Here is a 56,214-nt window from a genome sequence, read left to right on the forward strand (position 1 = left end):
CCGCTGGTTCCGCTGGTTCCGCTGGTTCCGCTGGTTCCGCTGGTTCCGCTGGTTCCGCTGGTTCCGCTGGTTCCGCTAGTTCCGCTCGTGCCGGTATTCCCACCGGTCCCGCTCGTACTCGTGCCGATGTTATGGCCGGCCACGGTCGGTGCGGTGATGTCCCCGCCGCCGCACGCGGCCAGCGCGCATGCCGCGGCGAGCGCGACACCGGTTCTGGTGAAATGGCGATGCATGGATGCCCCCGTCGGTTTTTTCTGATCAATGCGTTCGACAAGCATCTCTCGTGCCACCATGATCGGCCTCGCCGTAGTTCCGCGATCGCTGCGCGTCGCGCCCTGCCGGCTGCCGTCCCACGCAGGACGTGCGGCTTGCGGTCTCAAAGCCGCCCGTTCGATCGCCGCGCATCGCCATCAAACGTTCGCGTAACACAGCGAGCACGTTACGTAGCATCGGCACGAAACTGCGACAACCCACACACCGCAATGGCGTCGAATCGAACATCACAGGCCCGCCGGTCATTTCGGTGACGAATCGGCCATGAGCGAACCGGCGGCCGACACTTCGGTGCAGTGTGAAAGTGTATGCAGGGGCCGACGACCAGCCATCCGTCACCGTCGCCCTCGGCGCCGATCGCACCGGACCTGCGTCACGGCCGTTTCACGAGCGTCACGATCGTAAGCGTGCCGTTCACGCGCTCGACCCTTACCTTGACCTTGTCGCCCACGCGCAGCGAATCGATCATCGCCGGGTCGCCGGCCTTGAACGCCATCGTCATCGGCGCCATCCCGACGTTCCCGAGCGCGCCGTGCTTCAGCGTCACCATGCCGTGCGCGGCATCGATCCGTTTCACTTCGGCATCCGTCAGCGCCGCATCCGGCGCGGCCATCTTCATGTCGCCCATGCTCGTGCCGGACATGCTGCCGGCCGCGCGCACCGGCGTCGCCACGACGGCCATCGCGCCGAGAACGGCGATGGCAATGCATCGGATCTTCATTGGGATTCTCCCCAGTGCGGCGAATGACGAATGCGCCCCGCTACACCAGCAACGTCGCGACCGCCCACGCAATCAGCACAACGCCGAGCATGCGGCCGATGCGCTCGCCGCCGGGCAGCACCTTTTCGACCAGCACGAACAGCGACAACGCGACGATCCATACGACGTTCATCACGCCGCCGACGAACAGCAGCGCCATCAGCAGCCCGCAACAGCCCACGCAATACGCACCGTGGCGCACGCCGAGCAGGAAGCTACCCGTGATTCCCGGCCGCCAGTACGTCGTGAGGAACCGGACCGGCGACCGGCATTGCCGCAAGCAGGCCTGTTTCAGCGGCGAAAACTGGTAGATGCCGGCCAGCGCCAGGACGAGCGCGGACAGCGCGGCGCTCTTCGACCACAGCATCATCCCGGAGATCAGGCCGGCAGGCTGCAGCAGCATCTGCAGCACGGCCGCGACGACCGAGAACGCGAACCACGATGTCAGATAGCCGGCCAGCAGGAACGTCGACGTGAATGCCGATCCGGCGCGCGCCGGATCGTGATGCCGCAGCACGCGCCGGTACAGCAGCACGAGCGGTGCCGCGCCGGGCGTCATCATCGCGATCATCATCACCCACCACATCAGGACCACGGTCGCCAGCGACGGGTCCATCGCGCCCATGTCGTCGGCCAGTCGATGCGGGAACAGTGCGACCGCCGTCATGTCCAGCGCCGACATACCGGTGCCGGCCCCCGTCCATAGGTAGGCCCAACACGCGCCGGCGAGCGCGGTCAAGCCGAGCAGCGTGACGACGCGCTCGCGCCCGAGAACATCGTCGACGGGCATCATGCCGTGACGCGATGCCGGATCAGCCCGTGATTGTTCAGATGCAGCCGTGCGAACTGCGCATAGCTGCGCTCGAGATCCAGCTCGATGTGGCCGTGCGACCGGCCGGTACCCGAACCGATCTCGGCCAGCTCGTATTCGAAGCCGTGCGGCAGGTCGATCCGCACGCGATGTTCGGCGCCCGTCACCGGATTGCGGATCGGTTCGCCTACGATGTCGAACACGCCCTCGACGCTGATCCGGCCGCGCCGCGCGTCGACATCGACGTCGAACTCGATCTTCGCGAAGATCGGATCGAACGCCTGCTCGAGCGTCGACGCGAACACGGAGAACATCGTCGCGAATGGATCGGTGTCCTGACCGGTCATGATCTTCAGCACGGCCTCGCATTGCGCGGGGCTCGCGCGATCATCGACGATCGGCTGACAGCGGCCGTGGCCTTCGTGAATCGGCCCCGGCCACTGAAACACGACCGCGATCCGCACGCCATCGAGCACCACGTCGCCGTGGTGACCGCTGTCGATCGAAATCGCACCCATCGCCTCGCAATTGCCATGCGTCGGCAGCGAATTGAACTGGCAGGGGCAACCGTATGAGCAATTGCAGTTCATCAGCTCGGTTCCCTGAATCTCCCACGGCGTCATGGCTTCACCTCGCGGTCGGCGATACATAACGTATCGAATCTAGTGCACCCCACGGGGGAAAGCAAAGTACGCGCAACGCGCGTCGATCGTCGCTGAAACAGCGTCCGCGCAGCCCGCAATGGCACGTGCGATCGGGCGTGTTCGCGCCATGTCGGACAAAAGCCCACAGCCCTGTCGCTCGCCACGAATGCCGCCGCGTCCGGCGGCCGCCGGGTGCGCGCGCTTCGCGCTATCTCGCGCACGCGCGCGGCCGTGCCGATCGCGATGATCGCGCTCGGCACCTGCGTGTTCTCGGGCCTGATGACGTTCCGGATGTCGTTCATGCGAGGCGCTCGACGATTGCCCGGCCACGCAACAGCACGGCGTGCTCCCGTGGTTCGTCGCGTCGTATTTCATCGGCACGTTCGGCTTTCCGTCGGTCGGCGGCTGGGTGATGGTGCACGCCGGCAAGGGTGCGTTGCTGACGCTCATCGCGAGCTGCGGTTTTGCGGCACTGTCGCTCGCGTTCCTGCACGACCGGCCGGCGCCGGCGCGCAGGCAATGAGCGGCGACGCGAAGCCGGTGCGGCTAACCGGATTTCTTCGGCGCACGTGCGACGGAGAACCACGCCATCGCCGCGCCCGCGACCCACGCGCAGGTCACCAGCAGGTCGAAGTCCATCATTCCCTCGAAATTCGCACTGTTCTCGAAGCTGCAATGCCGGCCGTGGAGGAATTCGATGCAACCGCTGACGACCCACTGGACGTGCATGAATACGTGATAGACGGCGAAGGCCGAAGCGATGACGGCGACGCGCAGGGGTATTGTCGTTTTCATTCGGCGCCGGAGGCGGTAGGCTGATCTGAGGCCGATCTTAAGACAACGACGCCGCATCAGGCAATCGATCCCGCGCGAACGTCATGACCGGCATGCACGACAGCGAATCGCCATCCGCATAAACCCCGAGAGAACCCATGTCCGCACCTCACACGATCGCGCTGATCGTCGATCCCGAATACGGCGAGCGGATTCGGGCGGTTGTCGCGGGTGTTCGGCACGCGTGAGGCGTGGCTAGTGACGCAAACGATGCGCCGTCGATGCGCGCCGCTTACGCGTCGTCGATCTGCCTGAGCGTCCTCAGGCAATCCACCGCGAACTGCTGATAGACCCGCGTGCCGTTCACCTTCGCCGAATCAGCGCGTCGGCCGGTTCGCCGGGCCTGGTCGGCGCCGAAATCGGGCTTGCAATGACCGGGCTCGGCATGGGCATCGCAACCGGCCCGTTGATGACCGTCGCGGTCGGCGCGCTCGAGGCCGCACGCTCGGGCACCGCGAGCGCACTCGTCAACGTCGCGCGAATGACCGGCGCGACGCTCGGGGTCGCGATGCTCGGCACGCCGTTTGCGGCTGCGCACGCCGGCGTTGCCGGTCTGCGCGCGGCGATGTTCGCCGGCGCGGTGGTTCAGGTGACCGGCGCGGCCGTGGCGGCGCTCAGCGTGCGGCAGGCTGCATGACGCGTCACGCGGCTGCTACGCCCACACGGCAGCGCCCTCCGCTCAGCGATGCTTCCCGCCGCGCTTGCGCGCCCGATGCTCGGCGCGTTTGTGCAACAGCACCGGCATCAGCTCCTCGATGTATTGCCGCGCCTGGCCACGCGTGACGATCTTGCTGAAACGCCGATGCGCGTCGTCGTGGCCGACCAGCGCCGCGTGCGCTTTCTTCAGGATGTGCAGATACGCGAGCAGGCTCGTGCCGTCGTGCACGGGCAGCGCATCGCGCGGGTCGGGTAGCGGGGGCGTGCTCATGATGTTCCGATCCTTTGCGGGCAGTCGGTACGGCACGTCGCCGTCACGAGCCCCAGCAGGTCGTGGGCGACGCGGTCGCGGCCGGTCAGCGGCGCCAGGCCAAACAGGCGCCCGAGCGTCGCGACCACCGATGCATGATCGTAGCGGGTGTGGTCCACCTGACCGGCCGCGACCCACGGCGAAATCACGATCGCCGGCACGCGCACGCCGTACACGTCGAAGCCGAAGCCGTTCGCGTTCAGCGTCGCGGGCGCGCCGTCGTTCGGTGGCGGTGCAGCGCCCGGACGAACCGAATCGTAGAAGCCGCCGTGCTCGTCGTAGACGATCACGAACAGACTGCTGTTCCACACCGGCGAATTGCGGATCGCGTTGTACACGCGCGCGGCGAGCTGGTCGCCGCCGGTGAGCCCGTCCATCGGATGCTGCGAGCTGCCGTTCCGGTAGGTGCCATGCACGATGTCGCCGTAGGCGGGTTCGATGAACGTGTAGCGTGCCGTGTAGCCGGCCGCGAGATCGGCTTCGAAATGCGCGAGATCGTCGACGTCGAAGAAGCTGATGCCCTTCAGCGATGCAACCTGCGGCACATGGCCGAGCGGATCGCCCGTCTGGTCCTGGTAGATGCGCCAGTTGTCGTCGCCGAGCGCGCCGAAGATCGAACCGTTCGGGTAGGGAAAACCGTCGAACGCGTCCCACCCGCCCATCTCTTCCCGGGTCGGCGAATGATCGAGCCCGGCCGACGACGCGCCGTGCAGGAAGAACCGGTTCGGCCACGTCGGCCCCGGCATCGACGCATGCCATGCGTCGCACAGCACGAACGCGTTCGCGAGCGCGTATAGCGCCGGCGCGTGCGTCCGCACGTCGGCGCCCTGCATGATCTTGCCTACGTCGGCCGGCTGCGGCGGCGTGCCTTCGGCATGCGATGTCGCGTAGTTAGACACGAACCCCGAATTGTCGACGGCCGGATACGGCTGCCCTTTCACGAACGGCACGCCGGCACCACAGAGCTGTTCGAGCACATCGGTGAACTCGTGGCACGGATCGGTCGGCATCCGGTCGGGCGCGCCACCGACGAACGGATAGACCGCGCCACCGTACGCGTTGCTGTCGGCAGGCGACGCGGCGACGATGTCGGCGATGCCCGACAGCGCAAACAGGTGATCGAATGAGCGGTTCTCGAGCATCAGCACGAACACGTGCCGGATGCGGTCCTGAACCGCAGAGGATGCGGGGGCTGCGTCTGCACTCATGGCGCCTCCTGGCGTCGCGCGACGAATGTCCTGCCGGCACGGTCGGGGGCGCGCTGAAAGCGACTGAAGGCATTGAGGGAATTGAAAGCCACGCGCGCGGGCCGTGAACTGCCGACGAGTGTACGACCGCGCCGGCTTGCGCGTAAAGTCGCCCGCGAACCGCGACGACGCGCGCATGTTCTGCGCGAGCGCGACCGTGAGCGCCGCATTTCGCGACGCTCATCGATGAGTTCCTGCGGGATGCGGCCGCTTGAGCGTTGTACACGCGGCGCGACCGGAAAAGATGACCTTGGCCGCCGCGGCACTGCACCGCCGCCGGCGACCGACGAACGGCGCTGATCACGCCGTCCATCCGGTGTGCCCAGCCTTATGAGAGGGCCGGACGGGTTGCGATCGGAGCAGCGTTGCGCGCCCGACCGTTACTGCTTAGCGACGCGGTTGCCCGCTGCGCGGCGGACGCGTCGAGTTCGCGTCCTTGTGACGGAAGTTGATGCGCCCCTTCGTCAGGTCGTACATCGACAGTTCCAGCGTCACACGATCACCCGCGAGAATGCGGATGTGGTTCTTGCGCATGCGGCCCGACGCGTACGCGCCGACCACGACGCCGTTTTCCAGCGTGACACGGTATTTGCTGTCCGGCAGCACTTCGTCGACGATTCCGTCCAGTTCCAGCAGTTCTTCTTTTGCCAAACCAATTCCTCCAGAGAAGGTGAATGACCGCGGCCGCGGCGAGCTCACCGGCGCCGTGGCCCGCAACGGGACGGCCGCCGGCAGGATGCCGGGTTTCAATTCGTTCAGACGGGCGACGGGCCCATCTTGCAATCGGAGCCCGGCGCATTGCGGCGGTCGGGCGGTCAGTGGCGGCGGTGCGATCAGCACCGCGCAAAGTCGGGGACCGTGCCACGTGCGGCATGGCGACGGCCTACTCGGGTTGCAGCATGGGCCGCTGGCGACGCGGCGAGCGCTTCGCGAGGGCGTTGAATCGCACGTCGTACGGACCGGCGATGAATGAGGGAAGCACACGACCGATGCATCGTGAATACCGCGATGCATCGGTCGTGTGCGTCGGAACGCGCAGGACACCGGCTCGGGCCGGCATCCGCGCGAGCTCCGTCCGGCAGCGGCCGCCATTCGGCGGCCGGTGCCGACACGGCTTACTGCGGCGTGATGTTCGACGCTTGCAGGCCCTTCGGGCCACGCTTCACTTCGTAGCTGACCTTCTGACCTTCGGCCAGGGTCTTGAAGCCCGTGCCGCGAATTTCAGAGAAATGGGCGAACAGATCGTCGCCGCCGTTGTCCGGGGAGATGAAACCAAAGCCCTTGGTTTCGTTGAACCACTTGACGGTACCGGTATCCACAAATACTTCCTTAATACGATTGAGAACAGCGCCCGCAACGGGCACAGAAAGAATCAAAGAGGGAGAGACCAACGACTGCCGCACAATGTGCTGTGCGGCCAATGATGAGCAATCGAACTTCTTGAAGACTTCGGTCTCGGACACTACGCGGTGCCGGCCGATCCGTCAAGCTCTTTTCGATGCGATGCAGGCGCGCGACAGCGTGTCCGCCTTGCCTGGTGGGCGTTGGCGGCAATCAGGACGGGGTAGCGATTCCCTCCCCTTTTTTGCCGCGCGCCGCCGTTATCGCGGTTCGAACACGTGATGCAGCGCCGGCGGCGTCCCGCCGTCGCGGATCGTCATCTCGAACGCCCTGCACGCGACGCTCGACGGCCGCACGTCGGCCGTGTCCAGGTGGAACTGCGAATACCAGTTGCGCATCTGGTACAGCGGCCCGTCGCCTTCGCACAGTGGGCGGGGCGCCGCCGGAAAATCGGGCGCGGAGCGGGTGGGCGCGCAAGCCCGGTGAACGGGCTATGCGCGGCGGAGAATGCGGGAAGCTGGAAGCGGAAGGCGGCGGCGGTCGCCGCGATGCGGCGCCCCCGATCAATCGAACGGATTCAGCAGCCGGACGCCGGTGCGGGCGAAATCGCTGACATTGCGGGTGACGACCGTCAGATCGTTGATCAGCGCGGTGGCCGCGATCAGTTTGTCGAGCGCGTGCGCCGGATCGGGCACGCGCAAATGGCCCCACATCTGGGTAGTCTCGATATCGACCGGCAGGATGTTCGACGCATAGCCGGACAGGATCGTCGCCATCCATGCTTCGAGCGCCGACGCCTGCGGATGATCGCCGCGATGACGGATCAGGTCGACGCCGCGCCGCAATTCGGCCACCGTCACGACCGACAGGTAAAGCGGGCTCCCGTCGGCCTCCGCCTGCCTGAAAAACGCGCGCACGCCGCGGTTGGTTCGCTTGCCCTTCCTGATCTCGCTGATGACGTTCGTATCAATCAAAAACACGCCTGACCTCGCCGGAATCCTGAACACGTTGGAAATCCGCGTCTTCGCCGACGTCCGGCATGCTCATCAGCACGTGCGCGAATGTCCGTCGCTTCGGCCGGCCAAGCGCCTCGGCCAGAATGGCCCGATGTTCGGCCTCGGCGCTCCTGCCGTTGGCCGCGGCCTGCTCGCGCAGGCTCTGAACGATACTGTCATCCACGTTACGCACCAGAAGATTTGCCATGGGTCCCTCCATCCAGATGGCTATCAATGATAGCGCCGTGACGGTGAATTGCAAGCATTGCTATCATCATCGCGACCGGAAGGAAGACGGTGGTCGGCGCGGGCCGGCGGCAGCAGGCGACAGAAATCCCCGCGTTCCGCCGCTGGCCCGACGCGTCGAACTGCTGTTGTGCACGGTAAGCCGAATCGACGCGATGAAAAAGACGGCCGAATGGCCATTCACCCGGCAGGCGGCCCGGGGCAGAGGCCCGTTGTGAGGCGCGCAACGGCATCGAATTCGACGGCGCCGCACGACCATCGCCAGCACCGCCGCCCCGATCACGGCCGCGACCGGCCACGTGGTGCCATCGCCCACGCCGCGCCTTTTGTGTTCCAGTGAAGTACAGGTGAAGCCCGCCGCATCGAAACATCATGTTGCATCTCCCTGCGTCGCCTGCACGCTGTACTGGTTTCCCTGCAATGTCGTCGACGCGCCGATCCGGTTGCTGGCCGATCTGCTGAAAGCCGTTTCGCTCGGCTGGTTCGGCGCATTCCCGGTCAACGGCGCGGAACACACCGGCTATCTGAGCGGCGTCTGGTGGACGCTCGCGTACGAGTGGCGGTTCTACGTCGCCATTCCGTTTCTCGCGTGGTTCGTTGCGACGCGTGCATGGCGCAAGCTGCTTGCGCTCGCGATCGTCACGATCTGTGCCGCGCTGTTCGGACCGCCCGGCGGGATGGCCCTGCTGTTCGCGTTCGGCGCGCTGGCGTTCGAGGCATCGCGGCATCCCGCGATCCGCTCGCTGCTCGGCACGAAATCGGCGGCGACCGTCGCGTTGCTGATTCTCGCCATCGCCCCGTATCCGGCGGAACGTTACTCGATCGAGGGCGTTCTGCCGCTCCTCCCCGTATTCCTCTGCGTCGCGTGCGGGAACACGTTCTACGGCGTGCTCGAGACCCGACCGCTCGCGCTGCTCGGCACCGCCAGCTTCAGCATTTACATGCTTCACATGGCGATCGTGTACGCGCTCGTCCGCGCGTTCAACAAGTTCGTGTTCCAAATCAATGCCGTCGACGACCCCGGCATCTGGGCGTTGTCGCTTGCCTGCGCACTGGTCGCCGTCTTCTGTGCGCTGCTGACCTATCGTTACATCGAGCACCCGTTCATCGCAAAGCGCAACGATGCGCGCCCGGCCCGCCGGACGGTCGAACCCACGCGTGAGCGGCACACAGCCGTGCTGTGACGCGCGCGGCTGAGAATCGGTACGAGATCCCGATCTGCAGGACCGGATACCACCGATACCGCGACATCTTCCGATTCAGTTCGCCGAGGCGGCTGGAGATGAGGGAAAACTTCATTGCGCGCGTCTCCATGTATGTAGGACGAGTCGGGCTCGCGCAGCCGCCCGCACGGTACGGACGAATAGCGACGGTCCACGGATCGGAGTGTCGGCGCGCCGGCCCGCACGGGCATCGTCTGTTTGGAGTAACGGCCCACCCGCGGGGACAGAGGGGTTTCACCGTCATCCGATCGGACTGCGTCGCGCCCGGCACCGCGCGCTAGCATCGAACGACGGTGCGGTGCGCGCCGCATACATCACGACAAGGGAGAGACGGAATGAAGGTATCGATGCTGCTGTACCCGGTCGACGACATCGACACGGCCTTGCCGTTGTTCGTCGATGGACCGGGCCTGAACGTGAAATTCCGCGACGGTGACCGCTACTGCGCGCTCGACGGCGGCCCGCTGAGGCGCTCGGCCGGATGCGGCACGAACGGCAGCTGTCAGGTAACGCGGTGCGCTACACGCCTTGATCGACCGCGCCGGGTGCGCGTAGGTCACTGGTTTCCAGCAGCTCGAGCAGCGTGCCTGCTGGCTGGCTGAGCCGCTTCGCGGCGAGCGCGATGAATTCGACGTCGGGTAGCGCCGGCAGCCCTTCGCCGTTTACCGGTGACGCCAGCCCGCGCGCGGACAGATACTGCGACGTCGCGGTGAGCCCGAGCCCGGCCCGCGCGGCCGCGATGCAGCCCGGCTGGCTGCTGCTCGAACACACGACTTCCCAGCCGATCCCCTTTTCCGCGAGCGCGTTCAGCACGACCGCGCGCGTGACGCTCGGCTCGGCCACCAGCACGAGCGGCAGCGGCCGCTCCAGGTCGACCACGGTGCCCGGCCGCGCGACCCACTCGAGCCGCGCGCGCAACAGCGGCGTGCCGCGCCGCTCGCCGAGCCGCCGCTTGCCGATCATCAGGTCGAGCGCGCCCGCATCCATCAGTTCGTAGAGCCGGCTCGTCATGCCGGTCGTGATTTCCAGCGCGACGTCGGGGTGCGCGGTGCGAAACGCCGCGAGCACGTCCGGCAGCGCGACCAGCGCGAGATCGTCGGACGCGCCGAGCCGCACGCGGCCCTGCAGCCGCGGCTTGCGAAACTGCGATTCCGCGCGGTTCAGCGCCTGCAGGATCACGTTCGCATGCACGAGCAGCGCCTCGCCATCGGCCGTCATCGCGATCGAATGGGTGTCGCGCACGAACAGCCGCCGGCCGACGCTCTCTTCGAGACGACGAATGTGTTCGCTGACGCTCGACTGATTGAGCCCGAGCTGTCGGCCCGCTTCGGTGAAGCTGCGGCAGTTCGTGACGGTCGCGAACGTCTTGAGCCAGACCGGATTGAGCATTCCGCATTGTCATCGCCTATTACGATGGCAGTCAATGCCATCAGGCAGCTTCCCGATGACCGCCGGAATCGATACCATCCAATGCTTGTAGACCGGTCGCGTCACGTCGCCATCGCCGAGCCGGTCGCCGCACCTCCTACTTCGTCATGCCCCGCGAACCCTCACATTCCGCGCTGCTGTGGATCGTCGCCGCCGCGTTCTTCATGCAGTCCCTCGACACGACGATCGTCAACACCGCGCTGCCGTCGATCGCGCAAAGCCTGCATGCGTCGCCGCTCGCGATGCAGCCGGTCGTGGTCGTCTACACGCTGACGATGGCGATGCTCACGCCGGCATCCGGCTGGCTCGCCGACCGGTTCGGCACGCGCCGCGTGTTCTCGCTCGCGATCCTGGTGTTCTCGCTCGCGTCGATCGGCTGTGCCGCGTCGCACACGCTCGGCCAGCTCGTCGTCGCGCGTGCCGTGCAGGGCATCGGCGGCTCGATGCTGCTGCCGATCGGGCGGCTTGCGGTGTTGCGCCGCGTGCCGGGCGAACAGTACGTCGCGGCAATCGCGTTCGTGTCGATCGCCGGGCAGCTCGGCCCGATCGTCGGGCCGACGCTCGGCGGCTGGCTCACGCAGGCGATTTCCTGGCACTGGGTGTTCATCGTCAATGTGCCAGTCGGCGTGGTCGGCTTCATCGCGGTGCAGCGCTTTCTGCCGCACGACCAGGCGACGCAGCCGCCGCCGTTCGACTTCGTCGGCTGTGCATTGCTGTCGGTCGCGATGCTCGCGCTCTCGCTCGCGATCGATCCGCCGATGCCCGCGCATCGCACCGGCTGGACGATCGGACTCGCCGTGCTCGGCGTGGCGAGCGCGCTCGCGTACCTGCCTCACGCACGGCGCCGCGCGCAGCCGCTGTTCCGGCTCGGGTTGTTCCGCGAGCCGAACTTCGGCTCGGGGCTGCTCGGCAACCTGCTGTGCCGGATCGGCACGAGCGCGGTGCCGTTCATGCTGCCGCTGCTGATGCAGGTGCAGCTCGGCTATACGCCGCTGCAGTCGGGGATGATGATGCTGCCGGCCGCGATCGCCGGCGTGATCGCGAAGCGCTGGATCGCGCCGCTCGCGAAACGCTTCGGCTATGCGACGTTTCTGGTCGTGAACACGGGAATCGTCGGCTGCGCGATCGCGGGGTTCGCGCTGGTGTCGGCACGGCCCGCGCCCGCGCTGGAGATGGCGTTGCTGATCGTGTTCGGCGCCGCGAACTCGATGCAGTTCGCCGCGATGAACGCCGTGACGCTCAAGGGGCTGTCGCACGCCGACGCCGGCAGCGGCAACAGCCTGTTCACGATGATGCAGATGCTGGCGATGGGGCTCGGCGTGTCGATCGGCGGCGGGCTCGTGAACCTGTTCGCCGCGCATTGGGGCTCGATGGCGAACGGCTTCATGCTGTCTTTCGTCTGCATGGGCTCGGTCACGCTGCTGTCGTCGGTCGTGTTCCGGCGGATCGATACCGCCGCGCCGGCGAAGCAGGTTGCGCCGCGGGCGTCGGCGTAATATTCGCCCGTGCGGTGAAGGTGGCAGGCGCCAACAGCGACCGGCGCTTTGGCCTCCTCGTCCGTCATGATCAATACCCCGCTTCCTTCTGGTGTCGGACAGCCAAGATCGTGACCGCATCGCCATCGAAGCGGTACCGGGCCAGGTAACCGCTATCCCCGAAATCGACGGTCCACTCCCGATACTGCTCGGGGAGATCTTCTATCAGACGTCCCATTCGAGGGTGAGTACCGAGAGCCTGAACGCCTCGTCTAATCGCTTCGCCAGCCCGCCTCGCAGCGTCGGGATTCTTCGACAACAGGAAATCGCGCAGTCGCTGCAGGTCTCGGATAGCTGCCGGTGCGAAGATTACTTGTGGCATTCCGGCGAGGGCAATTCGTTTTCAGTTCCCCAACTCGCGAGCCACTTATCCACTTCCTCAGCGGTCGCGTGCAGGCCAGTCGCCTGAAATTCATCCCACGCCTTGAGCGTGTCCTGATTCAACGCCTCGCGCTTTTCCTCGCGCTCGACATACTGCTCAATGGCCTCACGCATGATCCAATGGGCGGTGCGCCGACGTGCTTCAGCCAAGTGCTGAACCCGCCCTTTCAATTCATCATCAAGCTTGATGGATGTTGCCGTAACCATGACACGGCCTCCGTAGCAAAAGGTAATACCCGCGACTACTATAGATCCAAGCACGGCCCGAGTCCATGCGGCCCCAATATTCTAGCTGGCCTGTTCCTTTCCACTCGTCTTGCCCAGATATCGTGACTCATACGTCATCGTCGCTGTGGGCAAGTACGTCGATACGTGGACCCAGTCGGGACAGCCCCTGCTACGTCAATTCACCTGACGGCGCTCGACGACACGCTTGAGCACCCAGCGGATCGACGAAGCGTCAGCCAGTGGTTGCGCGACGCGGTACTCGTCGACTTCCAGCACGTATTGATAGCCGGGCTGGTACGCGAAGCCTTCGATCCCCGCGTACCACAGGCGCCACGACTCGGCCGGGCTGCTGCGCACCTGCAGGCAGTCCATCGGCGCGACGCCTGTGCAGCGTGCCGCCTGCGGCGCGACATACACGGTCCTGGTCACGGGCCTGCCGTCCGCCGGGCGAGCCGCGCGCGGGTCCGTCGCGGCCGCGTCGGTCTGGCATCCGGCGAGCAGCGTGCTGCCGGCAACCACGGCCGCGCCGAGCAGCGTTCTGGTCTTGCGAATCATCTGTTGGTCCTCAGGAAGCGTTGGCGGGCCGATTAGACGAGCGCCGCGCCGGGAAAGTTCACAAACGGCTTACAGCCGCCGTGCCGCTCCCTTACGTCTGCATGCTCGTCGCGGCCGCGATCCTCGACGAGTGCGCACGATCATGAAGACCCATTCCGGCGCGGGCCAGGTCTTCGCCGAATGCGACGGCCCGTGCGTGGGTGCTCACGCGCCATCTCGGGCCGCCGCTGTGGTTGGCGGATGCGAACGCGCGCATGCCGCCCGTCACGCGGTTGCGCGAATGAGGCCCGTCATCGGCCGCGTCGCGCCGCTTTCCGCGAACAGCGTGGACGCGGTACGGCCGGGATCGAGCCGCAGGCTTTCGGCGGCCGCGCCCGCGATCAGCGCGTCGAGCGACGCCGTCGGTTTCAGGTCGCGCCCTTCGTACAGGTCGCCTGGCCGCAGGCCCGGCCAGTCGGCGATCACGCGGCCACCCGCGACCGCCCCGCCCGCCAGCATCGCGACCGACGCCTGGCCGTGATCGGTGCCGCCGGTGCCGTTCGCGGCGGCCGTGCGGCCGAACTCGGTCGCAACGAGCACCGTGGTCTGCTGCCACACGGGCCCGAGTCCGTCGCGCAACGCACCGAGCATCGTGTCGAGCGCCTTCAACTGATTCGCGAGCCGCACTGTCTGCGCGCTGTGCGTGTCCCAGCCGCCCGTCTCGATCATCGCGATCCGCGGGCCGTCGTCGCGCGCGAGAAACGTCGCCGCGAGCTTGCCGACGCCCGCCGGGTCCTGGCGCGCATGCGCATCGCCGGCGAGCCCGCGCGCCTCCATCGCCGACTGCCACAGCGGCCCGAGCTGCGCGTCGGCCTGGTAAAGCGCCGACACGCGTGCGAGCAGGTCGTCCGGCGCGGCCGGCAAACCGGACGCCGCATACGACGCGGCCTGCACGTCGCCGCGCAATGCGAGCGGCACCGTCGGTGCAAATGCGATCGCGCGCTCGCGCGTCGGCGGCAACATCGCGGCGAGGCGGTTCAGCCAGCCGTCCTTCACCTGGTATGGCGCGCGGCCGCCCGTCTCGAGCACGTTCTGGCCATCGAAATGCGAACGGTCGCGATACGGCGATGCAATCGCGTGGACGAACAGCGCCTGTTTGTCGCGAACCATCTGTGCGGTCTGCACGAGCGACGGATGCAGCGCGAACGTGCCGTCGATGCGTGTCGCCGCCGATGGGTCGATCGCCAGCGGGCCGCGCAGCGACGCATACGCGGGCTCCGCATAGGGGACGACGATGTTCAGCCCGTCGGCCGCGCCGCGCTGGATCACGAACACGAAGCGCCGGTCGGTCTCGACGTTCGCGAACACAATGCGCGGCGCGACGAGCATCGCACCCGCGCCGGCCGCGGCAATGCTCAGGAAATGCCGACGGGTAATGGATCGAGCCATGTTCATCTCCGTTGGAAATCGGGCGACACGAGCAACAGCGCGAGCGACGTGGTCGCGCTTTCGGCACGTGACAGCGCAGTCGCCGTCGGCTCGCTCAGCGAGCCGGCCAGCAGCGTGTTGCCGAGCGTGCGTGGATCGAGCCGGTCGCCCGTGCGTGCGGCGAGCCGCTGCGCGATCTCGACGCGTCGCACCAGCGCGTCGGGCGCGGCCCAGCTCGCGGCCAGATCGTCGTAGCCGGCCGGCGACCCCGGCCGCCACACCGGCTGGCCGAGTTGCGCGAGCAGCGGCGCGGCTTTCAGGTCGCCCGCGTCGCGCCAGCCCAGCCCGCGCAGCGACGACACGGCCCACTCCCACGGCGTCTTGAACTTGCGATTGACCGGCGACCATGCGTCCGGCGCGTCGACGAGCGCGCGATAGACCGTCGGCAAATCGCCCCCGCTCGTCTCGAATGCGCGGGCGAGCCGGTCGGTGAGCGCGGGCGGCGGGTTGTCGGCGACAAAATGGCGCGCGAGCTGGAACGCGACATGCCGGCCCGTTGCCGGCGAACATGCGAGATCGCTCAGAATCGCGCGCGCCTGCGCTTCGCCCGGCTGGTCGTAGGTGCGGCCCGTTACCGTGCGCGCGCCCGGTTCGTGCAGCTTCGGGCGAAACACGAACGTGCCGGGCGCCGCATCGCCGGGCTGCGGCCCGCGCCCGCCGGCGATGCTCCAGCCGGTCAGCGCACGCGCGAATTCCGTCACGTCCGCTTGCGTATAGCCGGTCCGTACGCCGAGCGTATGCAGCTCCATGATCTCGCGCGCGAGATTCTCGTTGAGACCGCGCCGCGCCGCCGGATGACGGGCTTCAGCGCGCAGCGCGGCCGGACTGTCGGGGCCGACCGATTGTGCCTGGTCGAGGAACAGTTGCATCGCGGGATGCTGCTCGACGGCGACGAGCATGTCCTCGAAGCGGCCGAGCACGTGCGGGCGGATCGCGTCGCGCTCGAATGCGCCCGCGTACGCGGCGACCTGCCCCTTGTCGACCGACACCGCGAAATGGTTCGCCCAGAAATGCACGAGTCGCTCGACGAACGGCGCGGGTGTGGTGAGCGCGCTGTTCAATCGCGCGGCGACCGCACTGCGATACGCGTCGTAGCCGTCGCGACGGATCGACTGCGCGGTCGCGCGCTTGGCCGCCGCGTCGTCGCTCGTCATCGCGTTGCGAGTGTTCGCGAAGCGCGTCGCGAGCGTGACCGCGTCCGGTTCAGCGGCCCATGCGGCCGGCCGCGCGTCGTAACGGTCGAATTGAGCGACGAGCGCCGCCTTCGGATCCGCAGGCGGCGCTTCGTCGGCCCGCGCGCCGAGACCGAAGCGGTTCAGCGCGATGGCGGCCGGTGAGATGTCGTTCGGATGGTCCATGACGGGGGGTCTCGCGATGCGTACCCGTGTTTAACGGGCGCCGGCGGAAAATCCGTCGCGGGATGGGGGATATTTTTTTGGAGGCGGTGTCGAGCGAGGGGGTGAGCGGCCGGATTCGGCCACGAGCTGCCGCTCCCCAAGGGCGGCTTTGGAGCAGGCGGCCGTGGGTGCCGGTGCTAAGCTCGCCAGAAATGAAGCGACTCCTCTCGACCGTCGCCGGCGTCCGCGCTTTTGTCGCCCTGAGGGTCGGCAAGTCGATCGACGGGCTTGGTTTCGCGGCAAGCGTCCGGCGAACTGGGCCGAACGCCGCCTTGCGGGCGGGGCCATCGACAGGCTGACAACCGCTCTTTGAACGAGGGAGTGACGTCGGAAGAGATCGGGTCAGCGGCCCGAGTGGGCTAGCCGAACGAGACGCCCGTCAGTGTCTCTGACGCGGCCCACAGCTTTGCGGCGACCTCGCCGTCGAGCGCCTGCGGCTCGATCTTGCCCGGCCCCGGCGGCCCCTTATATTCCTTCCAGCCCTGCGGACCGAAATATTGGCCGCCTTTCACACCAGGCATTGTCGCGGCCATCAACTGCGGCAGTGCTCCGTCGGCGGCTGAGTGGCCGAGCATTTTGGCTGCCGTGCTGGTGGCCCAGGCGATGATCGGGTTGGCACCCACGTTGGGACCATTGGCCGCCAGGTCTGTGCCGGCCACTCCGGGATGCGCCGCGACACTGGTGAGGCCCCAGCCCATCGCATTACTTCGCCGATCAAGCTCCAGCGCAAACATCAGCATCGCAAGCTTGCTCTGCGAATAGACCGGCCAGGGTTTGTACCCTTGTACATAATTCAAATCATTGAGCCGGATCGCGCCGCCTCGATGCATCGTGCTGGAAAGTTGCACGATCCGCGCTTTCGCCGTAACCAGCAGCGGCAACAGTCGGGCGGTCAATGCGAAGTGGGACAGATAGTTGGTACCGAACTGCATCTCGAAACCATCCGCCGTGGTCTTGCGCGTTGCCAGCGCCATGACGCCCGCGTTGTTCACGAGAATGTCGATTGGCCGGTTCGCCGCGACCATGCGTTCGGAAAACGCTGCCACAGACGCGAGGCTTGCAAGGTCGATTGTTTCGAACCTGACCTCGGCGCGGCTGTGGCGGGCTCTGATCAACGCCTCCGCAGTGCGTCCCTTTGAAGGGTTGCGGCCCGCGACGATCACCTCGGCACCTGCGCCGGCAAGTGCAATGGCCGTCTCCAGGCCGAGTCCGCCCGTCGCGCCGGTAACGATCGCCAGCTTGCCCGACTGGTCGGGAATGTCTTTGATGGTCCAGAGGGCCATATTTGCTATCCTTTGAGTCACAAAGTCGAAGAGTACCGAGGGCCTTCCCGACAGCGATATTGCTTGCCGAGTCACCTGGATGTAGGCCTCCGGCTTGATGTCGAACCCGCCGTCTACTTGGACGACGACGTCGCAATCACGATCGGACTGGAGGTCACTTCCATCGCACAACAGGTGACGTTCAGGTCCCGCCGCATGGCCTGTCGGAATCGACACCCGCTCCAGCCGTACCTTCAGCCTTGTGCCGCAGCAAGTGCAGCGGCCACTGACGCAGAGAGCGGCGTGGTCGGACGACCGATCAACGCACTCATTTGTCGACCCTCGTCAAACAGGGCGCCACGTGCCGCGTGATCGTCGGAGTCAGCGAGCAACTCCGCAACGGGTGCAGGCAGACCGGCGCCTTGCAACGCTGCAACGTAGTCAGCGCGAGGCATGTCCACGTACTGCAGCGACTTGCCGGTTTGGCGGTTGACCTCGGCGGTCATGTCGGCGCGGGTGTAGCCATGGTCGCCGGCCAACTCGAGAACCCGATCGCCGCCAATGGGTTGCGTCAGCACCACTGCTGCTGCCTCCGCATAGTCGGCACGGGCGGCCCACGAAATCCTTCCGTCACCGGCGGAGCCGATGAACGCACCATGCGCGAGCGCGACGGGCAAGCTCGCAAGATAATTCTCGACGTACCAGCCGTTTCGCAGCAGGACGTACGGTAACCCGGATGCCGCGATGAGCGCTTCCGTGTCGCGGTGCTCGACGGCCAAGTTCATCGGAGAGCGGTCAGCGTGAAGCATGCTGGTGTATGCCAGTTGACGCACTCCGACCTTCTTCGCCGCTTCGATAACCGATCCGTGCTGCGCTGCGCGCTGGCCCAGCTCGCTGGAAGAGATCAGCAGCACACGCTCAGCCCCTGCGAATGCAGCCTCCAGAGTCGAGGGGCGCGAATAGTCGGCCTCACGCACGACTACACCGCGTGCGGCCAAGTCAGCGGCCTTGGAAGGTGTGCGCACGGCTGCAACGATGCTAGCGGCAGGCACACCACGAGAGAGAAGCTGGTTGACAACGAGGCGGCCAAGTTGGCCGGTGGCGCCAGTGACGACGATCATGGACAGATTCCTGAAGGGTTGATGACAGCGTTCATGGTATTGAGAATCAATCGAACGTAAAATGGCATTAAGTCCAAATTTCATGTCCGATAGTACAAAATTCCATGACGATGAATAACGACCCCTTTAGCTCCATGTTGCGCGACACCGGCTTCGCGCGCAGGCTTCTGGACCTCAGCGATCTGGGGGACTCGCGTGCACTCCGATTTCCGTGCCAACGCAGCATTGGCCTTCATCTGGTGTTGCGCGGACCGGTCTATGTGCACACCCCTGAATTGCTCGAGCCGTTGTGCCTCGGCAGCGGAGACGTGGCCATTCTGGGTCGAGGTCACGACCATTTGCTGAGCACGCAACCGACGTTGGAGGGGCTGCCGGTCGACCAGATTCGCTTGTCTTCGGTCGGTGCACCCGACGCGTCGGCCACGGTGTTGAGCGGCGTTTACCAGTTTTGGCATGCGCCGCTTCACCCCTTCTTTGCCGAGATGCCGGCATGGACCGTGTTGAGCGCTGCGGAACTGCCACGCCTGGATCCTTTGGGATTGGTCAGCGGTCTGTTGGCGGACGAATTGCGCGCGGGCGACGCGCCCGGCGCCAGCATCGCCATGCAAGGCTTGCTGGACGTTGTCTTCACCTACGCGCTGCGCCACGTGATCACCCGCTGCGCACAAGCACAAGCAGGATGGAGCCACGCGCAACGCGACCCGCAGATTGGTCGAGTGCTAGCACTCATGCACGAGGAGACCGCACATCCTTGGACCCTGGAAGAACTGGCTCGCCGTGCCGGTTTGTCGCGCACGGCTTTGGCCGAGCGGTTCCGCGAAACCATGGGCGACACGCCGCTGAACCACTTGCGCACCCTGCGCATGCAACGTGCGGTGCAGTTGCTCACCGAAACCGACCTGCCGCTCGAGGCGGTAGCTACCGCTGTCGGCTACCAGGACGCGTTCAGCTTTTCCAAGGTATTCAAGCGAAGCGTGGGGCTGTCACCGAAGGCCTTCAGGCAACAAGACGCGGCTGATCGGGACAATCTTTGGCGCTTCAAACCGACGGGCTAAACGTTCTGCCTGCGTGACTCGCGTGAACGACTGGGCTGGCTTGGGAAGCAGCCTGGCGGCAGCCAACGTGCCAGAAGATCGCGCGATCGACGCGGACGGCCCGGGCACGATCGGCCTGGACTGGCTCACTAATTTGCGCACTGCCTTCGGATTGACGCTCGAGCGGCAAGCCTGCACGACCGCTTCGAGCCGTCGAATTCGAAGCGGTGTATTTCTGCTTTGGGTTGCGGATTCAACCCGTCGATGCAACGAATTGGTGGAGCATCGGCGCATGGGCGCCGTGATTGCCGATAAAGGTTATGACTCGGATGCCTTCGTGAACACCATCCGCGCCGCGCGTTCGAAGGCCGTTATTGCTGGGCGCACGCGATGCGACCGGACCGGGGGCGAGCTCGTGACATACACCCACGCACGGCGTCCGTCGATTCGTTCGATTCCTGAAATGCATTATTGCGAAATTCGATTGCCTGTCAAAACTACCGGAGCGAATGATTTTGTAAAGAATCGGCAGTTTCCGTCCGATCATGAGAATGCTTGATCCGGAGAATGGGTCGCGAATCCAGTGGATTTTTCGATTTCCCATTATGTAGGATTAAAATTCACGATGAATGCATTATGAAAATAATGAAGTGATTGTCTAAAAAATACAATTTGGATTATTCAAAAAATCAGGCATTCTTCTCACGAAAATTGTTGCCGCCGCCTGTCCGCACGGGTGGCCGTGCAACGCGGATACGTATACGGAAGCGTTTGCGGGCGAAATGGTTGTCACGCGTGGAGACTCTAGGAAATGCCTGACGTGGTGAAACAAACGCTCATCGAAATCGGCCGCCGGGCCCGTGCCCACGCATCGATTGCAACGATCATTCGAAGTGTTTCGATTTTCGTATTCTGGCGGCCATTCAACCATCCCGTCCTTCCTGCGCTGAAAACCCAGAGATGAATTGATTTCAATGAATGCAGGCGGCCTTGATTTAAAAGGCCGCGCTTGCGCATCGGTCGCCTTCGTTCGAAAACCTGCCACCTGGTTTGCGGCAGTGCGGGATACCGTCGGATTCGTGGAGCCCAAACGATGAATTCACCCTTGAGCCGGACCCAACCGAGTCACACCGTCACGCTGCTCGACTGCACGCTTCGAGACGGTGGCTATATCAACGATCACGATTTCTCCGCGCCACAGATCGATGCGATCCTGACGCGACTGATCGCGTCGGGCGTGGATGTGATCGAGGTCGGCTACTTCCGGCGTCGCAACCTCGAGCGCCATGCGGCGACGATCGCGCACTGCCCGCACGCATTCCTCGCGTCGCTCGCACGCCAAGCGCCGGTGCGCTACGGCGTGATGGTGCCGCCGGGCGACGTCGAGGCCGCAGACCTCGACGAATTGGCGGATCTGCCCGTGTCGGTGGTCCGCTTCACCTGCACCGACCGGAACCTGGACAAGGCCGCCGCGCTCGGCGAACGCGCGAAGCGCCTCGGCCTCACGACCTGCGGGAACATCACGCGCGTCAGCGAATGCTCGCCCGCGCAGCTCGCGGAGGTCACACGCACGCTCGCCGCCGCCGGCTTCGACACGCTGTACGCGGCCGATTCGAATGGCGCGCTGCATCCCACCGACGTGACCGACATCGTTGGCGAAATGCGCCGGCATTTCACCGGCCAGCTCGGCTTTCATGCGCACGACTCGCTGCATCTCGCGGTCGCGAACGCGCTCGCGGCGATGAGCGCGGGCGCGTCGTGGGTGGACGGCACGATCGGCGGTGTAGGCAAAGGCGGCGGCAACGCGGCGATCGAAGTGCTGCTCGCGGAAGTGTCGAAGGCGGACCGGCGGCCGATCAACATCGCCGGCTTTTCGCTCGTGCCGACCAGCTTCCCGCACGATTTCTTCCCCGTGCGTTTCAAGGAAAAGCTCGACAACGTGTTTTACGGGCAGAACAACCTGAACATCGACAAGATCAAGTCCCTCGAATCCCGACACTCAACCTGACAGGAAGGAATCCGATCATGAGCGAATTCGTTCAATCGCTGCGCGACAAGATCAACGGCCGCAAGAAGATGACGAGCCGGCTGTACCAGACCGTGCTCGCCGGGAAGGCCGGCAAGCACCTGCTGCAGAACTTCGTGATCCACCGCTTCCCGATCAAGAACCACTGGACCCGCAACATCCTCGGCATCGCGTCGCGCATCCCGGACCACCGGCTGCGCGTCGAGCTCGTCGAGAACGTGTTCGAGGAAGAAACGGGGCACTTCAGCCACTCGAAGCGCCACCTCGAAACCTTCGTCGATTTCGGCAAGGCGCTTGGCGTGACGCAGGACGACATCGATCGCGCGGCGCTGCTGCCGCAGACGCAGGCCGTCATCGATCACAACGTCGAGGCGTGCAACACGTCGGTCCATTTCACCGCGGGCGTCGCGTCGGTGCTGCTGCTGATGGAAGGCCAGCCGCCCGTCGTGTCGACGCAGAACCAGTCGATGCTGTCGGTGATGCGCGACGTCTACGGGCTGCCGCCGGAAGGGATCGAGTTCTTCGTGCACCACGCGAGCAGCGTGGAGCGCGCGGGCGACGGGCAGCAGGCCGTCAGCGATCTCGAGGAAGACCACGCCGAGACGGCCGAGATCCTCCTCGACACTTATTGCACGACCGACGAGCTGCGCGCGCAGGCGCACCGCTTCCTCGATCGCGCGATCGACCGCCGGCACGCGCACTTCGACGCGATCTACGAGCACTTCCACGATCCGGCGGAGCCGCCGTTTCGGTATTCGGCGTGACGCGCGAGGGAGAACCGCTTTGGGAAAAATCATCTACCACGCCGGCGAGTACGTGGACGAATCGCAGGCGTTCGTACGCGTGTCGTCGCTCGCGATGCGCTACGGCCTGTCGGTGTTCGAGGGCGTGCGCGCGTACCTGACGCACGACGGTCGCCTGCAGCCGTTTCGGATGGGTGCGCATCTCGAGCGTCTGAGGCAGTCCGCGCGCACGCTCACGCTGCCGGACCCCGGCATCGACCGGATCCCCGAGATCGTCGAGCGCCTGATCGACGTGAACGGCGTACGCGACGATTGCTACATCCGGCCGAGCATCCACGCGATCAATCCGGGCGACATGGGCGCGACGCTCGCGTCGGCGCTGACGGTCGACGTCAAGCCGATGGGGCGCAAGAAATGGCTTGCCGAGGATCTCGCGGCGAAGGTCACGATCTCGAGCTGGCGCAAGGCGCGGCACGACGTGTTTCCGTCGGCGCTGAAGTGCATTTCCGCGTATGCGATTCCGTTCATCGCGGATCACGGCGCGCGCGCGGCCGGGTATGATTTTCCGGTCTTCCTGAACGACGAAGGCTACCTGAGCGAAGCGCCCACCGCGGCGCTGTTCATCGTGACCGGCAATCGCCTGCGCACGCCGGCCCTCGACCAGGCGATCCTGCCGAGCATCACGCGCGACGCGATCCTCGAGATCGGCCGCGCCGAAGGGCTCGACGTGCGGGAGGAGCGACTGATGCCGAACGAGCTGCACATGGCGGACGAAGCGTTCCTGTGCGGCACCGGGCTGGAAATCGCGCCGATCGCGTCGGTCGATGCGTACGTGCTGAAGCACCATGCGGCGCGGCCCATCACGCGGCGGCTCGTGGCCCGTTATCTGGATCTTGCAAGGGAGCATCGTCATGAGTAACCGGCTGCTCGTCGTCGCCGCCCATCCGGGCGATTTCGTGTGGCGTGCCGCAGGCACGATTCTTCGCCATCGCGCGAACGGAGAAGACGTCAAGGTGGTGTGCCTGTCGTATGGCGTGATGGGCGAAGCCGGGAAATTGTGGAGCGCGGACGGCGCGACGCGCGCGACGGTCAAGCACGCGCGCATCGCGGAAGCGCGCGCGGCGGCCGACGTGCTCGGCGTCGAGCTCGACGCGTTCGACCTCGACGACTACCCGCTCGAAGCCAGCGCCGATACCACGCTGCGGCTGAACCGGATCATCCGCGCATTCCGCCCGGACGCGATCGTCACGCACCCGCCGGTCGACCCCGGCAACGCGGATCACGCGAACACCTGCGAGATGGTCACGCAGGCGCGCGTGTTTGCGAGCGCGCCGGGCCACGGCGCCGACACTGTGCCGCCGTCGAGCCTGTTCTACTTCGAACCGCATCAGCCCGAGCTGTGCGACTTCAAGGCGAACCTGTTCGTCGACATCTCAGACGTGTGGGCGCGCAAGCGCCAGGCGTTCGAGTGCATCGCGTCGCAGCAGGGCGTGTGGGCCTATTACGAGCGCGTTGCGCTGCAGCGGGGCGCGCAGGCGAGCCGCCGCGCGACGCAGGCGATCACGCATGCGGAAGCGTTCCAGCGCGCGTTTCCCGCGGTGGCGTCGCTGCTCGCATAGACAACGGTAACGACGGGAGTTGCAACTGATGATCAGGCATGGCGCACAGGTGCATGCATTCAGCGCAAACGGGCAGCGCGGCAATGCCGCGTTCGTGTTCGCGACGGATGCGCACGAACGCGTGGACATCGGCGCGTGCACGGCGATGGCCGAGCGGCTGCAGGGCGAAGTCACGTGGATCGTGCGCGGCGCGACGCCGTCCGGCCTCGGCCTGCGTTTCTTCACGCCTGGCGGCGAGATCGCGTTCTGCGGGCACGGCACGCTGGCCGCGGCCGCATGGCGTGCCGAGCACGACGACGGCGGAACCGAGCAGGTGTTCGACGTCGGCGGCGCGACGATTCGCGTCGGGCAGGATGCGCACGGGCGCTGGTCGTACCTCCAGGAAGCGGGGCGCGCACAGCGAATCGACGACGGCGACGCGCTCGCCGACGCGCTGGCCGCGCTCGGCCTGCCGAACCCGGACGTACTGCGCGCGGCCGGCGCGACGCTCGCGCGCTCGATCGGCGCGCCGCGCGAAAAGCTGTTCGTCGCGTTGCCCGACGCGGCCGCGCTGCACGACATCGCGATCGACCCGGTGCGCCGCGACGCGCTGTGCATGCGCGTCGATACGACCGGCCTCTACGTCTACGCGGTGTGCGGCGACGCGCCGCCTGGCCTCGTCGCGCGGCACTTCCCGCTGCGCTGCGGCACGCAGGAGGACATGGCCACCGCCGGCATCGCGCCGACCGTGGTGCGCCATGCGGGCTTCCCGGACGACGCCGGCGACGTCGTGATCGACCAGGGCGGCCCCGATTGCGCGAACGCGCGCCTCGTCGTGTCGATGGCGGGCCCCGGCACGGCGCGGCGCGTCGCGGGCGAGTGCGTGTTCGTGCGCGACGTGCCGCTTGTCGGCGTCGTCGGGCCGGCGTCCTGATCGCACGGGGGCGCAGGACGGACGTCCGCAGCCGCTGGCGGGCGTGTGAACAAGACTGGATACGACGCGAGGACGATCATGGCATTTCTGGTATTCAACCGTTCCACCAAGTTCGATTTCTACAACTGGCTGGCCGACGCGGGCCGCGATGTGTACGCGATCACCAGCAAGCCGATGAACCGCCCCGGCAAGTACAAGCTGATCCGCAAGTTTGACGATCTCAACAGCCCGCTCGCGGACCAGCTCGCGCTGGAGATCGGCCGCAGCGCGCCATTGCAGTACCTCGCGTCGCAATCCGAATACGACATGCTGCGCGTGGCCGCGCTGCGCGAAAGCCTCGGGCTGGCGGGCCAGTCGGTGGCGAGCGCGCGCGCATATCGTGACAAGGTCACGATGAAGGACTGCATGGAGGCGGCCGGCGTGCCGACCGCCCGCTACCAGCGCCTGGGAGTCGCGACCGACCTGCCCGCGTTCATCGACGCGCACGGCTATCCGGTGGTCGTGAAACCCGTCGACGCGGCCGGCTCGCGCGGCGTGCGGGTGCTGAAGGATGCGCGCGACCTGCACGACTTCCAGCTCGACCCGCCCGCGCGGCAGTACATGGTGGAGACCTTCGTGAGCGGCAAGATGTATCACGTCAACGGCCTGCTGCGCGGCGGCCGCTACGAATTCATCGTGCCGTATCGCTACATCAACTCGTCGCTCGACTATCAGGCGCATGGCTGCTACGGCAGCATGACGATGCAGCCCGACACGGCACTGGGCGAGCGTCTGGTCACGTTCTGCAAGCGCGTGATCGCGGCGCTGCCGCCGACCGATCCGCTCGCGTTCCACGCGGAAATCTTCTGCGCGGACGACGGCACGCTGCTGCTGAACGAGATCGCAAGCCGCACCGCGGGCTCCCTGATCATCGAGCTGATCGAGCAAGACTACGGCTTCAACCTGAGCCGCGCGTGGGTGCGCGCGCAGTGCGGGCTCGACACGCAGATCGGCGCCGGCGCGCGGCCGCAGTGCTACTCGGCGTCGCTGATGTTCCCGACGCGGGATGCCGCGCTGCGCGCGCTGCCGTTCACCACGCCGTTCGAGTGGTGCACGAATCTGTTCGTCAACGGGCGACAGGGCATGGTCAACGGCCGGGCCGCGACGTATACCGACGACGTGCTGAGCGTGATCGTCACCGGCGCAAGCGAGGCGCAGACCGCCGAGCGCGTCGCGGAGGCGAGCGCGTGGCTCGAAGCGCGGATCGTCTGGCAGGCCGCACACTGACGCGCATCGACATGGAACGGCAACCGATTGAACAGGCCGCGCCGGCGCCGGCCTTCACGACGCACGCAGCGGCCGGCCGGCCGCTCGTGTTGGCGCTCGCGATTGGCTTTCTCCTCTACTTCGCGTTCGGCATCAGTCGCGTGGGCGCCGCGATCCTGATCGTGAGCGGCAACCATCCGGCGCTCGAGCTCGGCGTCGTGATGGCGATGTATTCCCTCGCGCCGCTCGTGATGGCGATCCACGCCGGCGCGGCGGCGACCCGCTTCGGGCCGCGCTGGATGATGATCGGCGGCAGCGCGATGCTGCTCGGCGGCGCGGCGCTGCAGGCGGTGCCGGGCCCCTACGCGCTGCTGTTTCCCGGCGCGCTGCTGTGCGGCGTCGGCTTTACCGCGCTGCAGATCTCGCTGCAGTTGCACATAGGCGTGTGCAGCGCGCCCGACGCGCGGGTGCGCAACTTCGGCTATTTCTCGCTGACGCAGTCGGCGGCGACGTCGCTCGCCGCGATGCTGGGCGGCTATCTGTCGGGCGCGTGGGGCACGCGCACGCCACTGCAGGCGGCGGCCATCGCCGCCGCCGTGCTAATCGCGCTCGTCGCCACCAGCCGGCACGCGTTCCGCGCGAGCACGGCGGGGGCGGCCGCGCCGGCGGGCGGCGCGCGCGATCGCGCGATCGTCAGGCTGATCGGCCAGCGCGACGTGCGCAAGGTGCTCGTTGCCGGCGCGCTGCTCGCGATGGCGTGGGATCTGCATACGTTCATCGTGCCGTTCATCAGCCGCAGCGTGCGGTTGTCGCCGGAACAGATCGGCATCGTGCTCGGGCTGTTTTCGTGTGCGACGTTCGCGATCCGGCTGTGCCTGCCGGGCCTCGCCAGGTGGGTGTCGAGCGTGTGGGTGATTCGCGCCGCGCTGATCGTCGTCGGGCTGTGCTTCGCGGTGTACCCGTGGCGCACCAGCTACGCGACGATGGGCGTGCTCGCGGTGTTTCTCGGGCTGGCGCTCGGCACCGCCCAGCCGAACCTGCTCGCGCTCGTCCACGACGTGGCGGCTGAACGGGACGTGGGGCGACTGATCGGCCTGCGCACGATCCTGCTCAACGTCGGCGCGTCGCTGTGGCCGCTGTGCTTCGGCGCGCTCGGCTCGCCCGTCGTCGGCTTCGTGCTGCCCGCCGCGGGCATGATTTTCCTGCTGGCCGGCCTGCGTTTCTCGCTGACGCCGTCGCACGGCAAGCCGCCCCCTGAACACGGAACCCAAGGAGCCTGACGTGCTCGCCACCAACCCTCTCGCCCCGCTGCTCAACCGCCGCTCCACGCCGTCGCGCCAGCTCGGCGGCGCCGAACCCGAGCCGGCCGTGCTCTGGCGCCTGCTGGAAGCCGCGGTGCGCGTGCCCGATCACGGCAAGCTCGAACCGTTCCGCCTGATCCTGCTTAAAGGGGCCGCCAAGGTCGCGTTCGGCGAACGGCTGGCCGCGCGCGCGCTGCGCCGCTCGCCCGACCTGACGCCCGCCCAGCAAGAAAAGGAGCGGCTGCGCTACACGTTCGCGCCGGTCGTGATCGCGGTGATCGCCTGCATCCACGCCGACAGCAGCGTGCCGGCGCTGGAGCAGCATCTCAGCGCGGGCTGCGTCGCGTACAACCTGCTGCTGGGCGCGTCCGCGCTCGGGCTCGGCGCGCAATGGCTGACCGGCTGGGCGGCCGACGACGCCGAAGTGGCGGCGCTGCTCGGGCTCGACGGCAACGAGCGGCCGATCGCATTCGTGCACATCGGCACGCCGAAGCAAGCGGCAGCCGAGCGCGAGCGCCCGGACCTGGCGCGTGTGTTGAGCGTGTGGGCGCCAGCCTGACGCACCGTAGAGCAAAATATTTCGGTCGCTCAAGCCAAGTTCGCCGATGGCGGCAGGACCGTGTTGTGGGGCATTCGGGGCGAACCCTGGTTCGGCCAACAGAATCGGTTCGCGATGTACGGATGTGTCCTCACGCAAGAACCTCCCCCCAAGTTGCGGCAACAATGCAGGACGAGGGTGTATCACGCAATTCACACGTGTCCTACGCAGGAAGTAGACCGGCCGCACGATAGCCGTCGATCAATGTGTCGTAGAGGGCGACGTCCGAACGGCTCCTCGCGATGAGCTGTGCGCCAGCGACGGCGGCAAAGATAGCGCGGGCGCGTTGATCACTCCGTTTCGAGTCCACAACCTTCGCTGCTGACAGGACCTTGGTCAACCAAGCGACGTGCACCTCGGCGAAGGTTCGGACTTCCTGCATGACTTCATCGGGAAGGTCATCGCTTTCGGCTGCCATGAAGCTGCACAAACAGATGCGATTTGCGTTTTCCAGCGCCCTGCGGAACGTTTCTGGATAGCGATGCAGGCAGTGCAAAGGATCCGGGGATTCGGCCTGGAGGGCTTCAAGAACCGCTGCCGAGTCCTCCCAATAGCGTCGTGCCACCGCTGCACCGAGGTCGGCCTTGTTCGTGAAGTGGTGATAGATGCTGGCGGGTCTGATACCGACGTCTTCCGCGAGATCCCGAAAATTCAACCCGCTGTAGCCGTGGGCCTGAGCAATTTTCGTGGCCGCCGCCAGAATCCGCTCCCTGGAGCCTGTGTTCGATTCCTTCCTCACTTGTACGGTTCTCCCCATCGACTACTCAGTGTTGACAACCCGCATGGTAACGCATATCGTAAACCTAACGAACGTTAGGTAGATTAGGTTGCCGTTCGTCACGACACAACTGCGAAAGGAAGCCAAATGAGTGCTATTGCAACGAGCATCAATGACGATCAGTTATCGACGATGACGGTTTATGACTTCCCGCAAGGGCCGTATCCGACGCGGGTTCGCATTGCGTTGGCGGAGAAGAACCTGCAATCGCGCGTGCGCTTCGTGCTGGTCGATCTGTACGCGGGCGAGCACAAGAAGCCCGAATTCATGGCGAGCAAGAACTACTCGGGCACGCTGCCGGTGCTTGAACTCGATGACGGAACCTGCATTGCCGAGTGCACGGCCATCACGGAGTACCTTGATGGACTCGATGGCGCGCCGACGCTGACTGGCAGGGCGCCGCTCGAAAAAGGCTTGATTCACATGATGAGCAAGCGCGCAGAACTGGAGCTGCTCGACGCAATAAGCGTGTATTTCCATCATGGGACACCGGGGCTGGGGCCGCAGGTCGAGCTTTACCAGAACCCCGAATGGGGATTCAGGCAGCGCGACAAGGCCCTGCGCGGGATGCATTACTTCGATGCTGTTCTACAAAACCAACCGTACGTTGCCGGCAACGAATTTTCGATGGCCGACATCACCGTAATCGGCGGCTTGGTCTTCGCTTCTATCGTCAAGCTGCCAGTGCCAGCCGAGTGCACCGCGTTGCTGGCGTGGTACGAAAGAATGCGGGAGCGACCCAGCGTCAGCATGCAGCCCGTGTTTTCCGTACTGGCGGCTGACTGAAAGAATTCATATTTCAAAATTCAGTTATCCTACTAAATTCCGAAAGACGGCGCCGACTTGTTGCAGGGATTCGCGACAGCGGCACCTCTGCGCCCATATCTCGGTACGGAACATGGTGCCGAAGGTCGTCAACGCTTTACCAATCCGAATACGGTGTTGATTAGGCTAACCGTCGGGCAGCCATGAGTGCCTGTTAATGAAGGGGGCGAGCTCGTGACTGATCCGATGGGAATGGATAGCTAGGCTGGTTCTGACCGCTCTCAGAAACCCGCGACTTTGAGCGTCTGGCCATCTACGGCCCGCTGGAATCCGGCGGCTGAGCTCGCAATCAGAACACATAGCACAGCGAACTGATCGCCCCAACGCAGCGCCCGCTTACTGCCCGCCCGCCGCCCCCTCCTTCTTCTGCAACCTCGCCGGCAACCGCCAATTCCCGCTCCGCCGCAATCCGTCGACGAACTTCGCCCGCTCATCCGGCGTCAACGTCGCCGCGAAATCGACCACGCTGCGCTCGACTTGCCCGCGCAACGCACTGTCCGCCGCTCGCGTACGATCGAGCGCCGTATCGATCGCCGGACGATCGAGCCGCGGCGCGGCCAGCAAATCCAGCACCGTGATCCGCCCATCGCGCCCTTCCCGCGCGAAATCGCGACCGTCCTTGCGCGCCGCCTTCAATGCCGCGGCAAACTCCTGCCGACGCGCATCGGATAATTCGTCCGCCGCGAACCGCAACGCCGTCCGTTGTCCAGGCATCCCGGCCGCATGCAGTTCGCGATGCGTCGAGAACCACTGATACACGCCGCCGCCAATCGCGCCGAGCATGAACACGTTCAGCACGACGGACCCGACGAGAATGAATTTCCAGCCGCGTTCGGTCATTCGTCGCCTCCGTCGATGCTCGGGCCGCCGAAGGTCGTCGTCAGGTAGCCCGGTTCGTGTTGCGCGATCGGCGCGCTACCGAGCATCAGCATCGATACGGCCACCGCGCCCGCCAGCGCACCGGCCAGCCCGACGCCCGCGAACGCCGCACCCGACCACCACACGCTTCCTCGCCGCCGCGCGCGTTGCGGCGCGGGCGCCGACGCGACGATGCGTTCGACGAGCGCCGGCCGGGGCGGCGCGACCGTATCCTGCATGAGCCATGCATCGAGCTCGGCGGCATCGTCGAGCGCCGCAAGCGCATCGCGCGGATGCGCTTGCGCCCACGCTTCGGCCGCCGCGCGTTCGTCTTGCGGCCAGCGCCGCGCATCCGAGCCGTACGCGGCGACGATGGTACGGAATCGTTCGGGTGTCATCGCTTGTCCTCGCTAGGTGGGTCGCCGGCCAGTTGCGCGCGCAAGTTGCGCCTCGCGCGCGCGAGCAGGCTTTCCAGCGCATCGACGGTGATGCCCATCAGGTTGGCCGCTTCAACGTTCGACATGTCCTGATAGTACTGGAGCACGAGCGCTTCCCGCTGCCGGGGCGGCAACGCGGCGAGCGCCTGGCGCACGCGCGCGTCGCGCGAGCGCAACTCCGCTTGCGCGGCCGGCTCGGGTTGCGTGTCGGGCACGTCGGGCAGCATGTCGACCGGCTCCTCGCGTCGTCCGCGCAAGCGGTCGTAGCACAGGTTCAGCACGACGCGATGCAGCCACGTGTCGAAACGTGCTTCGCCGTCCCGCCAACCCGGCGCATGATTCCAGATCCGCAGGAAGGTTTCCTGCGCAACGTCTTCGGCTTCGGTCCGGTCGCCGAGCATGCGCGTCGCGAGCGCGAGCAATCGCGGCAGCTTGCGTGCGACGAGCACGCGCACGGCCGACGCGTCGCGCGCCCCGACCCGCGCGACGAGTTCCGCGTCCGGATCGGCGTCGCTCAACGCAAGCCGCTCCGCAACGTGCCGTGCGAACGCCGCATGCTGCAGGCGGGTATGCCCGCCGTCCGGCTGAAGCTCATCGTCGTGCTCTCCTTGCATGCATCGCGCCGGCGCCGGACAGCGCCAGGCCGACGCTTCGGCAACGCGCCCGAGATCGGCCCGGCCGGTTTCGGCGACATCCGGTTCGAACGGCATATCGATCCTGTCGATCGCCCGCCGGCCGGCGCGATCAATATACGACGACCGGCGCGGGCCGGTAATACACCGGACGCGCCGGCACCACGACACAGCCGGCGAGCACGACGGCCACGGCTGCCAGAATCACGAGGGTTCGAAAAGGCATGGCTCGACCGATGAGGTTACGTGGAAGTCCCGCCACACGGGCGCAGCGCGCCGCGCGGCACGCTGCGCATCACGCCCAGTGACCCGGCACCCAGCGCCAGTTCGGGCCACGCGCGACCCAATGCCCGGGCACCCAGTGATAACCGGCGCGAACCCCTTGCCAATGCCCGGGAATCCACACGTAGCGGCCATGCCGCCAGTGCCAGTGGCCCTGATCCCACACGTAGCCCGCACGCGGCGCCGGCATCACTTCGACGCGCGCCGGCGGCGGTGCGACCGGCGCGATGATGACGGCCTGAGCGAATACGGCGGAGGTCGCCAGCGCGGCGGCGCATCCCGCGGCAAACCGTAATGAAATGGAAAGTTTCATGCAAGACTCCGAAGCATCGTGTATCGACCGTCCATGCCAGGAAGCGGCCGTTCATGCGTTAAACGACGCATCCCGCAAAAATCCGTCGCGACACCTGCAAATAAATTTCCGCCGCGCCGGCAACGAATGCCGCGCGCCCATCGACGCATCGGGCCCGTGCGGCGATTACCGCCTGTCACAACCCGGCAAAACTGCGCTTCGACAATGCGTGTCACCGGGATCCCGCTCGTTTCCGGCCCACGCCCCCGACGCGCTCGCGCACGACCGGGCGGTTCCGCATTTCGCGTGTCATTCATCGAAAATACGATCATGTCGAACCAGGACAACTTCCCCGCCGAGTCGAACGAGTCGAACGAGTCGAACGAGCCGGCCGCTTCCGTATCGCGTCGCGGCTTCCTGAAACTGGCCGGCGTCTCCGGCCTCGCCACCGCCGCGGGCGGGCTCGCGGCCGCCCGCGCCGCCGCGTCGAACCCGGACGGCACACCCGAGCAGGTGCACCTGACGTGGGGCAACGACCCGGCGTCCGAAGTCGTGATCACGTGGGCGTCGCTCGCGCCGGCCGTCAATCCGCGCGCGCGCATCGTCGCCGACGGCGAGCCGGCACGCACCGTGCATGGTGTTCAGCGCCTCTACACCGACGGCCTGAACGGCGAAACCGTGTTCACGTACCACGCCCGCGTGCACGGCCTGAAGCCGAACACGCGCTACCGCTACGAGCTCACGGCCGACAACGACAGCAACGCCGCGCAGCCGTTTGCCGCGACCTTCACGACCGCGCCGCGCGGACGCGCACCGTTTCGCTTCACGAGCTACGGCGACTTGGCGACGCCGAACGGCGCGTGGGTGCTGTCGTCGCCGCAAAGCCGCTTCGCGGTGCAGGCCGTCGAGCAGTTCCAGCCGCTGTTCCACCTGCTGAACGGCGACCTCTGCTACGCGAACCTGAACCCCGCGCATCAGCCGGAAGTGTGGCGCGACTTCGGCAACAACAACCAGACGTCGGCGGCGAACCGCCCGTGGATGCCGTGCCCCGGCAATCACGAGATCGAATTCCACAACGGCCCGCAGGGGCTCGACTCGTATCTCGCACGCTATACGCTGCCCGAGAACGGCACGCGCTTTCCGGGCCGTTGGTACAGCTTTCGCGTGAGCTCGGTGCTGTTCATCTCGCTCGACGCCGACGATGTCGTATACCAGGACGCGGCCGCCTTCGTCGGCGGCCCCGCCCCGCTGGTGCCGGCCTCGAGCACCGGCCACGCGCCGATCGAACCGGGCACGTCGTTCTACGTGCGCGGCTACAGCAACGGCGAGCAGACGCGCTGGCTCGAACATACGCTGCGTCACGCGTCGCACGACGACGACATCGACTGGATCGTCGTGCAGATGCACCAGGACGCGCTGAGTTCGTCGAAAACGGGCAATGGCTCGGACAAGGGCATTCGCGAGGCGTGGCTGCCGCTGTTCGACCGTTACGGCGTCGACCTCGTGCTGTGCGGTCACGATCACGACTACGAGCGCAGCTACCCGGTGCGCGGCTGCAATCACCGCGCGGGCGTCGATGCATCGACCGGCGAAGTCGTCGAGACGCTGCAGCCGCGTCCGGTCGGGTCGACGGATCCCGAGCGCACGACGTTCGACACGAGCCACGGCACGATCCACCTGATTCTCGGCGGCGGCGGCACCAGTGCGCCGCTGGACGTGTACGGCGAGAACCCGGCGACCGGCTATGCGCAGGCCAAGGTCTTCACGAAGCCGAACCGGCCGGTGGCGGGCGCGGCGGCGAACACGTTCGTGCGCAAGCCGGCCGATGCGCTGGAGGATGCGATCTGGTCCGCGCGCCGCGATACGGGCACGGGCTACGGGATCGCGGTGTTCGATCATGATCCGGGCAAGCCGGGCGGCCACACGACGATCACGATGCGCTACTACCACGCGCCGGGCGCGGATCAGCACCCGAGCGCGCAGTACGAGTTGTTCGAGACGATCGAGCTGAGCAAGAAGCGCGGCGAGCGCTGATGCGGCTGCCGGCCGCCGCACGCCATGGCGCGACGGCCGGTTCGATCATGCGGGCAACGCGCTATGCGTTTTGCCCGGTCGCCATCCACCGCAAGCAGCCCCGCCCCCTAGCTTCGCGATTCGAGCGCGATGCGCACGGCCAGCCCCGCCAGCACGGTCCCCATCAACCAGCGCTGCCCCCGTGCCCAGACCGGCCGATCGGCAAGAAACCCCGCGATCGCGCCGGCCATGCTTGCGATCAGCGCGTTGACGCAGACACTGACCGCGATCTGCACGCAGCCCAGTGCCAGCGATTGCACGAGCACACTGCCGCGCCCCGGCGAAATGAACTGCGGCAGCAGCGACAGATACATCACCGCGATCTTCGGGTTCGCGAGGTTGGTGACGAAGCCCGTCGTGAAGAGCCTCGCGTCGCTGTCGTGCGGCAATTGCCGGACCTGAAACGCCGAGCGGCCGCCCGGCTTGAGCGCCTGCCACGCGAGATACGCGAGGTACAGCGCGCCGGAGAAACGCAGCGCGTCATACGCGTACGGCACGGTCAGCACCAGCGCGGTGATGCCGAATGCCGCGCAGAACATATAGAACACGAACCCCAGCGCCACGCCGCCGAGCGATACCAGCCCCGCGCGGCGCCCCTGGCAGATCGAACGGGAAATCAGGTAGATCATGTTCGGGCCGGGCGTCAGGACCATGCCGAGCGACACGAGTCCGAAAGCAATCAGGGTGGGCAAGGCCGGCACGGTGGTCTCCTTCGACACAATGAAGTCAGGGCGAGTGTCCATCAATGTATTGCATGTCGATATCGGTCGGCATGAATAAACTGCAAGCCACCCATGAGCGCGCTTCATCGCGTCATTGCCCGCCGATGCGCTAGCGGCCCTTTTTCGTTCGTGCCTGAATCGCCTTTGCCGCCTTCGCGCGTTGCGCGTCGACCAGCTTCACGAATGCATCGGCGACCGCGTTGCCGGTCGCGTTCCACGACAGCCGCACGCAACGTTGCAGCCTGGGCGACAGCTCCAGCACCCGGCCGCCGAACCGTGTATAGGTGAGCGTGATGCGCGGGACGATCGACACCCCCATTCCCGCCTCGGCCATCGACAGGATGGTCCGCATCTCGACCACGTTGAACGCCGCGCGAAGCGATGCTCCGTTGCGCGCGAAGTAATCGGCGATGACCGGCCCGCACCCATCCTTCGAGAAAATGAACGGCATCGCGGACAACAGTTTCGCCGACACGCGCTTGCGGCCATCGAACATGCCGTCCGCCGCCACCGCGACGAAATCCTCGTCGAGCAGCGGCAGATTGTGCGCGAAGGTCTTCATGCCGGCGGCCACGCCGATGTCGGCGGTGCCGTCCTCGAGCCACCCTTCGACTTCCGCGTCCGTGCCTTCGAGCAGCACCGCGGTCACGCCCTCGTGCGCCGCTTTCAACGCCTCGAGCGCGGGGACGACGAACGCGAGCGATACGCTCGGCAGCGACGCGACGACCAGCCGCCCTTCGAGCTTGCCGCGCGCGAGGCCGAACTGCTGGCGCAATGTTTGCGCTTCCCGAACGACGTTCTGCACGTACGGCCACAGACGTTCGCCGGCAGCGGTCAGGACGACCGGCTGGCGATCGCGCAACAGCAGCTTGACCTCGGTGATGTCCTCCAGCTCGGTCAACGCGTGGCTGATCGCGGACTGGCTGCGGCTGAGCCGGTCGGCGGCGGCCGTGAGCGAGCCGAGTTCGACAACGGCCGCCAGGGCCTGCAATTGCGCGAGCGTCATCCCGCCTCCTTGTTTCGGGTCATGTATTTTTCACATGATAGGGTGACGCGTCATGAACTGGTTTGAAGCAGGCCAACGGTGCCCCTCGGCACCCGATCCGCTGTACTCGGCCGCGTCGCACCCGCGAGTGCAGTCCCGCCGCTACCGCGCTCAGCCGCGATCCGCAAGACGCGTTAGACTGTCCGGATGGAACAATGCCGTTATTGCCAGCGAATCCGCGATGAATGGGATTGCCACGGGGACGAATGCCGCCGGGCAATCGCGAAGGCACTGCGGCGGCAGCGCGCGGGCCTGCCGATGGTGCCCGATCGCATCCGCAACGAGCTGCCGTCCGGCGCACCGACCCAGCAGGTGATCGCGGTCCTGTCGCGCCAGCGCCTGCGCGCGCGCCGCGGCAACGAGGAACGCCGCGAGCGCAAGGAAATCGACGACGCCGACGGCGTCTGATCCGGCAACGCCTCCGCCACGCCCCTCTCTTCTGGCGCCACGCCGCCGGCCGTTCGCGCCTGCGCGGCATACGCTTCTCCCTCCCGTGCGCCGGCCCGTTTGCAATTCCGCGCAACACACCATGGGGACGGAACGAATTTCTTCCGCAATTATTGCCGCGCGAGTAAGGATCTTTCGCTATAACCCGCGTTTACCGTGGCTGATCGGAAGCCTACGATGTAATCAATCGCTTAAGACATTGTGTCGACAGCGAAGTCATAGAACATCGGAGGTCATCATGAAATCGCTCGTTTTCGCAGTCGCTGCCGCTGTCGCCCTGTCCGCTTCGTTTGGCGCATTCGCTCAAAGCACCGTCACCCGCGCCCAAGTGCGCAACGAACTCGTCCAGCTCGAAAAGGCCGGCTACAAGCCGAGCCAGTCGAGCCCGCACTACCCGAACGACATCCTGTCGGCCGAAGCACGTGTGCGTGCCGCCGACGCCAGCGGCTACGGCGCACAAGCGGTCCCGGTCGTCCAGGGCGGCGCACCGGCCGTCAAGCCGCAGAACGCGCGCAACTCGGTCTACTTCGGCCACTAAGCTCACCGGTGCGCGCAGTTCGCCGCACGCTGCAACGAGCCCGTCCCGCGACGAGCTCGTTGCGTTTGTGCCGCGCGCACGGCCGGCCTGCCGTCAGCGGCTGCCACTCGCCGCCATGCGGCCGGCGGCATCTGCACCGGCGCCACCCGCGCCGCCGCCCAGCAGCTCCTGATAACGCACGCACGCACACTGCGCGGACGCCTTCGCCGCATACATCGCCGCGTCGGCCTTCACCAGCAGTTCCTCGGCACACGCGCCGTCGGCCGGATATTCGCTGACGCCGATGCTCGCCCCCACGGCCAGGTGTCGGTCGCCGAATTCCAACGCCTCGGCCATCACGATCTGGATACGCGACGCGATATCGCCGATCACCGCCGGCGATTGCACGTCCGACAGCAGCACGATGAATTCGTCGCCGCCGAGCCGCGCGGCCATGTCGCCGCTGCGCAGCACTTGGCTCAGCCGTTTCGCGACCGCGACGAGCGTGCGATCGCCGGCCGCATGTCCATGCTGGTCGTTGATCTGCTTGAAGCGATCGAGATCGACGAACATCACCGCCAGCCCCTCGCTCGCGGCGGCCGCATGCCGGATCGCGGCATCGAGATGCTCCATGAACAACAGGCGGTTCGGCAGACCGGTCAACGGATCGTGACCGGCGAGGTGCGTGAGTTCCAGCTGCTTCGCGCGCAGCATCGCGACCTGCGTGCGGATCTCGACACGCATGCTGTCGAAACAGCGCGCCAGCACGCCGATCTCGTCGGCCCGTGCAACGGGCAGCCGTTCGGCGGCCGGATCGTCGAACACGTGGGTGGCCGCGCGCGCGAGCATCTGCAACGGCCGCGTCATCGCGCGCGCGAACAGGATCGCGAGAATCACCGCCGCCACGCTCAGCAACAGCACCATCCGGATGATCCGTTCACCGAGAACGCCGGCCGGCGCCAGCACGTCCGTGAGCGGACGCGCCATGCCGAGCACGACGAAGCGGTTGCCCTCGCTGTTGCCGAACGGCGTGCGCACGAACGCGAACATCTGGCCCGGCGCATCGTCGGGCTGCGTGAGCCCGTCGAGCGTCACGTTCGTGCGCGTGCCGACGAACAGCAGCCGCGTGGCGGGAAAGCTGTCCTGCATCAGCACGCGCCGCCCGCGATCGAAGCCGAACGTCTGCGACGGATCGGGATGCACGATGAAATCGCCCCACTCGTTCGCGAGATACACCGCGTAGTCTTGCGGCAAATCGCGCTCGAGCCGGTCGAACACGCGCGACAGTTCGATGTCGACGACCAGCGCGCCGACGACCTGACCGGCCGTGTCGACGACCGGCGTGCCCACGCGCAGGATCGGCAGCCCTTCGGCCGCATGCGAACCGGTTTCGTGATTGATCACGATCGGCGACAGGTAGATATGACCGGGCGCCGTCGCGAGCGTATCGATCACGTAGGAAGACTGACCTTTCTCCTGGAGTGCATTCTCCGGCAGCACGACGATGCCGCGCGCGTCGCGATCGACGCGAATCCGTTCCACCCCGAAACTGCCGCGCGCGATCAACCGGATCTGCAGGTACTCGGGGTGATTCCTCATGAAACTGCGATACACGTGCTCGACCCGCGTGCGCGGCGCGCGATCGGTACTGTCGCCGCCGGCGACGAGCGCCGACGACGGCAATTGCGCGAGCACGAGGGCATCGTCGGCCACGTCGGACAGTGCGGTCGTGAAGCGCTGTCCGAGCAAGTGCGTCGACATCAGCAGGCTATGCTGCGCTTCCTGCACGAGCATCGTCCGGTTCGCGCGGTAGGTGTAGTAGCCGGTCGTGCCGGACGCGATCACGCCGATGCACGCGAACAGCACCGACAGCTTCGACGTGAGTCCGAGCATGATCATTTTTCGAACCACTCCGGCCGGTCGCCCGACACGATGCGGCTCCACAGCGACTCGCGCCGCGTGATGTCCTCGACCGGCTGGATCCACACGAGATGCTGGTGTCCGGTCTGGAGACCGGATGGCGGCACGAGCGTATTCGCGAGCCCCTGGCGCTCGGTCAGCAGCGCGCCGATCGCCGGTTCGAGCATGTAATTGATCCAGGCGAACGCGAGCGCGCGATGCTCCGCGCCACGTGTGACGCCCCAGCAGTCGAGCCACGCGAGCGCGCCTTCGTCCGGAATCACGTAGCCCACATCCGCACCGGCGCGACGCAGCTGCTCCACCTGTTGCGTGCCGTAGTTGCCGAACATCAGCGCCGCGCGATGCCGGATGAACAGCGCGGTCGCTTCTTCGGGAAGCGTGTAATACGTGAGCAGGTTGCGTCGCAGGTCGATCAGCTTGTGCGCGACGGCGAGCGTTTGCGCGGGCGACAGGTGAAACGGATCGGAATAGCCGAGCGCGAGCGCGGTGAACGAAAAATTATGCTGCGCGCTGTTGAAGTCGAGCACCTTGCCGCGGTAGCGCGGGTTCCAGAGCTCGAGCATCGAGCGCGGGGCGGCCGGCACCTGCTTGCGATCGTAGATCAGCCCCATCGACGAATACGTGAACGGAATCGCGTAGGTCGAGCCGTTGCGCACGAGGCCGCCGATCGTCGCGAGCTGCTGGAAATTCGGTAGCTGCCGCCGGCGGTTCGGGATCTGCGACAGGTCGATCGGCGTGAGCAAATCGTCGCGCGCATAGCGCTGGATCTCGGCCGTGTTGGCCGCGAGCACGTCGTACGGCGGCGGCGATGCGCTGTGCATCCGCGCCCACAACGCTTCGTCGGAATCGACGAACGTCACTTCGACGCGTACATGAAACTGCGTCTCAAATGCATTGACGACATCGCTGTCCGCATAGCCGGGCCACGCGAGCACACGCAGTACGTTGTCGCCGGTGGTCTCGGGGGAAGTGGCACACGCAGGCAGGCCCGGCAGGCCGAGCGTCAAGACGACAAGCAACCGGCACACGGCACGACGCGCACGCCGGCGCGCGCCGATTCCGCTGATCAATCGGTCCCCGTCCGAATTCCCCGTATGCATTCGACTTTCCTTTTTTCGAGTCGATGCGAGATCGTGCAACAAGACCATAAAAAATATAGCGGCGCAATCGGAAGAAGCAGCACGCGCACCGTGTCGTACATGCGGAACGAGATGCGTTCGTGCGTTCGATCGCGTGTGGTCGCGCGCAAACGATCCCGTATCAGTAAATAAAGAATGATCAGGAGAAAGTCGTTACGCGACGTCGCCGATTGCGGTTGCGAAATGGCCGGCAACTCGACACAGCGGAATGCGGCGCGACTTGACGCAAGCACCGGAAGCGCCATGCAAGCGCGACCGACAGCCGCCGTCGCGCTTTCCTTTTCGAAGCGCCCGTCGGACAATGACGTCCCCCCGCCGGCGCGGCGCCGCACCCACCCCGCGCGCGACGGCCACGTGCCCCCGTCCGCACCGATGAAACGCTACGAAACGCTCGCCCACACGATCGCCGACGAAATCCGCAACGGCAACCTCGCGGTCGGCACGCGCCTGCCGTCGCTGCGGCAGATCATCGCGCAGCATGGCGTGAGCCAGTCGACGGTGTTTCGCGCGTACTACCTGCTCGAACAGTGGGGGCTGATCCGCGCACGCGAACGCTCCGGTTATTACGTCGCGCCGGGCGCGAGCCCCGCGGCGAACGCGCCGGCGAAACGCCGCGCGAGCCGCGCCGGCGCGACCCGCAAGGTCGACATCAGCGATCTCGTGTTCTCGGTGCTCGACGCGGCGACGCAACCCGGCATCGTGCCGCTCGGCTCCGCATTCCCGTCGCCGCAGCTGTTTCCGCTGCAGCGCCTCGCGAAGTCGCTCGCGCAGGCGACGCGGCTCGTCAGCCCGTGGAGCACGGTCGTCGACCTGCCGCCCGGCAACGAGGCGCTGCGCCAGCAGATCGCGCGACGCTATCTTGCGACCGGCATCGCGCAGCCTGTCGACGAGATCGTCGTCACGAACGGCGCGCTGGAAGCGCTGAACCTGTGCCTGATGGCCGTCACGCGGCCGGGCGACGTCGTCGCGGTCGAGTCACCCGGTTTCTATGCGGCACTTCAAGCGATCGAGCGGCTCGACCTGCGTGCGGTCGAGATTCCCGTCGATCCGCACACGGGCCTCGATCTCGATGCGCTCGCGAACGCGCTCGACCGACACGACATCCGCGCGTGCTGGTTCATGACCAATTTCCAGAATCCGACCGGCGTCACGCTGTCGGCCGACAAGAAGCGCGCGCTCGTGGCGATGCTTGCCGCGCGCGAGGTGCCGCTGATCGAAGACGACGTGTACGGCGAGCTGCATTTCGGTGCCGACTACCCGCTGCCCGCGCGCGCCTACGACCGGCACGGCCTCGTGATGCATTGCAGTTCGTTCTCGAAGACGCTCGCGCCCGGCTACCGGATCGGCTGGGCCGCCGCCGGCCGTTTCGCGGAAAAGGTGCAGCGGCTCAAGCTGATGACCACGCTGTCGGCGAGCATTCCCGCGCAAGTCGGCATCGCGAATTATCTAGAGCATGGCGGCTACGATCGTCACCTGCGCAAGCTGCGCGGTGCGCTGCAGACGCAGCTCGCCCGCATGGACGACGCGCTGCGGCGCTGGCTTCCGCCCGGCGTCGAATGGGTGCGGCCGGACGGCGGATATTTCCTGTGGCTGTCGTTTCCCGACGCGATCGACGCGATGGAACTGCATCGCCAGGCGATCGCGCGCGGCATCAGCTTCGCGCCGGGCCCGCTGTTCTCGGCCGCGCACGGCTTCGAGCGCTGCGTGCGCGTGAACTTCGGCCATCCGTGGAGCGGCGACATCGAACGCGCGATCCGCGTGCTCGGCGAGCTGGTCGCCGAACCGGCGGTACGCAAGGCCGGGTAAGCCCACGCAAGCCGCCGCCGTGCAGCCGGCGTGCATAAGAGTTACATTGCGAACCCCTTCGCTCCTTCACACGAGTCCCCTCTGATGAGCGCATTGCCCTACCTCGATCACGCCGCGCTGCTGAAGCTCGCGGCCGAAGCCGCCGGCGTCACGCAGCCGTGCACCTGCACGAAGACGTCGCTGGCCAGCTGGACGAGCCTGCCGCTGTCGCTGCCGCACACGCAGCTCGCCGAAGTGGCGACGCTCGCGCCGCCCGACGAGCCTGAGCCCACCTACGACGAATACCATCCGGCCGGCACGCGCTACGCGTCCGACGACGCGCCGATCGCGCCGCGCCACTTCCCGTACAACCGCTGCAACGTCAGCTGCTGCGTGACGTGCGGCCGGCTGTATCTGCGCTACCAGGAAGGCGGCGGCTACTTCATCGACCAGCGCATCCGCGCACTCGATCCGGCGTTGATCGTCGACGCCCCCGCGCAAGCCTGAATCTCACCCGGGCGTGCGCCACGCATGCCCGGCGTGCGCCGGCGCGCCTTCGATCTGCTGCGCCCTTTCGTCCCGATCTGCTGCTTGTCCCGTCCCGGTTTCCCGGCGTCTATCAGCGCGATGCGAGAACGACGACGCCGCGGCAGGACGCCGCGACGCGGGCGGAAAGGGAAACGTGAAAACGGGCGGCCCGCAGGCCGCCCGTCCGATGAACCGCAAGCGCCGCGCCCGCCGCGAAGCGGGCGCCGGCGTTCAACGCACCGCCACCGGCTTGCCGAACGCGCCGAGGATCTTCTTCTCGAGCGCGATGTAGTCGTGGCCGAAGTGGTGGTCGCCGCCCGTCTTGATCACGTCGGCGCCGGTATTCGCGAGCGCCGGGCACATCGTGTCCTGCTCTTCCGCGCCATAGAAGCACTGCACGAGCGACGGCGGCACCTTCGCGATTTCGGGCGCGACCTTCATCGCCTTGTCGCTCGCCGGCATCCCGAGCCAGCCCGTCACGCGGATCTGGAAATCCGCCGCCGGCGCGAAACCGAGCAGCGACATCACCGCGACCTTGTCGCGCAGGTCGGCCGGCAACCGGTTGTACGCGAACGGCATCACGTCCGCGCCGAACGAGTAGCCGACCAGCGCCACGCGGTTCGCACGCCAGCGCGCCATGTACGTGCGCATCACGCGCGCCAGGTCGCGGCTCACCTGTGCGGGCGGCTTCTCGCTCCAGAAATAACGCAGGCTGTCGATACCGACCACCGACACGCCGTCGCGCTGCAGCGCCTCGGCGATCGTCTTGTCGAGATCGCGCCAGCCGCCGTCGCCCGAGATCACGATCGCGAGGCGGTCGCTGCCGCCCTTGGCGGGCAGCTCGACGAGCGGCAGGTCCGACACGTCGAGCTCGTCGCTGCTGCTGGTGTCGTGCAGGTGCGACGTGACGAGCGACACGAGCTTCGCGGTGTCGCCGGCCGCGGCCGTTTCGACGAAGCCCGGCATCGCGCGGCGCACGATCGTCGGATCGGGCGGGCACGGCTTGAAGCGCGCATCGAGCTTTGCCGCCGGCTGGACCGACACGACGCCGGCGATCGTGTTCTCCGGCGCCATCGCCAGGATCTGCTTCGCGATCGCGCCGCCCTGGCCCACGCCCGCGACGATCGGCGTGTAGTAACGCGCCGACTGCGCGAGGCGTTCGAGCTGGTGGCTGACCGCCTCGGCGTCGCCGTCGAGGTGGTGACAGGTTTCCTGCTGCGCGGCGAGATTCGCCGCATAGCGCTCCGAATCCACGCCGACCGTCATCGCGCCCGCTTTCGCGAGCGCGTCGGCCGCCTGCTGGTCGGCGGCGCCCCAGCCGCGCTCACGCGAAAACAGCACGACGAAGCCGCGCAGCGGACCGCTCGGCTTCGTCACGGTCACGGGGCCGTAGCGGCCGCCCGACACGGTTTCCGGTTTCGCCGCCGCCGGCTGCGCCGCGAGCGCGGCGCCGGCCAACATCATTCCCGCGCAGGCGACTGCCGCCTGCGCGATAACCTTCTTCAACATCATGAGCGCCGACCTCCAGCCAGCAGGGACAGATCCGCGAGCGTGACGAACACGCCGACCGAGCCCGAGGCCGCGAGATAGCGCGGCTCCCAGTGCGGCTCGAACTTGCTCTTGAATGCACGCAAGCCACGGAAGTTGTAGAAGCGGCCGCCGAAGCGCCAGACCATCAGCCCGAACCGGTGCCACGGCGACGGCATCTTCGCCGCCCCCATCCCCGAGAACGGCGCGATACCCAGGCTCAGCTTGCGGAACCCCGCTTCCTTCAGATGCAGCGCGAGCTGCGTAAACAGATATTCCATCGCATACGGCGACGCTTCCGGCAGGTGACGCATCACGCCGACCGTCGCCTCGGTGTTGAGGTCGGTCGTCATGAACGTGACGAACGCGATCGGCTTGTCGGCCTGGCGCACCAGCATCACGGACTGCGTCGCGAGATAGCCGTCGTGGAACGCGGCCACCGAGAAGCTCTTCTCGCGCGCGTCGCGGCTGTCGAGCCACCCGTCCGAGATGTCGCGCAGCGACGGCAGCGCGGCCGGCACGTCACACGGCGCGATCACCTCGACCGTCAGCGCGTCCTTATCGCCGCGGCGCAGCGCGTAGCGCAGGTGCGACCGGTTCGAGCCCTTCAGGTCGAACCGGTCGAGCGCGATGTGCGCTTCCTCGCCGAGCTTCATCAGCGTGAGCCCGGCGTCGAGGTACAGCGGCAACGCGTTCGCGCGCACCTGGTAGAACGCCGCGCGGCCGCTGTGCGCGTGCGCCAGCGCAATGAACTTGCTGATCAGCGCCGGCCATTCCTCGCGCGGGCCGACCGGATCGTGCAGCGCGGCCCACGTGCGGCCGTTTTTCGCGTACATCAGGAACGCGCGGCGCGATTCGGAGAACAGGAACGACTTGTCGCCCATCAACGCGAGGCCCGCATCGCTGCATTCCTGCGCGCGGATGATCTGCTCGGCGTCGAGGAGGTCCTGCGCGACCGGCTTCACGAAACGGCCCGGCGCGGGGCGCAGCAGCTGCCACAGCGCGAACAGCGCGACGAATACGCCGGCCGCCAGGGTTGCGCGCAGCGCGCGCGGCGCGCGTGCGTCGAACGAGAAATGCGACCACAGATCGCGCGTGTACGGCACATCGCGGAACGCGAAGCACAGCACCCACACCGCGAGGATCAGCACCATCGTCACCGACACGAACCAGCTCATCGTGAAGCGCTCGGCGAGCAGCGACGAATGCCGGCTGAAGCGGCGGCGGCTGACGAGCAGCAGCACCAGCAGCGTGCCGAGCACGCCGGCCTCGACGAACGCGAGGCCCTTCGCCAGCGACAGCGCGAGGCTCGCGAGCGTCAACGCGAAAGTCATCCACCACGCGCCGTCCAGCCGGCGCAGCAGCCCGCGCGCGACGAACAGCAACGCGACGCCCAGCACGCTGCAGATCACCTGCGAGCCTTCGAGCACCCACAGCGGCACGATGTTGCGCAGGATCGCGATCCGGTGCCAGAACGCGGGCGTCGCGCTCGAGATCACCAGCATCCCGCCGACCGCGAAGGTCACGAGGCTCAGGAACAGTGGCGCCAGTTGCGACACGCGCGCGGCCTGCCGCGACACGAGCCGGCGCCGCAGCGCGCGGCCCTCGAAGCCGGCCAGCAGGCCGGCCGACAGCACGAGCGGCACGCCGAAGTAGATCGCGCGATAGGCGATCAGCGCGGCGACCATCGCGTGCGCGGGCAATTCGCGGCCCAGCGTGAACACCATCGCGGCTTCGAACACGCCGATCCCGCCCGGCGTATGACCGATCATCCCGAGCAGCAGCGCGGCCGCGTACACGGTGATGAAGGTCGGGAAGCCGACCGGCGCGACCGGCAGCAACACCCACAGCGTCAGGCCGGCGGCCACGACGTCGAGCACCGCGTAGAGGACCTGCGCGACGAGGTCGCGCCGTGCCGGCACGTCGAACGCGAGCCATTTGAAGCGCGTGACGACCGGACGCGCGGTGTTGCCGCACATCGCGACCACGACGGCCAGCAGCACGAGCAGCGCGGCGCCGCTCCACGTGAGCACGCCAGGCGCGACATGCAGCATCGCGGCGAGCGTCTGCGGCACGCAGACCATGCCGACCGCCGTCATCAGCACCAGCGCGAGCGCGAGCGTGCCGCTGGTGAATACCGTCATCCGGCCGATCTGCGCGGGCGTGACGCCCGACACGCCGTACACGCGCGCGCGCACGGCGCCGCCCGTGAGCGCGCCGAAGCCGGTCGCGTTGCCGAGCGCGGAGCCGGCGATCGCGCCGATCCACAGCGCGGCGCGCGGCACCTTCGCGGCGACGTAGCGCAGGCCGACCGCATCGCGGGCGACGAGCGCGAGATAGCTGAGGGCCGTCGCGGCGAGCGACGCGCCCCATTCGCCGACGGACATGTGGCGCAGCTGGCGGATCACCGACCGGTAGTCGACGGATTCGGACAGGTGCTGGAAAACCACGATCAGCAGCAGGCCGATGCCGAGCGCGAGCAGCGGGGACAGCACGCGCTCGTTGCGGATCAGCGTCGACACACGGGCGATCGCCGCCGCGGCGCGGCCGGGCGGACCAGAGTGGCGGGAAGACATAGATTGTTCAGTGGCGGTGCATAGCTTGTCGCGGCGCGGGACGGCCGGGCGGCGACGAATCTGGTTGTTGTGCGAGGGCGGCCGGCCTAGGTCCGAGGCACGGGCGCCAGAATTAGAAATGACGAGTATACGGAATGTATGTTACAGAATCTTTCAGCCTCGCACCGGGCGGTTTGGGCCCGGCGGGCGCATCAACGGCGCATCGAATCATGCGCACGGTGCGCATCATACCGGGAACCACCGGGGATTTTTCATCGGTCGAATGACGAATCGCGCATTCGGGAAAAATTCTCCCGGCCGCCCGCACGAACGAGCGAAAACCGCGAGCCCACGCGGGTTTCAGGGAATGGGGACGGATGGTCGCGCGCCGTCACTTCGCCCGCTCGTGCTCCGCCAGCCCGATTGCCTTGTAGTCGTAGGTCGGATAGAACTCCGTCCGGTACGCGCCCCACGCCGTATCCTCGAGCACGCGATTGACCTCCCGAACGCGCGACGCCGGCAACCGCAGCACCACGATCTGCCCGATTCCCATCGTCACGGTCCAGCTCACCACCTCCACGCCCGGCGGCGGAAACGCCTTGTAGAACCCCTGCTTCGCGAGTTGCGCGTTCAGCTCCGCGAGCGGGCGCGACTGGTCGTGCTTGAGAAAGACGGTCAACAGCACCGCGTTGTCGGGCGTCGCGGCAGCCGTGCCCGTCGGCACGGTCGACGTCTGGGCGGCAGCCGGCGCGCAGCCGAGTGCGGCGGCGGCCAGCGATGCGGCCATCACGAGGGTTCGAAGCGGGAAATTCCGGCGTGCCGTCATGACGCGACTCCAGGGCTGCGTGAGTGAAGCCGCCATCATGCGCCGTCCGGCGCATCGCTGCAGGGCAGGCCCTAACGGGTTCCGGCCCGCTCGCGCAGCACGTCGATGAATGCACGCAGCTTCGCCGGCACGTGCTTGCGATTCACGTAATAGAGCCACATCGGCGGCAGCGTCCGGCACGCGCCCGGCAGCACCTCGACGAGCGTGCCGTCGCGCAGGTCCGGCTCGATGCGCTCGCGCATGAACGCAAACGCGATGCCGACGCCTTCACGCGCGGCATCGATCACTGCATCGGCATCGTTCGTCACGTACACGCCTTCGGGATCGAGATCGACGTCGCGGCGCCCGTCGTGCAGCAGCCACTTGTGCAGGCGCCCGCTCTCCGAGAAGCGGAACCGGATGCACGCATGCCGCTCCAGCTCCGCGATCGACGCGGGCATGCCGTGCCGCGCCAGGTAGCCGGGCGATGCGACCAATGCGCAGGTCAACGCAGGCGCGATCCGCACGCCGATCATGCCGGGCTGCAGCCGGTCGGCAAGACGAATCCCCGCGTCGAAGCCGTCCTTCGCGATATCGACCAGCTCGTTCTCGTAGCGGATCTCGAGCCGGACCTTCGGGTAGCGCGCGCGGAACGCGGCAAGAATCGGCGTGATCACGAGCGAGCGTGCCAGCGGCAGCGCCGTGACGCGCAACAGCCCGCCCGGCTCGCTGCGCACCTCCTTCAGCGCGTCGCGCGCCTGCATGACCTGCCGGTACGCGGGCTCCGTCTGCTGCAGGTAATGCTGACCGGCTTCCGTCAGGCTCACGCCGCGCGTGCTGCGGTTGAACAGCTTCACGTTCAGCTCGCCCTCGAGCTGCCCGATCGCGAGGCTGACGGCGGCGGGCGTCAGGCCCAGCGCGGCGGCCGCGCGCGTGAAGTTGCCGGCCGTCGCGACGCTCATGAACACGTGCAGCCCGGCCATCGGATCGCGTCTGCTCATCATTAAAAAAACTTGAAACTCCTTCGAGCGGAATGCCGATTCTCCCATATACCGGAACTGCCTACACTGCCCCTTTCGCCCCCAACGGAGCATCGAATGAATCCGCACCGCCCCCCACTGCCGCTGGCAGCCGTCCGGCACACGCTCGACGCCGCACTCGCGCAGGCGGCGTCGCTGCAGGTCGCCGGCGTCTCCATCGCGATCGTCGACGCCGGCGCGAATCTGCTCGCGTTCATCCGCACCGACGACTGCTTTCTCGGCGCGATCGACCTGGCGCAACGCAAGGCGCTGACGGCGATCCGCTTTCGCGCGTCGACCGGCGCGCTCGGCGCGATGTCCGGCGACGGCCCGCTGCGCGGGATCGAGCACAGCCACGGCGGGCTCGTCACGTTCGGCGGCGGTGAACCGCTCGTCGACGGCAACGGGCGCTGCGTCGGCGCGATCGGCATATCGGGCGGCAGCGTCGAGCAGGACGACGCGATCGCCCGGCACTGCCGCGATCAATTTCAAGCAACCTTTCCCACCTCGAGGTAAGTACATGGCACGCAAACGCATCCTCATCACCGGCGCGGGCACCGGCTTCGGCCGCGAAGTCGCGCTGCGGCTCGCGCAACACGGTCACGCGGTCACGGCCGGCGTGCGCACGACCGCCGAAATCGGCGCGCTGAGGGAAGCCGCCGCGCAGCGCGGCACCGCGTTGCGCGCGCTGAAGCTCGACGTCACGTCGGCCTACGATCGCGCTCACGCGGCCGATCTCGACTTCGACGTGCTCGTGAACAACGCGGGCGTCGGCGAAGCCGGCGCGCTGGTCGACCTGCCGCTCGAGATCGTGCGCGAGCTGTTCGACGTCAACGTGTTCGGGCCGCTCGAACTCACGCAGCGCATCGCTCGCGGGATGGTCGCGCGCGGGCACGGCAAGATCGTGTTCGTGTCGTCGATCGCAGGGCTGATCACCGGGCCGTTCACGGGCGCGTATTGCGCGTCGAAGCACGCGGTCGAATCGGTCGCCGAGGCGATGCATGCGGAGCTGGCGCCGCACGGCATCCGCGTCGCGGTCGTGAACCCGGGCCCGTACAGCACGGGCTTCAACGACCGGATGATGGAAACGCCGCGGCGCTGGCACGATCCGGCCGTCCACATCGTGACGCCCGAGCGGCTCACCTTCCCGCTCGAGCAGCACGATCCTGCGGAAATGATCGCGCTGATGGTCGACGTGATCGAACGCGACGGCGGCGCGTTCCGCAACCTGCTGCCGAAGTCGTCGGAAGCGTTCGTGCGCGCCGAGCAGGCGCACGCATGGAACCGGCAGCAATAACGGCCAACACGACGGCGGGCGCCGCACGCCCGCCGCTCATGCGGTCAGTACACGTCCCGCATGTAGCGCCGCGCCTTCGCGAGCCGCGCGACGTAGTCGTTCGCGGCTTCGTCCGACATCCCGCCGTGCTCGGCGACGACCGCCTTCAGCGCGGTATCGACGTCCTTGGCCATCCGCGCGGCGTCGCCGCACACGTAGAAGTGCGCGCCCTCCTCCAGCCACTTGTACAGCTCGGCGCCCTGCTCGCGCATCCGGTCCTGCACGTAGATCTTGTCGGCCTGGTCGCGCGAGAACGCGAGATCGAGCCGCGTCAGGAAGCCGCTGTCGCGCATCGCGCCCAGCTCGTCGCCGTAGTAGAAGTCGGTCTGCGCGTGCTGCTCGCCGAAGAACAGCCAGTTGCGTCCGCGCGCGCCGCGCGCCTGCCGCTCGTGCAGGAAGCCGCGGAACGGCGCGACGCCCGTGCCGGGGCCGACCATCACGACCGGCACGTCGCCGTTCACCGGCGGCCGGAAATGCGCGGACTTCTGCACGAACACCGGCACGCGCCCGTCGTCCGCGCGATCGGCAAGAAACGTCGACGCGACGCCTTTGCGCGCGCGCCGGCCGTTGTGATAGCGCACGGCCGACACCGTCAGGTGGATCTCGCCCGGGTGCGCGCTCGGGCTCGACGCGATCGAATACAGGCGCGGCTGCAGCCGCTTCAGCATCGCGACCAGCTCCGCGCCCGACAGCTCGACCGGAAACTCGTGCAGCACGTCCGCAAGCTGTTGCCCCCACAACCATTGCTTCAGGTCGGCCTTGCGATCGTCGCCGAGCAGCGCCTTTAGCGCCCCGTTCGCGCTGCGCGACGCGATGAACGCGAGCGTGTCGGGATGCGGGCGCGTGATGTCGAAGTGGCGCGTTAGCGCGTCGCCCAGGCGCATGTCGCCGACGCCGTCGATCGACACCGGCGCGTCGGCCTTCAGCGCGGTGACCGACAGCAACTCGTCGACCAGCTCCGGGCAGTTGGTCGGCCACACGCCGAGCGCGTCGCCGGCTTCGTATTCGAGGTTCGCGCCTTCGGTCGACAGCGACACGTAGCGCGTGTCCTTCGCGGCGCCCGGCCGGTTGAGCCGCAGGTTCGCGACGAGCTTCGACGGCGCCGGACGCGCCTTGGTCGGCAGCAGCCCCGACGCGCTCAATCCGGCGGTCGGCACCGCGTGCAGCGCGGCATCCGCGTCCTTGATCCGGGCGACCACGCGTTCGAGCCACTGGTCCGCATCGCGCTGGAACTCGACGTCGCAATCGACGCGTGCGCACAAGCGCGCCGCGCCCAGTTCCGCGAGCCGTGCATCGAGCCGGCGGCCGTGGCCGCAGAACTGGTCGTAGTTGCGATCGCCGAACGCGAGCACCGCGAAGTGCACGCCGTCGAGGCGCGCGGCGCCGCCTGCCTGCAGCGCATCCCAGAACTCGCTGCCGTTGTCGGGCGCATCGCCGTCGCCGAACGTGCTCGTCATCAGCAGCACGTATTGCGCGCTCGCCAGCGACGCGACCGGATAGTCGGACATGCACGCGGTGCGGATCTCGAAGCCCGCGTTCATCAGCTGCGTCGCGTAGTCCTCGGTCAGCGATTCGATGTTGCCCGTCTGCGACGCCCACAGCAGCACGACCTTCGGACGCGTGCGCACGATCCGCACGCCGCCGGGCGCGGCGGCGTCGGCCGGCAGCGCGGGCGCCGCGCCCTGCGCCGGGTGGGCGGGCAGCGAGCGGCTGAACAGCCCCGCGAGCATCCCGTCGAGCCACAACCGCACCGGCGGCGTGAGCGGCGCGCCGGCCGGCAGCACCGGCACGCCGCCCTCGCGCCGGCCGGCGCTCGCCTTCAGCCCGCTGACAAGGCCGGCCACGTACAGGTGCTCCGCATCGGTGAGCGGCGGCGGCGCGAGATCGGCCACGCCGAGCGCCGCCGCGAAAGTGTCGAGGTCTGCCATGTCGGATTCCTGTGAAGCCGTGATCTGCACCGCCGCCGGCGCGGGCCGCGCATCGGCCGCGGCGGCCGCGGCGGCATCGGGCCGCGCCGTGTCGTCGTCGTCGGACGCGAACGCGTCCGTGTCGACGCGCGTCAGCGCGACCGCGCAATATTTCAGTTCGGGTTGCTGCGATTCCGGATCGATCGCGTCGTTCGTCACCGCGTTGATGCACAGGTCGTCGCCGTACACGTCGTTCCAGTGCATCGGCGCGAAGCAGCTACCGCGCTGCACGCGCTCGGTCACGACGGCCGGCAGCACCGCGCGGCCGCGCGCCGAACGGATCTCGACGCTGTCCTTCGTCGCGATGCCGAGCGCGAGCGCGTCGTCCGGATGCAGTTCGACGAACGGGCGCGCATTGAGCTTGTTCAGCATCGGGACCTTGCCCGTCTTCGTCATCGTGTGCCATTGATGCTGCAGCCGCCCGGTATTCAGCACGATCGGGAACGTGTCGTCCGGCAGTTCGGCCGGCGCGACGTGCGGCCGCGCGAAGAAGCGCGCCTTGCCCGACGGCGTCGGGAACGCGATGCGCGGCGCATCGTGCCCGCCGTCTGCCGCGCGCGGCGTCTGGCTCACGCCGTCGTTCAGGTAGCGGATCGGGTGGCGCTCGCGCGCGGTGCCCGGCGCGACCGGCCATTGCACCGGGCCGTCGCGCAGCGCCGCGTGACTCGCGCCGCGCAGGTCGTAGCCGGTCGCCGGATTCGAAAAACGCACGATCTCGTCGAACACGTCGGCCGCCGACGCATAGTCGAACGCGTCGCCGAAGCCCATCGCGCGCGCGACCTCCGCGACGATGCGCCAGTCGGGCAGCGCGTCGCCGGGCGGTGCGATCGCGGCGCGCATCAGCGTCATGTTGCGCTCGGAGTTGACCATCACGCCGTCGCCCTCGGCCCACAGCGCGCCGGGCAGCAGGATGTCCGCGTAGCGGTTGGTCTCGGTGTCGAGGAACGCGTCCTGCGCGATCACCAGCTCCGCGGCCTGCAGCCCCGCGATCACGTTCTGCCGGTTCGGCACGGTCGCGACCGGATTCGTGCAGACGATCCAGCACGCCTTGATGTCGCCGGCCGCCATCCGCTCGAACAGGTCGACCGTGCCGTTGCCGGTTTCGTTGCGCAGCGTGCCGGCCGGCACGCGCCACAGGTTCTCGACGAAGCGCCGGTCGTCGTCGGACAGCACCGAGCGCTGGCCGGGAAGGCCTGCGCCCATGTAGCCCATCTCGCGACCGCCCATCGCGTTCGGCTGGCCGGTCAGCGAGAACGGCCCGCTGCCGGGGCGGCAAATCGTGCCCGTCGCGAGATGCAGGTTGCAGATCGCGTTGGTGTTCCACACGCCGTGCGTGCTCTGGTTGAGCCCCATGGTCCAGCAGCTCATCCATTCCTGCGCGTCGCCGATCCATTGCGCGGCCGTGCGGATGTCGGCTTCGGCAAGGCCCGTGATTTCCGCGACGCGCTCAGGCGTGTAGTCGGCGAGGAACGCGGGCATCGCGTCCCAGCCTTCGGTGTACGCGTCGATGAACGCGGCATCGGTGCGGCCGTTCGCGTGCAGCAGGTGCAGCAGCCCGTTGGTCAGCGCGAGATCGGTGCCCGGCCGGATCTGCAGGAACAGGTCGGCCTTGTCGGCGGTGCCGGTGCGGCGCGGATCGACGACGATCAGCTTCGCGCCGGCCTTCACGCGATCCATCATCCGCAGGAACAGGATCGGGTGGCAGTCGGCCATGTTCGCGCCGATCACGAAGAACAGGTTCGCGCGATCGAAGTCCTGGTACGACCCGGGCGGGCCGTCCGCGCCGAGCGACTGCTTGTAGCCGGTGCTCGCGCTCGCCATGCACAGGCGCGAGTTCGACTCGATGTTGTTGGTGCCGACGAAGCCCTTCGCGAGCTTGTTCACGAGGTATTGCGCCTCGATCGACATCTGCCCGGACACGTAGAACGACAGCGCATCGGACCCGTGCGCGTCGAGCACCGCGCGCAGCCGCCGCGCGGTCTCGGCGATCGCGTCGCGGGCCGGCAGCGGCACGAGATCGTCCTCCCGCGCGCGCCGCATGAACGCGCGATCGAGCCGCCCGGAACGGCGCAACGCGACGTGCGCGGACGAGCCCTTCGTGCACAGCCGCCCGAAGTTGGTCGGATGGTCGGCGTCGCCGGACACCTTGACGACCTCGCCATCCTCGACGTGCAGCACCATGCCGCAGCCGACGCCGCAGTACGGGCACACGCTCTTGACGGGGGTGGCGCTCATGCGTGCTCCGGCGCGCTCAGGCGGCAATCCACACGAAACCGTCCTCGATCCGCGACGGATACGCGCTCACCGACTTCTCGGGCGCTTCGAGGCATTCGCCGGTGCGCAGGTCGAAATGCTGCTTGTACAGCGGCGACGCGACGACGACGCGCTCGCCGAGGCTGCCGATCAGCCCGCGCGACATCACGGCCGCCTGCGACACCGGGTCGACGTTGTCGATCGCGAACACGCCGCCGGCTTCGGCGTGCGCGACGTGGAACACCGCGACCTGCTCGCCGTTGACGAGCGCGCACACGCCGGTGTTCGGCACGATGTCGTCGAGCGGGCACACACGGGTCCAGGACAGGGGAAGACGATCGTTCATGATGGGCTCCTTGGAAAAGACGCGGGTGTCGGTCGGGTCAAACGGTTGCCGATTCGGTTGCGGATTCGCTGCCCGATTCGGCGACGACCGGAATCCGGACGGGCCTGCCGCCCACGCGCTCGTCGGGCGTCGCGGGACGGATCTGGCCGCGCGTCTCGACGAAGGCGATGTTCGCGTCGGGCGCGTCGCTGTTCACGAAGTGGCGGAAGCGCTTGCGCGTTTCCGGATCGGTGACGGCCTTCTTCCATTCGCATTCGTAGGTGTCGACCACGTGCTGCATGTCAGCTTCGAGTTCGGCCGCGATGCCGAGCTTGTCGTGCACGACGACGTCGGTCAGGTAGTCGAGCCCGCCTTCGAGGTTGTCGCGCCATACGCTCGTGCGCTGCAGCCGGTCGGCGGTGCGCACGTAGAACATCAGGAAGCGGTCGATGTAGCGGATCAGCGTGGCACGATCGAGGTCGGACGCGATCAGTTCCGCGTGGCGCGGCTTCATCCCGCCATTGCCGCACACGTACAGGTTCCAGCCCTTCTCGGTCGCGATGATGCCGATGTCCTTGCCCTGCGCTTCCGCGCACTCGCGCGTGCAGCCCGACACGCCGAACTTGATCTTGTGCGGCGCGCGCAAGCCCTTGTAGCGGTTCTCGATGTCGATCGCGAGGCCCACCGAATCGTCGACGCCGTAGCGGCACCACGTCGAGCCGACGCACGACTTCACGGTGCGCACCGACTTGCCGTACGCATGGCCGGATTCGAAGCCCGCGGCGATCAGCTCTTCCCAGATCGACGGCAACTGCTCGACGCGCGCGCCGAACAGGTCGACGCGCTGGCCGCCCGTGATCTTCGTGTAGAGGCCGTACTTGCGCGCGACCTGGCCGACCGCGATCAGCCCTTCCGGCGTCACCTCGCCGCCCGCCATGCGCGGCACGACCGAGTACGTGCCGTCGCGCTGGATGTTCGCGAGGTAGTAGTCGTTCGAGTCCTGCAGCCCCGCATGCTCCTTCTTCAGCACGAACTCGTTGAAGCACGACGCGAGGATGCCCGCGACGGCCGGCTTGCACACGTCGCAGCCCAGGCCGCGACCGTGCTTCGCGAGCAGTTCGCCGAACGTCGTGATGCGCTCGACGCGGATCAGGTGGAACAGCTCCTGTCGCGAATGCGGGAAGTGCTCGCACAGATGGTTGTTGACCGCGAGGCCCTGCTTCTTCATCTGGGCCTTCATGATCTGCGTGACGAGCGGCACGCAGCCGCCGCACGACGTGCCCGCGCCCGTGCACGACTTCAGTGCGCCGAGGCTCGTCGCGCCGTCGGCCACCGCCGCGCAGATCTGCGACTTCGACACGTTGTTGCACGAGCAGATCTGCGCGCCTTCCGGCAACGCATCCACGCCGATCGCGGGCTTCGCCGCGCCGTCCGACGACGGCAGGATCAGGAATTCCGGCGACTCCGGCAGCTCGATCCGGTTCAGCATCATCTGCAGCAGCGTGCCGTATTCGGCCGCGTCGCCGACCATCACCGCACCGTGCAGGAACTTGCCGCAATCCGACACCACCAGCTTCTTGTAGACCTGGCGACGCTCGTCCGCATACTGGTAGGTACGGCTGCCGGCCGTGGTGCCGTGCGCGTCGCCGATGCTCGCGACGTCGACGCCCATCAGCTTGAGCTTCGTGCTCATGTCGGCGCCGGCAAACGCGGCCGCGGCCGCTTCGTCGACGGCGCCCGCGAGCTGCTTCGCGACCACGCGCGCCATGTCGTAGCCGGGCGCGACGAGGCCGTACACCATGCCGTTCCAGGCCGCGCATTCGCCGATCGCGTAGATGTCGGCGTCGCTCGTGCGGCACGCGTCGTCGATCGCGACGCCGCCGCGCGGGCCGGTCTCCAGGCCGCACGCGCGTGCCAGCTCGTCGCGCGCGCGGATGCCGGCCGAGAACACGA

The 56,214-nt window shown here is 67.2% G+C and carries 55 protein-coding genes and 4 pseudogenes (1 of these 59 only partly in view); 24 read left to right on the forward strand and 35 right to left on the reverse strand.

The window, feature by feature from the left end; translation table 11 throughout:
* Positions 1-258: hypothetical protein (locus SB786_RS27295; RefSeq protein ID WP_410730203.1), on the forward strand; the 258-nt coding region annotated here is incomplete at its 5' end.
* 388 nt (positions 259-646) lie between these two features.
* Here SB786_RS27295 and SB786_RS27300 read toward each other — a convergent pair.
* Genes SB786_RS27300 through SB786_RS27310 form a run of 3 tightly spaced genes read right to left on the reverse strand, consistent with a single transcriptional unit; the run spans position 647 to position 2,467 of the window.
* Positions 647-994 (reverse strand): copper-binding protein, encoded by a 348-nt coding sequence (locus SB786_RS27300; protein WP_410730204.1) that lies wholly within the window; start codon positions 992-994, stop codon positions 647-649.
* Positions 995-1,034: 40 nt separating this feature from the next.
* The gene (locus tag SB786_RS27305; RefSeq protein WP_410730205.1) at positions 1,035-1,826 is read right to left on the reverse strand and encodes a DUF2182 domain-containing protein; all 792 of its coding nucleotides are present in this window, start codon (positions 1,824-1,826) and stop codon (positions 1,035-1,037) included.
* Positions 1,823-2,467: a DUF1326 domain-containing protein gene (locus SB786_RS27310; RefSeq protein WP_410730206.1), complete on the reverse strand. Its 645-nt coding sequence runs from the start codon at positions 2,465-2,467 to the stop codon at positions 1,823-1,825. Before SB786_RS27310 ends, SB786_RS27305 begins: the two co-directional genes overlap by 4 nt.
* Positions 2,468-2,656: 189 nt before the next feature.
* On the opposite strand from SB786_RS27310, the pseudogene SB786_RS27315 reads away from it, so the two are divergent.
* Positions 2,657-3,011: pseudogene (locus tag SB786_RS27315) on the forward strand (hypothetical protein); the annotation flags it as partial.
* A 23-nt stretch (positions 3,012-3,034) separates the two neighbouring features.
* Here SB786_RS27315 and SB786_RS27320 read toward each other — a convergent pair.
* Positions 3,035-3,283, reverse strand: coding sequence for a hypothetical protein (locus SB786_RS27320; protein ID WP_006757570.1), 249 nt, complete (start codon positions 3,281-3,283; stop codon positions 3,035-3,037).
* A gap of 352 nt (positions 3,284-3,635) precedes the next feature.
* On the opposite strand from SB786_RS27320, the pseudogene SB786_RS27325 reads away from it, so the two are divergent.
* Positions 3,636-3,959: pseudogene (locus SB786_RS27325) on the forward strand (MFS transporter); the annotation flags it as partial.
* A gap of 42 nt (positions 3,960-4,001) precedes the next feature.
* On the opposite strand, the gene SB786_RS27330 reads toward SB786_RS27325, so the two are convergent.
* The 7 genes and pseudogenes from SB786_RS27330 to SB786_RS27360 form a co-directional block, all read right to left on the reverse strand.
* Positions 4,002-4,250 carry a hypothetical protein gene (locus tag SB786_RS27330; protein ID WP_410730207.1) on the reverse strand — a complete coding sequence of 83 codons (249 nt, stop codon included), beginning with the start codon at positions 4,248-4,250 and terminating at the stop codon, positions 4,002-4,004.
* Positions 4,247-5,497: an alkaline phosphatase family protein gene (locus SB786_RS27335; RefSeq protein WP_410730208.1), complete on the reverse strand. Its 1,251-nt coding sequence runs from the start codon at positions 5,495-5,497 to the stop codon at positions 4,247-4,249. Before SB786_RS27335 ends, SB786_RS27330 begins: the two co-directional genes overlap by 4 nt.
* A gap of 426 nt (positions 5,498-5,923) precedes the next feature.
* Positions 5,924-6,187 carry a translation initiation factor IF-1 gene (gene infA / locus SB786_RS27340; RefSeq protein WP_006751842.1) on the reverse strand — a complete coding sequence of 88 codons (264 nt, stop codon included), beginning with the start codon at positions 6,185-6,187 and terminating at the stop codon, positions 5,924-5,926.
* 464 nt (positions 6,188-6,651) lie between these two features.
* Complete coding sequence (locus SB786_RS27345; RefSeq protein WP_006751843.1) at positions 6,652-6,855, reverse strand: cold-shock protein; 204 nt, start codon at positions 6,853-6,855, stop codon at positions 6,652-6,654.
* A gap of 282 nt (positions 6,856-7,137) precedes the next feature.
* Positions 7,138-7,305 (reverse strand): annotated as a pseudogene (locus tag SB786_RS27350) (3-ketosteroid-9-alpha-hydroxylase); the annotation flags it as partial.
* A gap of 135 nt (positions 7,306-7,440) precedes the next feature.
* Positions 7,441-7,857, reverse strand: coding sequence for a type II toxin-antitoxin system VapC family toxin (locus SB786_RS27355; RefSeq protein WP_410730209.1), 417 nt, complete (start codon positions 7,855-7,857; stop codon positions 7,441-7,443).
* A complete protein-coding gene (locus SB786_RS27360; RefSeq protein WP_105831267.1) occupies positions 7,844-8,080 on the reverse strand; it encodes a FitA-like ribbon-helix-helix domain-containing protein in 237 nt (78 codons plus the stop codon). The genes SB786_RS27355 and SB786_RS27360 overlap by 14 nt, the downstream gene beginning before the upstream one ends.
* On the opposite strand from SB786_RS27360, the gene SB786_RS27365 reads away from it, so the two are divergent.
* Positions 8,079-8,336: a hypothetical protein gene (locus SB786_RS27365; RefSeq protein ID WP_410730210.1), complete on the forward strand. Its 258-nt coding sequence runs from the start codon at positions 8,079-8,081 to the stop codon at positions 8,334-8,336. The two genes, SB786_RS27360 and SB786_RS27365, sit on opposite strands and share 2 nt — an antisense overlap.
* Positions 8,337-8,495: 159 nt before the next feature.
* Positions 8,496-9,302, forward strand: a pseudogene (locus SB786_RS27370) (acyltransferase family protein); the annotation flags it as partial.
* A 558-nt stretch (positions 9,303-9,860) separates the two neighbouring features.
* On the opposite strand, the gene SB786_RS27375 reads toward SB786_RS27370, so the two are convergent.
* Positions 9,861-10,730 carry a LysR family transcriptional regulator gene (locus tag SB786_RS27375; RefSeq protein WP_410730211.1) on the reverse strand — a complete coding sequence of 290 codons (870 nt, stop codon included), beginning with the start codon at positions 10,728-10,730 and terminating at the stop codon, positions 9,861-9,863.
* 146 nt (positions 10,731-10,876) lie between these two features.
* Between SB786_RS27375 and SB786_RS27380 the strand changes: the two genes are divergently transcribed.
* Entirely contained in the window at positions 10,877-12,265 is a 1,389-nt protein-coding gene (locus SB786_RS27380) for a DHA2 family efflux MFS transporter permease subunit (protein ID WP_410730212.1), read from the forward strand.
* A gap of 70 nt (positions 12,266-12,335) precedes the next feature.
* On the opposite strand, the gene SB786_RS27385 is transcribed toward SB786_RS27380, so the two are convergent.
* The 7 genes from SB786_RS27385 to SB786_RS27415 all read right to left on the reverse strand — a co-directional run bounded on the left by SB786_RS27385 (position 12,336) and on the right by SB786_RS27415 (position 18,715).
* Positions 12,336-12,626, reverse strand: coding sequence for a type II toxin-antitoxin system RelE/ParE family toxin (locus SB786_RS27385; protein WP_410730213.1), 291 nt, complete (start codon positions 12,624-12,626; stop codon positions 12,336-12,338).
* Complete coding sequence (locus SB786_RS27390; protein WP_006757580.1) at positions 12,614-12,892, reverse strand: CopG family ribbon-helix-helix protein; 279 nt, start codon at positions 12,890-12,892, stop codon at positions 12,614-12,616. The genes SB786_RS27385 and SB786_RS27390 overlap by 13 nt, the downstream gene beginning before the upstream one ends.
* Before the next feature lie 195 nt (positions 12,893-13,087).
* Positions 13,088-13,468, reverse strand: coding sequence for a DUF4377 domain-containing protein (locus tag SB786_RS27395; RefSeq protein ID WP_410730214.1), 381 nt, complete (start codon positions 13,466-13,468; stop codon positions 13,088-13,090).
* A 264-nt stretch (positions 13,469-13,732) separates the two neighbouring features.
* A complete protein-coding gene (locus SB786_RS27400; RefSeq protein WP_410730215.1) occupies positions 13,733-14,896 on the reverse strand; it encodes a DUF1501 domain-containing protein in 1,164 nt (387 codons plus the stop codon).
* A 2-nt stretch (positions 14,897-14,898) separates the two neighbouring features.
* Positions 14,899-16,293 (reverse strand): DUF1800 family protein, encoded by a 1,395-nt coding sequence (locus SB786_RS27405; protein WP_410730216.1) that lies wholly within the window; start codon positions 16,291-16,293, stop codon positions 14,899-14,901.
* A 398-nt stretch (positions 16,294-16,691) separates the two neighbouring features.
* Positions 16,692-17,615, reverse strand: a complete 924-nt coding sequence (locus SB786_RS27410) for an SDR family oxidoreductase (RefSeq protein ID WP_410730217.1) — start codon at positions 17,613-17,615, stop codon at positions 16,692-16,694.
* 233 nt (positions 17,616-17,848) lie between these two features.
* Positions 17,849-18,715, reverse strand: coding sequence for an SDR family oxidoreductase (locus tag SB786_RS27415; RefSeq protein ID WP_410730218.1), 867 nt, complete (start codon positions 18,713-18,715; stop codon positions 17,849-17,851).
* 104 nt (positions 18,716-18,819) lie between these two features.
* Here SB786_RS27415 and SB786_RS27420 point away from each other — a divergent pair, with 104 nt between their 5' ends.
* The 10 genes from SB786_RS27420 (at position 18,820) to SB786_RS27465 (ending at position 28,155) form a co-directional block, all read left to right on the forward strand.
* A complete protein-coding gene (locus tag SB786_RS27420; RefSeq protein WP_410730219.1) occupies positions 18,820-19,770 on the forward strand; it encodes a cupin domain-containing protein in 951 nt (316 codons plus the stop codon).
* A gap of 22 nt (positions 19,771-19,792) precedes the next feature.
* The gene (locus SB786_RS27425) at positions 19,793-20,308 is read left to right on the forward strand and encodes a hypothetical protein (protein WP_410730220.1); all 516 of its coding nucleotides are present in this window, start codon (positions 19,793-19,795) and stop codon (positions 20,306-20,308) included.
* 534 nt (positions 20,309-20,842) lie between these two features.
* Positions 20,843-21,757 carry a pyruvate carboxyltransferase gene (locus SB786_RS27430; RefSeq protein ID WP_410730221.1) on the forward strand — a complete coding sequence of 305 codons (915 nt, stop codon included), beginning with the start codon at positions 20,843-20,845 and terminating at the stop codon, positions 21,755-21,757.
* 17 nt (positions 21,758-21,774) lie between these two features.
* Positions 21,775-22,539, forward strand: coding sequence for a TenA family transcriptional regulator (locus SB786_RS27435; protein ID WP_006757586.1), 765 nt, complete (start codon positions 21,775-21,777; stop codon positions 22,537-22,539).
* Between the two features lie 19 nt (positions 22,540-22,558).
* Complete coding sequence (locus SB786_RS27440) at positions 22,559-23,437, forward strand: aminotransferase class IV (protein WP_410730222.1); 879 nt, start codon at positions 22,559-22,561, stop codon at positions 23,435-23,437.
* The gene (locus SB786_RS27445) at positions 23,430-24,137 is read left to right on the forward strand and encodes a PIG-L deacetylase family protein (RefSeq protein ID WP_410730223.1); all 708 of its coding nucleotides are present in this window, start codon (positions 23,430-23,432) and stop codon (positions 24,135-24,137) included. Before SB786_RS27440 ends, SB786_RS27445 begins: the two co-directional genes overlap by 8 nt.
* A gap of 28 nt (positions 24,138-24,165) precedes the next feature.
* Complete coding sequence (locus SB786_RS27450; RefSeq protein WP_410730224.1) at positions 24,166-25,050, forward strand: PhzF family phenazine biosynthesis protein; 885 nt, start codon at positions 24,166-24,168, stop codon at positions 25,048-25,050.
* Positions 25,051-25,128: 78 nt separating this feature from the next.
* Positions 25,129-26,316, forward strand: coding sequence for an acetyl-CoA carboxylase biotin carboxylase subunit family protein (locus SB786_RS27455; RefSeq protein ID WP_410730225.1), 1,188 nt, complete (start codon positions 25,129-25,131; stop codon positions 26,314-26,316).
* A gap of 11 nt (positions 26,317-26,327) precedes the next feature.
* A complete protein-coding gene (locus tag SB786_RS27460; RefSeq protein WP_410730226.1) occupies positions 26,328-27,575 on the forward strand; it encodes an MFS transporter in 1,248 nt (415 codons plus the stop codon).
* A gap of 1 nt (position 27,576) precedes the next feature.
* A complete protein-coding gene (locus SB786_RS27465) occupies positions 27,577-28,155 on the forward strand; it encodes a nitroreductase (protein ID WP_410730227.1) in 579 nt (192 codons plus the stop codon).
* Positions 28,156-28,357: 202 nt separating this feature from the next.
* On the opposite strand, the gene SB786_RS27470 is transcribed toward SB786_RS27465, so the two are convergent.
* Positions 28,358-28,933 (reverse strand): TetR/AcrR family transcriptional regulator, encoded by a 576-nt coding sequence (locus SB786_RS27470; protein ID WP_410730228.1) that lies wholly within the window; start codon positions 28,931-28,933, stop codon positions 28,358-28,360.
* A gap of 126 nt (positions 28,934-29,059) precedes the next feature.
* On the opposite strand from SB786_RS27470, the gene SB786_RS27475 reads away from it, so the two are divergent.
* A complete protein-coding gene (locus tag SB786_RS27475; RefSeq protein WP_410730229.1) occupies positions 29,060-29,758 on the forward strand; it encodes a glutathione S-transferase in 699 nt (232 codons plus the stop codon).
* Positions 29,759-30,133: 375 nt separating this feature from the next.
* Here the strand turns inward: SB786_RS27475 and SB786_RS27480 are convergent, their stop codons facing one another.
* From SB786_RS27480 to SB786_RS27495, 4 genes are all read right to left on the reverse strand, one after another.
* Entirely contained in the window at positions 30,134-30,637 is a 504-nt protein-coding gene (locus tag SB786_RS27480) for a periplasmic heavy metal sensor (RefSeq protein ID WP_410730230.1), read from the reverse strand.
* Positions 30,634-31,053, reverse strand: a complete 420-nt coding sequence (locus tag SB786_RS27485; RefSeq protein ID WP_410730231.1) for a hypothetical protein — start codon at positions 31,051-31,053, stop codon at positions 30,634-30,636. Before SB786_RS27485 ends, SB786_RS27480 begins: the two co-directional genes overlap by 4 nt.
* Positions 31,050-31,802 carry an RNA polymerase sigma factor gene (locus SB786_RS27490; RefSeq protein ID WP_410730232.1) on the reverse strand — a complete coding sequence of 251 codons (753 nt, stop codon included), beginning with the start codon at positions 31,800-31,802 and terminating at the stop codon, positions 31,050-31,052. Before SB786_RS27490 ends, SB786_RS27485 begins: the two co-directional genes overlap by 4 nt.
* Positions 31,803-32,019: 217 nt before the next feature.
* Positions 32,020-32,319, reverse strand: a complete 300-nt coding sequence (locus SB786_RS27495) for a YXWGXW repeat-containing protein (RefSeq protein WP_410730233.1) — start codon at positions 32,317-32,319, stop codon at positions 32,020-32,022.
* Between the two features lie 309 nt (positions 32,320-32,628).
* Between SB786_RS27495 and SB786_RS27500 the strand changes: the two genes are divergently transcribed.
* Complete coding sequence (locus tag SB786_RS27500) at positions 32,629-34,332, forward strand: purple acid phosphatase family protein (protein ID WP_410730271.1); 1,704 nt, start codon at positions 32,629-32,631, stop codon at positions 34,330-34,332.
* Positions 34,333-34,439: 107 nt separating this feature from the next.
* Here the strand turns inward: SB786_RS27500 and SB786_RS27505 are convergent, their stop codons facing one another.
* Positions 34,440-35,072, reverse strand: a complete 633-nt coding sequence (locus SB786_RS27505) for a LysE family translocator (RefSeq protein ID WP_410730272.1) — start codon at positions 35,070-35,072, stop codon at positions 34,440-34,442.
* 130 nt (positions 35,073-35,202) lie between these two features.
* The gene (locus SB786_RS27510; protein ID WP_410730234.1) at positions 35,203-36,099 is read right to left on the reverse strand and encodes a LysR family transcriptional regulator; all 897 of its coding nucleotides are present in this window, start codon (positions 36,097-36,099) and stop codon (positions 35,203-35,205) included.
* Positions 36,100-36,285: 186 nt separating this feature from the next.
* On the opposite strand from SB786_RS27510, the gene SB786_RS27515 reads away from it, so the two are divergent.
* Both SB786_RS27515 and SB786_RS27520 read left to right on the forward strand, forming a co-directional pair.
* On the forward strand, positions 36,286-36,546 hold the full coding sequence (locus tag SB786_RS27515; RefSeq protein WP_006760082.1) for a hypothetical protein: 261 nt from the start codon (positions 36,286-36,288) through the stop codon (positions 36,544-36,546).
* 277 nt (positions 36,547-36,823) lie between these two features.
* Entirely contained in the window at positions 36,824-37,123 is a 300-nt protein-coding gene (locus SB786_RS27520) for a DUF4148 domain-containing protein (protein WP_410730235.1), read from the forward strand.
* A 93-nt stretch (positions 37,124-37,216) separates the two neighbouring features.
* On the opposite strand, the gene SB786_RS27525 is transcribed toward SB786_RS27520, so the two are convergent.
* Both SB786_RS27525 and SB786_RS27530 read right to left on the reverse strand, forming a co-directional pair.
* Positions 37,217-39,001 (reverse strand): diguanylate cyclase domain-containing protein, encoded by a 1,785-nt coding sequence (locus SB786_RS27525; protein ID WP_410730236.1) that lies wholly within the window; start codon positions 38,999-39,001, stop codon positions 37,217-37,219.
* On the reverse strand, positions 38,998-40,122 hold the full coding sequence (locus SB786_RS27530; protein WP_410730237.1) for an extracellular solute-binding protein: 1,125 nt from the start codon (positions 40,120-40,122) through the stop codon (positions 38,998-39,000). Before SB786_RS27530 ends, SB786_RS27525 begins: the two co-directional genes overlap by 4 nt.
* A 411-nt stretch (positions 40,123-40,533) precedes the next feature.
* On the opposite strand from SB786_RS27530, the gene SB786_RS27535 reads away from it, so the two are divergent.
* Together SB786_RS27535 and SB786_RS27540 are read left to right on the forward strand one after the other, a co-directional pair.
* Complete coding sequence (locus tag SB786_RS27535) at positions 40,534-41,967, forward strand: PLP-dependent aminotransferase family protein (RefSeq protein ID WP_410730238.1); 1,434 nt, start codon at positions 40,534-40,536, stop codon at positions 41,965-41,967.
* An 84-nt stretch (positions 41,968-42,051) separates the two neighbouring features.
* The gene (locus SB786_RS27540) at positions 42,052-42,453 is read left to right on the forward strand and encodes a hypothetical protein (protein WP_410730239.1); all 402 of its coding nucleotides are present in this window, start codon (positions 42,052-42,054) and stop codon (positions 42,451-42,453) included.
* Between the two features lie 252 nt (positions 42,454-42,705).
* Here the strand turns inward: SB786_RS27540 and SB786_RS27545 are convergent, their stop codons facing one another.
* The 4 genes from SB786_RS27545 to SB786_RS27560 all read right to left on the reverse strand — a co-directional run bounded on the left by SB786_RS27545 (position 42,706) and on the right by SB786_RS27560 (position 48,362).
* Positions 42,706-43,986: a virulence factor family protein gene (locus SB786_RS27545; protein WP_410730240.1), complete on the reverse strand. Its 1,281-nt coding sequence runs from the start codon at positions 43,984-43,986 to the stop codon at positions 42,706-42,708.
* A complete protein-coding gene (gene mprF / locus SB786_RS27550) occupies positions 43,983-46,577 on the reverse strand; it encodes a bifunctional lysylphosphatidylglycerol flippase/synthetase MprF (protein WP_410730241.1) in 2,595 nt (864 codons plus the stop codon). Before mprF ends, SB786_RS27545 begins: the two co-directional genes overlap by 4 nt.
* A gap of 370 nt (positions 46,578-46,947) precedes the next feature.
* A complete protein-coding gene (locus tag SB786_RS27555) occupies positions 46,948-47,382 on the reverse strand; it encodes a hypothetical protein (RefSeq protein WP_006752741.1) in 435 nt (144 codons plus the stop codon).
* 71 nt (positions 47,383-47,453) lie between these two features.
* Positions 47,454-48,362, reverse strand: coding sequence for a LysR family transcriptional regulator (locus SB786_RS27560; RefSeq protein WP_410730273.1), 909 nt, complete (start codon positions 48,360-48,362; stop codon positions 47,454-47,456).
* A 96-nt stretch (positions 48,363-48,458) separates the two neighbouring features.
* Between SB786_RS27560 and SB786_RS27565 the strand changes: the two genes are divergently transcribed.
* Complete coding sequence (locus SB786_RS27565) at positions 48,459-48,896, forward strand: GlcG/HbpS family heme-binding protein (RefSeq protein ID WP_410730242.1); 438 nt, start codon at positions 48,459-48,461, stop codon at positions 48,894-48,896.
* Between the two features lie 4 nt (positions 48,897-48,900).
* The gene (locus SB786_RS27570) at positions 48,901-49,677 is read left to right on the forward strand and encodes an SDR family oxidoreductase (protein ID WP_410730243.1); all 777 of its coding nucleotides are present in this window, start codon (positions 48,901-48,903) and stop codon (positions 49,675-49,677) included.
* A 44-nt stretch (positions 49,678-49,721) separates the two neighbouring features.
* On the opposite strand, the gene SB786_RS27575 is transcribed toward SB786_RS27570, so the two are convergent.
* The 3 genes in view from SB786_RS27575 to nirB are tightly spaced (at most 37 nt apart) and all read right to left on the reverse strand, a layout consistent with a single transcriptional unit that may run on beyond the window.
* Entirely contained in the window at positions 49,722-53,918 is a 4,197-nt protein-coding gene (locus SB786_RS27575; protein WP_410730244.1) for a molybdopterin-dependent oxidoreductase, read from the reverse strand.
* A gap of 16 nt (positions 53,919-53,934) precedes the next feature.
* Positions 53,935-54,282 (reverse strand): nitrite reductase small subunit NirD, encoded by a 348-nt coding sequence (gene nirD / locus SB786_RS27580; RefSeq protein ID WP_011658936.1) that lies wholly within the window; start codon positions 54,280-54,282, stop codon positions 53,935-53,937.
* Between the two features lie 37 nt (positions 54,283-54,319).
* Positions 54,320-56,214 carry the 3' portion of a nitrite reductase large subunit NirB gene (nirB, locus tag SB786_RS27585; RefSeq protein WP_410730245.1) on the reverse strand. The gene runs 703 nt beyond the window's last position, so 1,895 of the gene's 2,598 nt are visible here — the last part of the coding sequence; its start codon lies beyond the right edge, outside the window; the stop codon is at positions 54,320-54,322.

This window comes from Burkholderia sp. SIMBA_062, from assembly GCF_046534765.1.
GTDB lineage: Bacteria > Pseudomonadota > Gammaproteobacteria > Burkholderiales > Burkholderiaceae > Burkholderia > Burkholderia ambifaria.

Bases quoted from the DNA above. Each gene is read 5' to 3' on its own strand.
- SB786_RS27300 (WP_410730204.1), bottom strand. From the start codon at position 994: ATGAAGATCCGATGCATTGCCATCGCCGTTCTCGGCGCGATGGCCGTC.
- SB786_RS27305 (WP_410730205.1), bottom strand. From the start codon at position 1,826: ATGATGCCCGTCGACGATGTTCTCGGGCGCGAGCGCGTCGTCACGCTG.
- SB786_RS27310 (WP_410730206.1), bottom strand. From the start codon at position 2,467: ATGACGCCGTGGGAGATTCAGGGAACCGAGCTGATGAACTGCAATTGC.
- SB786_RS27320 (WP_006757570.1), bottom strand. From the start codon at position 3,283: ATGAAAACGACAATACCCCTGCGCGTCGCCGTCATCGCTTCGGCCTTC.
- SB786_RS27330 (WP_410730207.1), bottom strand. From the start codon at position 4,250: ATGAGCACGCCCCCGCTACCCGACCCGCGCGATGCGCTGCCCGTGCAC.
- SB786_RS27335 (WP_410730208.1), bottom strand. From the start codon at position 5,497: ATGAGTGCAGACGCAGCCCCCGCATCCTCTGCGGTTCAGGACCGCATC.
- SB786_RS27365 (WP_410730210.1), top strand. From the start codon at position 8,079: ATGGGTCCCTCCATCCAGATGGCTATCAATGATAGCGCCGTGACGGTG.
- SB786_RS27360 (WP_105831267.1), bottom strand. From the start codon at position 8,080: ATGGCAAATCTTCTGGTGCGTAACGTGGATGACAGTATCGTTCAGAGC.
- SB786_RS27375 (WP_410730211.1), bottom strand. From the start codon at position 10,730: ATGCTCAATCCGGTCTGGCTCAAGACGTTCGCGACCGTCACGAACTGC.
- SB786_RS27380 (WP_410730212.1), top strand. From the start codon at position 10,877: ATGCCCCGCGAACCCTCACATTCCGCGCTGCTGTGGATCGTCGCCGCC.
- SB786_RS27385 (WP_410730213.1), bottom strand. From the start codon at position 12,626: ATGCCACAAGTAATCTTCGCACCGGCAGCTATCCGAGACCTGCAGCGA.
- SB786_RS27390 (WP_006757580.1), bottom strand. From the start codon at position 12,892: ATGGTTACGGCAACATCCATCAAGCTTGATGATGAATTGAAAGGGCGG.
- SB786_RS27395 (WP_410730214.1), bottom strand. From the start codon at position 13,468: ATGATTCGCAAGACCAGAACGCTGCTCGGCGCGGCCGTGGTTGCCGGC.
- SB786_RS27400 (WP_410730215.1), bottom strand. From the start codon at position 14,896: ATGGCTCGATCCATTACCCGTCGGCATTTCCTGAGCATTGCCGCGGCC.
- SB786_RS27405 (WP_410730216.1), bottom strand. From the start codon at position 16,293: ATGGACCATCCGAACGACATCTCACCGGCCGCCATCGCGCTGAACCGC.
- SB786_RS27410 (WP_410730217.1), bottom strand. From the start codon at position 17,615: ATGGCCCTCTGGACCATCAAAGACATTCCCGACCAGTCGGGCAAGCTG.
- SB786_RS27415 (WP_410730218.1), bottom strand. From the start codon at position 18,715: ATGATCGTCGTCACTGGCGCCACCGGCCAACTTGGCCGCCTCGTTGTC.
- SB786_RS27420 (WP_410730219.1), top strand. From the start codon at position 18,820: ATGACGATGAATAACGACCCCTTTAGCTCCATGTTGCGCGACACCGGC.
- SB786_RS27430 (WP_410730221.1), top strand. From the start codon at position 20,843: ATGAATTCACCCTTGAGCCGGACCCAACCGAGTCACACCGTCACGCTG.
- SB786_RS27435 (WP_006757586.1), top strand. From the start codon at position 21,775: ATGAGCGAATTCGTTCAATCGCTGCGCGACAAGATCAACGGCCGCAAG.
- SB786_RS27445 (WP_410730223.1), top strand. From the start codon at position 23,430: ATGAGTAACCGGCTGCTCGTCGTCGCCGCCCATCCGGGCGATTTCGTG.
- SB786_RS27450 (WP_410730224.1), top strand. From the start codon at position 24,166: ATGATCAGGCATGGCGCACAGGTGCATGCATTCAGCGCAAACGGGCAG.
- SB786_RS27455 (WP_410730225.1), top strand. From the start codon at position 25,129: ATGGCATTTCTGGTATTCAACCGTTCCACCAAGTTCGATTTCTACAAC.
- SB786_RS27460 (WP_410730226.1), top strand. From the start codon at position 26,328: ATGGAACGGCAACCGATTGAACAGGCCGCGCCGGCGCCGGCCTTCACG.
- SB786_RS27475 (WP_410730229.1), top strand. From the start codon at position 29,060: ATGAGTGCTATTGCAACGAGCATCAATGACGATCAGTTATCGACGATG.
- SB786_RS27480 (WP_410730230.1), bottom strand. From the start codon at position 30,637: ATGACCGAACGCGGCTGGAAATTCATTCTCGTCGGGTCCGTCGTGCTG.
- SB786_RS27485 (WP_410730231.1), bottom strand. From the start codon at position 31,053: ATGACACCCGAACGATTCCGTACCATCGTCGCCGCGTACGGCTCGGAT.
- SB786_RS27490 (WP_410730232.1), bottom strand. From the start codon at position 31,802: ATGCCGTTCGAACCGGATGTCGCCGAAACCGGCCGGGCCGATCTCGGG.
- SB786_RS27495 (WP_410730233.1), bottom strand. From the start codon at position 32,319: ATGAAACTTTCCATTTCATTACGGTTTGCCGCGGGATGCGCCGCCGCG.
- SB786_RS27500 (WP_410730271.1), top strand. From the start codon at position 32,629: ATGTCGAACCAGGACAACTTCCCCGCCGAGTCGAACGAGTCGAACGAG.
- SB786_RS27510 (WP_410730234.1), bottom strand. From the start codon at position 36,099: ATGACGCTCGCGCAATTGCAGGCCCTGGCGGCCGTTGTCGAACTCGGC.
- SB786_RS27515 (WP_006760082.1), top strand. From the start codon at position 36,286: ATGGAACAATGCCGTTATTGCCAGCGAATCCGCGATGAATGGGATTGC.
- SB786_RS27520 (WP_410730235.1), top strand. From the start codon at position 36,824: ATGAAATCGCTCGTTTTCGCAGTCGCTGCCGCTGTCGCCCTGTCCGCT.
- SB786_RS27525 (WP_410730236.1), bottom strand. From the start codon at position 39,001: ATGATCATGCTCGGACTCACGTCGAAGCTGTCGGTGCTGTTCGCGTGC.
- SB786_RS27530 (WP_410730237.1), bottom strand. From the start codon at position 40,122: ATGCATACGGGGAATTCGGACGGGGACCGATTGATCAGCGGAATCGGC.
- SB786_RS27535 (WP_410730238.1), top strand. From the start codon at position 40,534: ATGAAACGCTACGAAACGCTCGCCCACACGATCGCCGACGAAATCCGC.
- SB786_RS27540 (WP_410730239.1), top strand. From the start codon at position 42,052: ATGAGCGCATTGCCCTACCTCGATCACGCCGCGCTGCTGAAGCTCGCG.
- SB786_RS27545 (WP_410730240.1), bottom strand. From the start codon at position 43,986: ATGATGTTGAAGAAGGTTATCGCGCAGGCGGCAGTCGCCTGCGCGGGA.
- mprF (WP_410730241.1), bottom strand. From the start codon at position 46,577: ATGTCTTCCCGCCACTCTGGTCCGCCCGGCCGCGCCGCGGCGGCGATC.
- SB786_RS27555 (WP_006752741.1), bottom strand. From the start codon at position 47,382: ATGACGGCACGCCGGAATTTCCCGCTTCGAACCCTCGTGATGGCCGCA.
- SB786_RS27560 (WP_410730273.1), bottom strand. From the start codon at position 48,362: ATGAGCAGACGCGATCCGATGGCCGGGCTGCACGTGTTCATGAGCGTC.
- SB786_RS27565 (WP_410730242.1), top strand. From the start codon at position 48,459: ATGAATCCGCACCGCCCCCCACTGCCGCTGGCAGCCGTCCGGCACACG.
- SB786_RS27570 (WP_410730243.1), top strand. From the start codon at position 48,901: ATGGCACGCAAACGCATCCTCATCACCGGCGCGGGCACCGGCTTCGGC.
- SB786_RS27575 (WP_410730244.1), bottom strand. From the start codon at position 53,918: ATGAGCGCCACCCCCGTCAAGAGCGTGTGCCCGTACTGCGGCGTCGGC.
- nirD (WP_011658936.1), bottom strand. From the start codon at position 54,282: ATGAACGATCGTCTTCCCCTGTCCTGGACCCGTGTGTGCCCGCTCGAC.